Below are 56813 nucleotides of genomic sequence, written 5' to 3' on the forward strand. Positions count from 1 at the left end.
AGACAACAGGCCGTCCCGGCCCGATCGCTCGAACCTCGGGCTGAACCCCGAGGCTTGCCGCTCAGTCTGGGTCAGCACGGCAGCCCACCCCATGTCAAGCCAGGAGCTGGACGGCATCGTGCAGCACTCCAAGGACTTCAACCCCTCGGTGGGCGTGACGGGCATGCTGCTGTACCACGACGGCAACTTCTTCCAGTACCTCGAAGGCCCGGCCCGGGGGCTGGAGGTGGTGATGGAACGCGTGCGCCGGTCGCGCCGCCACCACAGCCTGTACATCCACTTCAAGGGCGCCATCGAGCGGCGCCACTTTGGCGACTGGAGCATGGACGTGGCCGACTTGTCCAAGCCGCGCACGCTCAAGAACGCCGAACAGCTGCGCCGGCTGGAGCAGGCCTGGCACAACGGCGACACCACCTGCGTGGCGGTGCGGCTGCTGCTCAACTTTGCCGAGCACATGACCGGCATCGGGCACTGGGGCCAGCGGCCGGCGTAAAAAAAGCCCGGATCGGTGCAGATCCGGGCTGTGAACGCCAGCGCCAGCCCAGCAACGGGCCAGCAGGTTAGCCTGTTCAGGCGAAGTTGGCTTCGGCAAACTTCCAGTTCACCAGCTTGTCCAGGAAGGTGGCCACAAAGTCGGGGCGGCGGTTGCGGTAGTCGATGTAGTAGGCGTGTTCCCACACGTCCACGGTCAGCAGCGCCTTGTCGTCGGTGGTCAGCGGGGTGCCGGCGGCGCCGGTGTTGACGATATCGACCGAGCCATCGGCCTTCTTCACCAGCCAGGTCCAGCCCGAACCGAAGTTGCCCACGGCGCTCTTGACGAACGCTTCCTTGAACGCGGCGTAGCTGCCGAACTTGGCGTTGATGGCCGCAGCCAGCGCGCCGGTGGGCTCGCCGCCGCCGTTGGGGGCCATGCAGTTCCAGAAGAAGGTGTGGTTCCAGATCTGGGCGGCGTTGTTGTAGATGCCACCGCTGGACTTCTTGACGATGGACTCCAGGTCCATCGCTTCAAACTCGGTACCCTTTTGCAGGTTGTTCAGGTTGACCACGTAGGCGTTGTGGTGCTTGCCATGGTGGAACTCCAGCGTTTCACGGCTGTAGTGGGGTTCCAGCGCATCAATCGCGTAAGGCAGTGCGGGCAGGGTGTGTTCCATGTGAAAAATTCCTGTAAGGCGTTGGACAGTTGAAAGATTGGCGGGGCCAACCTGGCGCCATTGTAAAAACAACCCGGCGCCCTTGTGTGGCACGGGACTCTGGGCACGGCTGGGCCATAATCGGCGGCTGTTTTGTTTGCACGCGGCAGTGCGCCGCCCGGAGACCCAAGTTGCTGTCCATCCTACAAGCCGCTGGCTGGCCGATCTGGCCGCTGATCATCTGCTCCATTGTGGGTCTGGCCCTGGTGATTGAACGCTTGGTCAGCCTCAAGAGCGCGCGCATCGTGCCGCCCCGGCTGCTCGACGAGGCGATCGCGGCCTCGCGCACCGCCGTGCCAGCACCGGATGTGGTGGCCAAGCTGGAGCGCAACTCGGTGCTGGGCGCGGTGCTGGCCAGCGGCTTCAAGGCGCTGCACGCCAACCCCCACGCCAGCCCCGAGGCGCTGCACACCGAACTGGAGTCGGCTGGCAAGCTGGCCGCCGCGCAGCTGCAACGCTACCTGGGCGCGCTGGCCACCATCGCCTCGGCGGCGCCGCTGCTGGGCCTGCTGGGCACCGTCATCGGCATGATCGAGATCTTTGGCGCGCAGACCAGCCCCGGCGGCGTGGCCGGGGGCGACCCGGCGCAGCTGGCGCACGGCATCTCGGTGGCGCTGTACAACACCGCGTTCGGCCTGATCGTGGCGATTCCGGCGCTGATGTGCTGGCGCTACCTGCGCGCCCGCACCGACGGCTACCTGCTGCAGCTGGAGGTGGCGGCGGAACGCTTCGCCCAGCACCTGCTGACGCTGCGCCGCGCCGAGCCCAAACCCAGCCGCCCCGCTGCGCCATGAACTTCCGCCACCGCGACCGCGACGAGCCCGAGATCAACCTGATCCCGTTCATCGACATCCTGCTGGTGGTGCTGATCTTTCTGGTGCTCACCACCACCTACCAGCGTTTCAAGGAGCTGCAGATCACCCTGCCCGCCGCCAACGCCGAAGCACCGCAGCCCAAACCGCAAGAAATTGTGGTGGCGGTGGCGCACGATGGCCGCTACGCCATCAACGGGCAGGTGCTGGAAGTGGCCTCGGTGGAAGCCCTCGTGCGGCTGCTGCGCGAAGCCGCCAGCGCCAGCACCGCGTCACCGGTGGTGGTCATCAACGCCGACGCCGCCGCCACGCACCAGTCCGTCATCAACGTGATGGACGCCGCCCGGCGCAGCGGCCTGAGCCAGATCACCTTTGCCACCACCGCCGCCACCGCGCCCTGAGCCACCCCGTGTCAGCCGCCCGCTCCACACTGGCCAGCCACCTGCTGCGTGCGTGGCAAACGCGCGGCCCCACCGCCTGGGCCTTGCGCCCGCTGGCGGCACTGTACGGCGCGCTGCTGCGGCTGCGGCGCTGGCGCTACCAGTGCGGCCACCTGCGCAGCGTCAAATTGCCGGTACCGGTGCTGGTGGTGGGCAATGTGGTGGTGGGCGGCACCGGCAAGACGCCCACCGTGGCCGCGCTGGTGCAACACTTGCAAGCGCGCGGCTGGCGCCCCGGCATCGTCTCGCGCGGCTATGGCGCCTCGGGCGCGGGGGATGCGGTACACGCGGTCTCGCTGGCGCAGCCCCAGCCCCACGACGGCGACGAGCCCCGGCTGCTGGCGCGTCTGACCGGTGTGCCGGTGTGGGTGGGCCGCAATCGCGTGGCCGCCGCCAGCGCCCTGCTGCAGCGGCACCCCGAGATCAACCTCATCGTCAGCGACGACGGCATGCAGCACTGGCCGCTGGCGCGCGACCTGACGATCGTGGTGTTTGACGAACGCGGCGCCGGCAACGGCTGGCTGCTGCCCGCCGGGCTGCTGCGCGAACCCTGGCCTACCCCGCCGTTTGGCGATAGCACCATGCTGGTGCTGCGCAACCTGCGCCACAACGCCACCCACCCTGGGGTAGCGCCGTTGTACAGCCCTTACCCAGTGTTTGTGGCGTGGCGCCAGCTGGCCGACCACGCCATCGACCGCCACGGCAGCCGCCAGCCACTGCAACACTGGGCGCCCCCGCCAGGCAGCAGTGCGCCACCTGCGCTGGCTGCGCTGGCCGGTATCGCGCAACCCGAAGTGTTCTTTGACATGCTGCGCGCGCAAGGGCTGGTGCTGCAACACACCATGGCCCTGCCCGACCACGCCAGCGATGCCGAACTGCTGTCGGCCCTGACCGCCGGCTGCACCTGGCTGTGTACCGAAAAAGACGCGGTCAAACTGTTTCCCTTGCTGGCGCAGCGGCCCGGTGCCCCAGAGGTCTGGGCCGTGCCGCTGCAACAAAATCCCGAACCCGGCTTCTTTGCGGCGGTGGATGCGTGCCTGGAAAAGTTATCATCCGCGCATGGACGCCAAACTACTTGAATTGCTGGTCTGCCCGGTCACCAAAGGCCCCCTGATCTACCAGCGCGAGACCCAGGAGCTGGTATCGCGCAGTGCGCGCCTGGCCTACCCGGTGCGCGACGGCATCCCCATCATGCTCGAGAACGAGGCCCGCACCCTCACCGACGACGAGCTGGCCCGCCTGCCCACCCCCAGCCCGCTCGCCGCCGCATGACCACCCCGACCACACCCGCCTTTTCAGTGCTGATTCCGGCCCGCCTGGCCTCCACCCGCTTGCCCAACAAGCCGCTGGCCGACTTGGCTGGGGTGCCAATGGTGGTGCGCGTGGCACAGCGTGCGCTGCAAAGCGGCGCGCAGCACTGCGTGGTGGCCGCCGACGACGCCGCCATCGTGGCAGCCTGCGAGGCCGCCCAGGTGCCCGCACTGCTGACCCGCAGCGACCACGCCTCCGGCAGCGACCGCCTGGCCGAGGCCTGCAACCTGCTGGGCTGGCCCGACGACGCCATCGTCGTCAACGTGCAGGGCGACGAGCCGCTGATGGAACCCGGCCTGATCGCCGCCGTGGCCCGCGAGCTGCACACCCACCCCGATTGTGTGATGAGCACCGCCGCCCACGCCATCCACGACGTGGCCGACTTCCACAACCCCAACGTGGTCAAGGTCGTGTGTAACCAGGCCGGGCAGGCGCTGTACTTCAGCCGCGCGCCCATCCCGTGGTGGCGCGACGGCCAATCGGCCACCACCCCAGCAGGCACACCGGCGCCCGCGCTGCCGCACAGCCCGGCGGCGCTGCGCCACATCGGCATCTACGCCTACCGCGTCGGCTTCTTGAAGCAATTTCCGCAACTGCAGGCCGCTGCGGTCGAGCAGTGCGAATCGCTGGAGCAACTGCGCGTGCTGTGGCACGGGCACCGCATCGCGGTTCACCTTGCCGCACAGGCACCCGCTGCGGGCGTGGACACGCCCGAAGACCTGGCCCGGGTGCGGGCACTGCTGCACAGTGGGCGATAATCCGGGCACCGTTTTTCCCTTGAGCAACCACCTTAAAAGAGGACAACCATGGCTTCAGAGACTTCCCAGATCATCTACACCCTGACCGACGAAGCGCCGCGTCTGGCAACGGCAGCCTTCCTGCCCATCATCCGCACCTTCGCCAAGCCGGCGGGCATCGATTTCGTCGAGGCCGACATCTCTGTGGCCGGTCGCATCCTGGGCGAGTTCCCCGAATTCCTGCGCGAAGACCAGCGCGTGCCCAACACCCTGGCCGAGCTGGGCAAGAAGACCCTGCAGCCCGATGCCAACATCATCAAGCTGCCCAACATCTCCGCCTCGGTGGGCCAGCTCAAGGCCGCCATCCAGGAGCTGCAAGCCAAGGGCTACGCCATCCCCGACTTCCCGGAACAGCCCAAGACCGACGAGGAAAAAGCCATCCGCGCGCGTTACAACAAGTGCACCGGCTCGGCCGTGAACCCCGTGCTGCGCGAGGGGAACTCCGACCGCCGCGCGCCCAAGGCCGTCAAGGAATACGCGCGCAAGAACCCGCACAGCATGGCCGAATGGAGCCAGGCCTCGCGCTCGCACGTGTCGCACATGCACCACGGCGACTTCTACCACGGCGAAAAGTCCATGACCCTGGACCGCGCCCGCGACGTGAAGATGGAACTCATCACCAAGAGCGGCAAGACCATTGTGCTCAAGGAAAAGGTGTCGCTGCTCGACCGCGAAGTCATCGACAGCATGTTCATGAGCAAGAAGGCGCTGGTCGCGTTCTACGAAAAAGAGATCGAGGACGCGCACAAGACCGGCGTCATGTTCTCGCTGCACGTCAAGGCCACCATGATGAAGGTCTCGCACCCGATCGTGTTCGGCCACTGCGTCAAGATCTTCTACAAGCAGGCGTTCGAGAAGCACGCCAAGCTGTTTGAGGAACTGGGCGTCAACGTCAACAACGGCATGGTCGACCTGTACAACAAGATCGCCACCCTGCCGCAAAGCCAGCAAGACGAAATCAAGCGCGACCTGCACGCCTGCCACGAAGGCCGCCCCGAACTGGCCATGGTGGACTCGGCCAAGGGCATCACCAACTTCCATTCGCCCAACGACATCATCGTCGATGCCTCCATGCCCGCCATGATCCGCAATGGCGGCAAGATGTGGGGCGCCGATGGCCGCCTCAAGGACGTCAAGGCCGTGATGCCCGAATCGACCTTTGCCCGCATCTACCAGGAGATGATCAACTTCTGCAAGTGGCACGGCGCCTTCGACCCCAAGACCATGGGCACCGTGCCCAACGTCGGCCTGATGGCCCAGCAGGCCGAGGAATACGGCTCGCACGACAAGACCTTCGAGATCCCCGAAGACGGCGTGGCCAACATCACCGACATCGCCACCGGCGAGGTGCTGCTGAGCCAGAACGTGGAGCAAGGCGACATCTGGCGCATGTGCCAGGTCAAGGATGCCGCCATCCGCGACTGGGTCAAGCTGGCCGTCAACCGCGCGCGCAACTCGGGCATGCCCGTGGTGTTCTGGCTCGACGCCTACCGCCCGCACGAGGCCCAGCTCATCACCAAGGTCAAAATGTACCTGCACGAGCATGACACCAGCGGTCTGGACATCCAGATCATGAGCCAGGTGCGTGCGATGCGCTACACGCTGGAGCGCGTGATCCGTGGCCAGGACACCATAAGCGCCACCGGCAACATCCTGCGCGACTACCTGACCGACCTGTTCCCGATCATGGAACTGGGCACCTCGGCCAAGATGCTGTCCATCGTGCCGCTGATGGCCGGCGGCGGCATGTACGAGACCGGTGCCGGCGGCTCGGCGCCCAAGCACGTGCAACAGCTGGTGGAAGAAAACCACCTGCGCTGGGACTCGCTGGGTGAATTCCTGGCGCTGGCCGTGTCGCTGGAAGACCTGGGGCTCAAGGAGCACAACGCCCAGGCCAAGCTGCTGTCCAAGACGCTGGACGCGGCCACCGGCAAGCTGCTGGACAACAACAAGAACCCCAGCCCCAAGACCGGCCAGCTCGACAACCGTGGCAGCCAGTTCTACCTGGCCCTGTACTGGGCGCAAGAGCTGGCCGCACAGACCGAGGACGCCGCCCTAGCGGCCAAGTTTGCGCCGCTGGCCCAGACCCTGGCCGAGAACGAGGCCAAGATCGTGGACGAACTGAACTCGGTGCAAGGCCACGCGGTGGACATCGGTGGCTACTACCTGCCCGATGCGCAAAAGCTTGAAGCCGTGATGCGCCCCAGCGCCACCTTCAACGCTGCACTGGCCAGCCTGTAAGCTGCGCACCTCACCCTGGACCCGCCGCTTGACGCAAGCCACGGGGCCGGGGCTTTCCAGCAAGACAAACCCGGTTGGCTGCGCTGTGCTCGCCTGTCGGCGGCTGTAAGGCTGCGTCAGGTTGGGCCGTGCTATTCTCTCCAGTTGCTGTTTTTTACCCTCGGGGTGCCGCGACTGGGTGCGGTGATTCTGCACGCCGCTGGCCACCATCACAACAAAAAGGAACACCATGCGATTGATTCTGTTGGGCGCACCCGGCGCCGGCAAAGGCACCCAGGCCAACTTCATCTGCCAGAAGTACGGCATCCCGCAAATCTCCACCGGCGACATGCTGCGCGCCGCCGTCAAGGCCGGCACCCCGCTGGGCCTGGAGGCCAAGAAGGTGATGGATGCGGGCGGCCTGGTCAGCGACGAGCTGATCATCAACCTGGTCAAGGACCGCATCGCCCAGCCCGACTGCGCCAACGGCTTCCTGTTCGACGGCTTCCCGCGCACCATTCCGCAAGCCGACGCCATGAAGGCCGCCGGCGTCAAGCTGGACTACGTGCTGGAGATCGATGTGCCATTCGACGCCATCATCGAGCGCATGAGCGGCCGCCGCTCGCACCCGGCCTCGGGCCGCACCTACCACGTCAAGTTCAACCCGCCCAAGGTGGAAGGCGTGGACGACGTGACCGGCGAGCCGCTGGTGCAGCGCGATGACGACAAGGAAGAAACCGTGAAGAAGCGCCTGGACGTGTACAGCGCCCAGACCCGTCCGCTGGTCGATTACTACAGCAACTGGGCCCAGGCCGACGCCGCCGCCGCGCCCAAGTACCGTGCCATCAGCGGCACCGGTACGGTGGAAGAGATCACCGCGCGCGCCTTTGCTGCGCTGGCCGAATAATCCAGCCCCAAAAGCCCGACGGCCACCCCTGCCCTGTGCGGCGGTGGTGGCCGTTTTTTCATGGGGCCAAGCCTGAACCTCGGCTCAACCAGCCACTTTGGCAGCACCCAGCGCGTCGCCGTGCAGCAGCGCCAGCTGCAGAGCCAGCCGCGCCTGTGCCAGCGGCAATGCGATGGCGGGTATGCCGTCCTGCTCTGGTGCATCGCCCGGGACTACCCGCCCTTCGGCGCAGCGCGTAGTGCGCCACACCACCACACCTTGGGCCTGCGCCTGCCGCAGCGCCGCCAGCACATCCTGGTGCAAGGTGCCATTGCCGGTACCGGCCACCACCAGCCCGCGCAACGGCGCCACGCCGGGGCCAGCGTACGCCAGCAAGGCCCGCACCAGCGCACCGTCAGCACCCGCGTGGCTGACAATCGTTTCCACACGGTGCCAGCCTTCAGCGGCGAGCAGGCGCGGCAGCAGCTCGTCGTGCTGGTGTTGCGGACTGGGCCAAGGATTGCCGTTGAATCCTGCCACCTCTGCGGCAGCGGGCCAGGCGCGCCACAACGTCAGGCGGCCCTGCTCCACCTGCCCCAGCGGGCCTGCATCGCCGGAGCTGAAGGCGTCCAGCCGGTACGGGTGGATCTTCTGCACCGCATCGGCGCGGTGGGCGCGCCCGGCGCACACCACCACCACGCCGCGCGCGCCGGGGTGGGCGGCCACCAGCAGCGCATCGGCCAGGTTCTGCGGCCCATCGGGCGCCAGCGCCGTGGCCGGACGCATGGCGCACGTCAGCACCACCGGCTTGGCCGGGCACAGCACCCGTTGCAGCAGGTAGGCGGTTTCCTCCAGCGTGTCGGTGCCGTGCGTCACCACCAGCCCGGCCACGTCGGGGCGTTGCAAGTGGTGCTGCACGCGCGCCAGCAAGGGCCTCCACACCGCAGGCCCCATGTCCTTGCTGTCGATCTGGGCCACCTGCTCGTGCTCCACATGGTGGCCTGTAGGCACCGGAATGCCGTGCAGCAGCGCCTGCACGCCAATCTGGCCAGCGGTGTAGCCGGTGTGGTCGTCGCGGCACTGGGCACGCCCGGCAATGGTGCCACCGGTGCCCAGCACCACCACGGTGGTGGCCACTGCCGCCTGTCTGTTGTCCATGTTTTCACTCCTTTGTTGCTGCCCCAATGCAGGCCACGGCCATGATGCCGCGCCACCCAGTGCAGGGCCACCCAGTGCAGGGCCACAAAAAACCCGGCGCTTGAGGCTATCATGTGACGGGTGGCCGCTTCGTGGTCGCTGTGTTCCCATTTACCCAACAGGATTCCTGCAATGAAACGTCTCGAAGGCAAAGTCAGTCTGATCACCGGCGCCGCACAGGGCATTGGCGAGGCCACCGCACTCAAGTTCGCCCGCGAAGGCGCGATTGTGGTGGTGTGCGATGTGCAACAGGCCGGCATCGACAAGGTGGTGGCGCAGTGCGAGGCCGCTGGCGCACAGGCCGTCGGTTACGTCATGGACGTGACCGACCGCGAGCAGGTGGAAAGCGTGGTGGCACAGGTCAAGGAACGCTTTGGCCGCATAGATGCGCTGATCAACAACGCCGGCATCACGCAAGACGCGCGCCTGCAAAAGATGACACTGGCCCAATTTGACCGCGTGATCGACGTGAACCTGCGCGGTGTGTTCCACTGCGCGCAAACAGTGGCCGACGTGATGGTGGCCCAAGGTTCGGGGTCTATCGTCAACGCCTCCAGCGTGGTAGGCATTTACGGCAACTTTGGCCAGACCAACTACGCCGCCACCAAATTTGGCGTGATTGGCTTTACCAAGACCTGGAGCCGCGAACTCGGGGCCAAAGGCGTGCGCGTCAACGCGGTGGCTCCCGGCTTCATCACCACCCCGATGGTCAAGGCCATGCCCGAAAACGTGCTGCAAAGCATGGAAGCCAAGGTGCCGCTCAAACGCTTGGGCGAACCGGAAGAAATTGCCAATGTGTACGCCTTTCTGGCCAGCGATGAAGCCAGCTACATCAACGGTGCCGTGATCAGCGTCGATGGTGGCATGACCATCTGAGCCGTTGACATTGCCCTGAGCCGCTGACACACCGCCACCATGCCGCCCGCCTCGCCTCCAGCGCCAGCCCACAGCGCACCGCAACAACCACGCTCGCGCGCCGATCTGTTCTGGTCGTTCAGCTGGCTGGCCTTGCAAGGCTTTGGCGGCGTGCTGGCGGTGGTGCAACGCGAAGTGGTGGAGCGCAAGCAATGGCTCACGCGCGAGCAGTTCATCGAGGAATGGGCCGTGGCCCAGATCCTGCCCGGCCCCAACGTCATCAACCTGGCGCTGATGCTGGGGGGCCGCCACTTTGGCCTGTCGGGTGCGCTGGCGGCGCTGGCCGGGATGCTGTGTTTTCCGCTGCTGGTGATTCTGGTGCTGGCGGTGGCCTTTGCCAGCGTGGCCGACCACCCCGTCGCGCTGGGGGCGTTGCGTGGCATGGGTGCGGTGGCGGCGGGCCTGATTGCAGCCACCGGTCTCAAACTGGTACCGGCCCTGCGCCAAAATGTGATGGGCCACACCGCCTGCTGGATGCTGGGCACACTGATGTTTGTGGGCATTGCCTGGTTGCGCTGGCCGCTGGCGTGGGTGCTGCTGGGGCTGGGTGTGCTGGCCTTTGCGTGGGCCTGGCGCTGTCTGGGCCGCGTAGCCCCCACCCAACAACCATGAACCTGACGCTGCACGCTACCGATTGGTGGCAACTGTGTTTGCATTTTTTGTCGCTGTCGCTGCTGGCGGTGGGTGGGGCCATCACCACCTCACCGGACATGCACCGCTACCTTGTCACGCAACAAAGTTGGCTCACCGACGCGCAATTCACGGCCTCGATTGCATTGGCGCAAGCTGCGCCCGGCCCCAACATCCTGTTTGTGGGCCTGATGGGCTGGCACATCGGCATCAACGCGGGTGGCGGCCACGCTGCGGGCGCAACGGCATGGCCACTGGGGCTGCTGGGCCTGTTGCTGAGTCTGGTGGCGATTCTGCTGCCATCGTCGGTGCTGACCTACACCGCCACACAATGGGCGCACCGGCACCGCGAACAACGCGGTGTCAAAGCTTTCAAGCAAGGGTTGGCCCCTCTGGTGGTGGCACTGCTGCTGGCCACGGGCTGGGTGTTGAGCAGCGCCCACGCCCACCCGGCCACCGACTGGCCGCTGTGGTTGCTGACCGCCGTGGCGACGCTGCTGGTCTGGCAAACCAAGTTGCACCTGCTGTGGCTGCTGGGCGCAGGCGCATTGCTGGGGGCATTCGGGCTGGTGTAGGCCAGCCCGCACCGGTCGTCAGCTGCGCTGGCGCAACGCCTCGTACAAGCACACCCCACTGGCCACCGACACGTTGAGGCTTTCCACTGCGCCGTGCATCGGAATGCTCACCAGCTCATCGCACGTCTTGCGCGTCAGCTGACGCATGCCCGGCCCTTCGGCCCCCAGCACCAGCGCCACCGGGCCTTTCAAGTCGACCTGGTAGATGGTCTTGGGCGCATCGCCACTGGTGCCAATGATCCAGATGTTGCGCTCTTTCAGCTCGTTGAGCGTGCGCGCCAGATTCGTGACCATGAAGTACGGCACCGTCTCGGCGGCACCGCTGGCCACCTTGGCCACGGTGGCGTTCAGGCCAGCGGCGTGGTCCTTGGGCGCAATCACGGCATGGGCACCGGCCCCGTCGGCCACGCGCAAGCACGCGCCCAGGTTGTGCGGATCGGTCACGCCATCGAGCACCAGCAGCAGCGGCGGATCCACGTCGTCGGCGTGTTCCATCTGCTCCAGCAAATCGTCGAGCGAACGGGCCTGCGCCACCGGTTGCACCAGCGCCGCCACGCCCTGGTGGCCGTGGCTGCCCGCGAGTTTGGCCAGACGCAAGCCGTCGGCCTCGATCAGGCGCACGCCCGCCTCGTTGGCGCGGTCGATGAACTGGCGCATGCGCGCGTCGCGGCGGCTGGCGTCAAAATACACTTCCAGAACGGAAGCCGGTGCGGTCTTGAGGCGCACACCCACGGCGTGAAAGCCGAACAATACTTTGGGGGAAGACATGCCCCGATTATCGGGCCATCACGCCGCGCTGGCGCCCAATTCGTGCGCCTGGCCCGCTTCGATGTGGATGCGGCGCTCGCAGCGGTCGGCAATGGCGCGGTCGTGCGTCACCAGCACCAGCGTGGTGCCCTGCTCGCGGTTGAGGTCGAACATCAGCTCCATGATGCGCTCGCCGGTGGCAAAGTCCAGGCTGCCGGTGGGCTCATCGGCCAGCAGCACCGCCGGATGCACCACAAACGCCCGCGCCAGCGCCACGCGCTGCTGCTCACCGCCCGAGAGCAGCTTGGGGTAATGCCGCAGGCGCGCCCCCAACCCGACACGCTCCAGCATCTGCGTGGCGGCTTGGCGGGCATCGCGCCGCCCGGCCAGCTCCAAGGGCAGCATCACGTTTTCCAGCGCGGTCAGGTTGCCCAGCAACTGAAAGCTCTGGAACACGAAGCCCACTTTCTGCGCCCGCAATGCGGCGCGCTGGTCTTCGTTCAGGGCGAACAAATCGGTGCCATCCAGGTGAACTGTGCCGCTGCTGGGGGTATCCAACCCGGCCAGCAAGGTCAGCAGCGTGCTCTTGCCCGAACCGGACGCGCCCACAATGGCCACCGTCTGGCCCCGCTGCAAGGTAAAGTTGACATTGCGCAAAATGTCGAGCGTGCCTGTGGCATCGCGCACCGACTTGCACACCCGCTGCACCGCCAGAATGGCATTGGACATAAAAGAAAGGCTTTCAAGTTGAACCGACGACACTGTACCGCGCTCATGGCTGGCCTATGGCTGCTGGGGTCTTGTGGCGTGCCACTGGCACAGGCACAGACCCGCACGGCCGACGCCAACGCACCCACCCTGCTGGTGCTGGGCGATTCGCTCAGCGCCGAATACGGTTTGCGGCGTGGCAGTGGCTGGGTGGCGTTGCTGGAACGCAAGCTGGCGACGGAAAAGTCGCCGGTGCAAGTGGTCAACGCCAGCGTCAGCGGCGACACCACCTCGGGCGGGCGCTCGCGGCTGCCGGGTCTGCTGCAAGAGCATCGCCCTGCCGTGGTGGTGATCGAACTGGGCGGCAACGATGCCCTGCGTGGCCTGTCGCTGGACTTGACCCGCGACAACCTTAGCGCAATAGCACAACGAGCCCGCGCCAGCGGGGCCAAGGTGCTGCTGTTGGGCATGCAGATGCCACCCAACTACGGCGCGCGCTACGGCAAGGACTTTGCGCAACTGTTCGCGGATGTGGCCAAAGCCGAGCGCACCGCGCTGGTGCCGTTTTTCCTCAAAGGTGTGGTTGATGGCCTGCTGCCACTGGCCCTGTTCCAGCCCGACCGCATCCACCCGAACGAGAAGGCCCAGCCGATCATGCTGGACAACGTGTGGCCCGCGCTGCGACCGCTGCTGCCCCGCTCAGGCCGCTGAAAGCACCGCAAGTGCCTGCTTCAGATCGGCTTGCAAATCGGTCACCGCTTCCAGCCCCACCGCAAAACGCACGGGGCCGTGGGCGTGGGGCCAATCGCGGCCACGCATGTCGGCACGGTCGTAGGGCATGCACAGGCTCATCGGGCCCGCCCAGCTGTAACCCAGACGGAACAGGCGCAAATTGTCGCAGAAAGCGTCAATGCGTTCAGCCGGAATGGCATCGTCAAACACCACGGTGAACAGGCAAGCCGCTCCTTGGGCATCGCGCCGCCAAGTGGCGTGACCGGGTGTACCGGGAAGTGCCGGGTGCAGCACGCGCGCCACACCGGGCTGTTGCTGCATCCACTGCGCCAGTTGGCGCGTGCTGGCATCTTGGGCACGGTAACGCAGTTGCAACGATGGCAAGCCACGCAACACCAGTTCCGCATCGTTGCCCGACACACCCAGACCCAACCGCATGTGGGTCATCAACAACGCGTGGTGCAAACGTTCGTCGCGCGTGACCACCGAACCCATCAACACGTCGGCACCGCCGCTGGGGTATTTGGTCAAGGCCTGCATCACCACATCGGCACCCAGGTCAAAACCGCAGAAGGCCACCCCGGCCCCCCAAGTGTTGTCCAACACCGTTACCGTGGGGCGGAGCTGGGCTTCGGTAGAGGCACAACGGGCGTTGTGGGCTTGCACCTGCGCCACCAGCGCGGGTACATCGGGAAATTCCAGGGTGATGGAACCAGCCGCCTCCAACCACACCAACCGAGTCTGCGGTGTGAGTTGCATGGCCAGATCGTCCGGGCGCATCGGGTCGTACGTCCGGTGGCGTATGCCCCAGTGCGCCAGCTCCACCGCCGCAAAAGCCAGGTTGGGGCCGTAGGCGTTGTGCGGGATCAACACCTCATCACCCGCGCGCAAAAAGGCCATATCGACCAGCGCAACCGCGGCCAACCCGCTGGGGGCCAGCACGCAATGGTGCCCACCTTCCAGCGTAGCGATGCGCTCTTCCAGCGTAAAGGTGGTGGGCGTGCCGTGCAAGCCGTAGGTATAGGCCGATTTGTCTTGCCAGCGGCGCTGGCGTACCGCCGCCACGTTCGGGAACAACACCGTGGAGGCTTTGAACACCCCCACCGGCACCGCGTCAAACTCTGCCGGGGCGCGGTATGGGTGGTGTACCAGCTGGGTCGGCAGGGCGGTATCGGTCGTCACACGCCGCTCCTTTCAGTGGTTGGCCCCGGCAACGCGCCTTACGCGGCGTAGGGGTGGTGCAGCAGGATGGTGTGATCGCGGTCGGGGCTGGTGGACACCACGTGCACCGGCACGCCCGTGACTTCCTCGATGCGCTTGAGGTAGGCCTGCGCGTTGGCGGGCAGGTTCTCGTAACGGGTCACGCCCACCGACGATTCGCTCCAACCGGGCAGGGTTTCGTAGATCGGCTCGCAGCGCGCGATTTCATCGGCCCCCATCGGCAGGATGTCGATGGTTTCACCGTCCAGCTGGTAACCCACGCACAGCTTGAGTTCGCTCAGGCCGTCCAACACGTCCAGCTTGGTGATGCACAGACCGCTCAGGCCATTGACCTGGGCCGAACGCTTGAGCAGTGCGGCATCGAACCAGCCACAGCGGCGCGAGCGACCGGTGGTGACGCCTTTTTCTGCGCCCACAGTGCTCATGTGGTAACCCGGCGTGCCTTCCTTTTCCCAGTCCAGCTCGGTCGGGAACGGGCCACCGCCCACGCGGGTGCAGTAGGCCTTGGTGATGCCCAGCACATAGTGCAACAAACCGGGGCCCACGCCAGCGCCCGCAGCGGCGTTGCCCGCCACGCAGTTGCTGGAGGTCACGAACGGGTAGGTGCCGTGGTCGATGTCGAGCAGCGTGCCCTGCGCGCCTTCAAACAGCAGGTTGACGCCAGCCTTGTGCGCCTCGTTCAGTTCACGCGACACGTCGGCCAGCATCGGCAGTAGCTCCACCGCCTGCTGCATGGCCTGGTTGTAGACGGCGTCGAACTGGACTTCGCCGTTGCTGATGAAGGGCGCCAGCGTGGCGTCCCAGGCCATGTCGCGCGAGCCCAGGTAGGTGGTCAGCACGTGGTTGTGCAACGCCAGCAGCTCGCGCAGCTTGGTGGCAAAACGCTCGGGGTATTTCAGATCCTGCACGCGCAGCGCACGGCGGGCGATCTTGTCCTCGTAGGACGGGCCAATGCCACGGCCCGTGGTGCCGATTTTTTCGGTGCCGGCCTTGGTCTTGGCGGCTTCACGGGCGATGTCGATCGCGGCGTGGAACGGCAGGATCAGCGGGCAGGCCTCGCTCACGCGCAGGCGCGAACGCACTTCCACGCCCACTTTTTCCAGGCCGGCAATTTCCTCCAGCAACTTGGTCACGGACAGCACCACACCGTTGCCGATGTAGCACTTGACGCCCGCGCGCATGATGCCGCTCGGAATCAAGTGCAGCGCGGTTTTCACACCGTTGATGACCAGGGTATGGCCCGCGTTGTGGCCGCCTTGAAAGCGCACCACGCCGCGCGCGGTTTCGGTCAGCCAATCGACCAGCTTGCCCTTGCCTTCGTCACCCCATTGGGTGCCCACGACCACGACGTTGCGCCCAGGTTGGGCGGTGAAAGTGTTTTCGCTCATGTTGTAGTACCGTTCGCTCTCAGCTGTGTTATCGGTTGTTCGGGGAAAGGGGTTGCACCACCCAGCGGCCTTCGTGCTGCACCAGCACGCGGTCGCAGGCGGATTCGTGGGCCAGATCGGGTTGCCCAGGCAGGGCGACCACGACCGTGTGGCCCTGGGCGCGCAGCTCGGCCACGGCGGCGCGCAGGGCGGCGTCGTCACTCCAGGGAGCGCAGATGGCGGCGGGCGCGGCAGGTGCCGACACTGCAGCGGCCAGATCCTTGAGGTCTAGGCTGAAGCCAACCGCCGGGCGCTTGCGGCCAAACACGCCGCCCACTTCGTCGTAACGGCCACCGCGCACCAGTTCGGTGTGGCTGGCGGCGGCGCTGGCGGCACCGAACAGCGAGAAACGCACGCCGGTGTAGTAGTTGTAACCGCGCAGGTCGGCCAGGTCGAACGAGACCTCGGCGCCCTGGACGCGCTGGGCCAGCCAGCGCAAGCTGTTCAGAGCCGCATCGCGCAACGGGCTGGGGCGCAGGCAGCGCGCCGCTTCGTCCAGCACCGCCGCGTCGCCGTACAACGACGGCAAGGCCTGCAGGCTGGCCTGCACATCAGCGGGCAGATCGCGCGCCAACTGCTTGAGCTCGGCGCGGTCCTTGATGGCCAGTGCGGCATGGATGCGTGCCACGTGGTCGGCCGACAAATCCAGGTGCGCCAGCACGGAGTCGATCAGGCGCACATCGGCCATGTCCAGCACCACGTGCGGCAACCCAGCCGCACGCAGGCTGGCCTGTGCCAGCTCGATGGTTTCGAGGTCGGCTTCCAGCCCGCTGTGGCCGTACAGCTCGGCGCCGAATTGCAGCGGCTCGCGCGTGGCCAGCGGGCGCTCGGCTTGCGTGTGCAGCACCGGGCCGCAATAGCACAGGCGCGTCACACCTTCGCGGTTGAGCAAATGCGCGTCAATGCGTGCCACCTGCGGCGTGGTGTCGGCACGCAAGCCCAAGGTGCGGCCCGAGAGCTGATCGACCAGCTTGAAGGTCTGCAGCTCCAGCGCCTCGCCGGTGCCGGTGAGCAGGGACTCCAGGTGCTCCAGCAAGGGCGGCACCACCAGTTCGTAGCCGTAGCCACACGCGGTATCGAGCAGGGCACGGCGCAGGCCCTCGATGTGCCGGGCCTCGGAAGGCAGTACATCGGCGATTTGATCCGGCAAAACCCAGGCAGACATGTATATAAGTGGGGGGCTGTTAAAAACGTGATTTTACCGGGTGTGGGCGGCGCACTCAGCGCGCGCCCGCGCCATTGCCGCGCATGGCCTTGAAGAATTCCGACGACGGATCCATCACGAGCACATCGCCCTTGCTGGCAAAGCTGCTGCGGTAGGCCTCCAGGCTGCGGTAGAACTGGGCAAACGCCGGGTCGCGCCCGAACGATTCGGCGTACAGGCGCGCGGCGGCGGCATCGCCCTCGCCCTTGATCTTCTGGGCTTCGCGGAAGGCCTCGGCCACGATCACCTCACGCTGGCGGTCGGCGTCGGCGCGGATCTTCTCGCCCTCGGCCAGGCCGGTGGAGCGCAGCTCGTTGGCCACGCGCTTGCGCTCGGCTTCCATGCGGTCGTACACCGACTTGGTGATGGTCTCGGCGTAGTCGATGCGTGTGATGCGCACGTCCACCACGTCAATGCCCCACGGCTTTTCAGCACCGCGCACCGCCGCCAGCACGCCGCGCTTGACGTCGGCCATCAGCTCCTCGCGCTGGGCCGACAGCAGCTCCTTGACGGTGCGCTTGTTGACTTCCTGCTGGAACGAGTTGCGCACCACGCGGTTGAGCTGCAGCGTGCCGGCGCGCTCGTCCATGCCCACGTTGCGGATGTAGGCCGACGGCTCGGCAATGCGCCAGCGCACGTACCAGTCGATGACCACGCGCTGCTTCTCGGCGGTCAGCGTGGGCTCAGTGTCGGTGCTTTCCAGCGTCAGCAGGCGCTTGTCGATGTAGGACACGTTCTGGAACGGTGGCGGCAGCTTGAAGTGCAGCCCCGGCTCGGTGATGACGTTCTTGATCTGGCCCAGCGCGTACACCACGCCGTACTGGCGCTGGTCCACCACAAACAGGGTGGAGCTGCCCAAGCCCAGCAGCACCAGCAACGAAGAAACCCAAAAACCTATCTTGTTCATGTCTATGTTGTCCTGGCTACGGCTCAGCGGGTGTCGCGCTCACGGCTGCGGGCGGCGTCGCGCGAGCGGGTGTCGCTGGCGAGGGCGCCATTGCTGGCCGGTGCGGGGGTGTTGGCGGGCGGATTGGCGGTGGGCGCAGCCGCGCCGGTGGCTGCAGTCTGCTGCATGATCTTGTCCAGCGGCAGGTACAGCAGGTTGGAATTCTGCTTGCTGTCCACCAGCACCTTGGTCACGTTGCTGTAGACGTGCTGCATGGTTTCAAGGTACAAGCGGTCGCGCGTGACCTGGGGCGCCTTGGCGTGCTCGGCCTGGATCAGGCGGAAGCGTTCGGCGTCACCCTCGGCCTGTGCGGTGATGCGGGCCTTGTAGCCTTCGGCCTCCTCCATCAGGCGCGACGCAGTGCCCTTGGCGCGCGGCACCACCTCGTTGGCGTAGGCCTCGGCCTCGTTCTTGGCGCGTTCGCGCTCCTGGCCCGCTTTCAGCACATCGTCAAAGGCGGCCTGCACCTGCTCTGGTGGCCGCACCCCACCCTGCTGCAGGTTGATGCCCACCACCTCGACCCCGACCTGGTAACGGTCGAGGATGGTCTGCATCAGCGTGCGCACGCGCGGGCCGATCTGGTCGCGCTCCTCGGCCAGCGCGGCGTCCATCTTCATCTTGCCCACCACCTCGCGCACCGCTGTTTCGGCAGCTTTCAGCACCGAAGCGTCCGGGTCGCGGCTGCTGAACAGGTAGGCGCGGGCGTCGTTGAGGCGGTATTGCACCGCAAACTTGATTTCAACAATGTTCTCGTCCTCGGTCAGCATGGCGGAATCGCGCAGGCCGGTGGCGGTGACAATGCTGTCGCGCCCCACATCCACCGAGCGGATCTGCGTCACGAACACCGACTCGTGGCGCTGCACCGGGTATGGCATCCGCCAGTTGAAACCGGCCCCCACCGTGCTGTGGTACTTGCCAAACTGGGTGATGACGGCCTGCTGGCCTTCCTGCACGATGAAAAAGCCCGAACCGAGCCAGATCAGCGCCGCCGCGCCTGCCACCAGGCCCGCACCGATGCCGGTGCTCTTGGGGCTGGGCTTGAAGCCACCGCCCGACGGGCCGTTGCCCTGCCCGCGCGGTGCGCCCGGACGGCCACCGTTGCCGCCACCGCCAAACAGGTCGCCCAGCTTGCGGTTGAAGTCGCGCCACAGCTCGTCCAGATCCGGCGGCCCGTCACCCGATGGCGACTGACGCGGCCGCTGCGGTGGCTCGGTCGGGCGCGGCTCATCGGCGCGGGGGGGACGTTCAGCGTTGGGGCGGGAACCTTCGTCGTCTCGGCCCCAGCGCGGGTCGTTGAGGTTGAACATGCCCCGCAATCGACTCCAGGACAACGGGCGCAGTTGAAACGAATGCAGGTTCATGGATCAGGGCACAAAAATGGGTCGGGGGGGAAGGAAAAGGCTCAGTGGCTGGGGTCGTCGTCGGGCGGCGCGGGCAGCGGCTGCAGGCGTTGTGCCAGCAGGCGGCGCAAGGCATCCAGGTTCAGGCCACTGCGCGCGCTCAGGAACACGCGCGGCACGGCCACGCCATCGAGCTCCATGATGTCGGTCACGTGCAGCGGCTGGTGCTCGGGCGCCACGGCGTCGAGCTTGTTGAAGACCAAGATCTGCGGCACATCGTCGGCACCAATCTCGCGCAGCACGCGCTGCACTTCCTGGATCTGCTCGGGGTGGCCGGGGTTGGCGGCGTCGACGACGTGCAGCAGCAGGTCGGCGTCGCGCGCTTCTTGCAGCGTGGCGGCGAAGGCATCGACCAGGGTGTGCGGCAAGTCGCGGATGAAGCCCACGGTGTCGGACAGCGAGACGCTGCGCCCGACCTCGCCCAGGTACATCTGGCGCGTGGTGGTGTCGAGCGTGGCAAAGAGCTGGTCGGCGGCGTAGCTGCGCGCCTTGACCAGCGCGTTGAAGAGCGAGGACTTGCCCGCGTTGGTGTAGCCCACCAGCGACACAGTGAAGGCGTCGCGGCGCTCGCGCTGGCGGCGTTGCGTGGCACGCTGGCGCTTGACTTTTTCCAGCCGCTCCTTGGTGCGCTTGATGGCGTCACCGATCATACGGCGGTCGAGTTCGATCTGGGTTTCGCCGGGGCCGCCGCGCATGCCGATGCCGCCGCTTTGGCGCTCCAAGTGCGACCAGCGCCGCACCAGGCGGGTGGAGAGGTATTGCAGCCGCGCCAGTTCCACTTGCAGCTTGCCTTCGTGGCTGCGGGCGCGCTGGGCGAAAATTTCAAGAATCAGCAGGATGCGGTCGTTGACCGGCATGCCCATGTGGCGCTCCAGGTTGCGCTGCTGGGCCGGGCTCAGGGCCTGGTCGAACAGGATCTCGACCGCGCCGTGACCGTGGGCCAAGGCCTGGATCTCGTCGGCCTTGCCGGAACCGATGAACAGCGCCGGGTCGGGCGCACGGCGCTTGCACGTGATGCGGTCAAGCACGCGGTAGCCTGCGGTGGTGGCCAGTTGTGCCAGCTCGTCGAGCTCGGCATCAAAATGGGGCAGTCCCAGATCCACACCCACCAGCACCACACCGGGTAGCTGGGAGGAGGACTGCACGGAAGGGGAAGGAGCAGTGGTCAATGTTGGGGGGCGGGGCCCGGCGCGGCACGGGTGCCACGGTCTGCCCCGCCAGAAACGTCATTCGGCGTCGGTGGCCGCAGGGCTGGTGCTGAACTGCACCGGACGACCCGGCACAATGGTGGAGATGGCGTGCTTGTACACCATCTGGGTCACGGTGTTGCGCAGCAGCACCACGTACTGGTCAAACGACTCGATCTGGCCTTGCAGCTTGATCCCGTTCACCAGGTAGATGGACACCGGCACGTGTTCGCGCCGGAGTTGGTTCAGGAAAGGGTCTTGCAAGAGTTGGCCTTTGTTGTTGCTCACGATATGCTCCGTGTTCAGAGGAAGTTGAGGGGGGGTTGACCATACCACAGCAGGCCCGGGGTGGGCGCAGCTGCGGCAACAAACCTATTGGTCGTAAGGGTTGTGCGAGGTTTTGAATTCGATGCGCAGCGGTGTGCCCACCAGGTCGAACGCCTTGCGGAAGCGCCCTTCCAGAAAGCGCTTGTAGGCGTCGCCCACGTGCTCGAGCGAGTTGCCGTGGATCACAATCACCGGCGGGCTCATGCCGCCCTGGTGGGCGTAGCGCATCTTGGGACGGAACATGCCGCTGCGTTTGGGCGCCTGCAGGTCGATGGACTCCTGCAGCAGGCGCGTGAGCACCGGCGTGGGCATCTTGCAGGTGGCGGAGGCGTAGGCCTTGGCAATCGACTTCCACAGCGGGGCAATGCCCTGGCGCTTCTTGGCCGAGATCTGGTGCAGCGGCGCAAACTTCAGAAAGCCCAGGCGGCTCTCGATCGAGCGCTCCAGCGTTTCGCGCTGGTAGCTGTCGATGGCGTCCCACTTGTTGATGGCCAGCACCACGGCGCGGCCCGCCTCCAGGATAAAGCCGGCGATGTGCGCGTCCTGGTCGGTCACGCCCTCGGTGGCGTCGATCAGCAGCAGCACCACGTGCGCGTTCTCGATCGCCTGCAGCGTCTTGACGACCGAGAATTTCTCGATCGCCTCGAATACGCGGCCCTTGCGGCGCAGCCCGGCGGTGTCGATCAGCTCGAACTTCTGGCCATCGCGCTCGAACGGCACCGAGATGGCGTCGCGCGTGGTACCGGGCATGTCGAACGCCACCAGGCGCTCCTCGCCCAGCCAGGCGTTGATGAGGGTGGATTTGCCCACGTTGGGCCGCCCCGCCACCGCCAGCCGGATCGGCTTGTCGGCTTCGGGGGTGTCGTCCTCGGTTTCCTCGGGCCAGACCAGGCGGTCCAGCGCGGCTTCGACCATCGAGCGGATGCCCTGCCCGTGCGCCGCCGAGACCGGCAACACCTCGCCCAGCCCCAGCTCGTAGAACTCGACCAGCTGGCCACCGGCCTTGAGGCCTTCGGCCTTGTTGGCCACCAGCAGGCAGGGCTTGTTGAGCTTGCGCAGGTAGTTGGCGATGTCGTGGTCTTGCGCGCTGAGGCCGTCGCGGGCATCGAGCACGAAGATCACCACGTCGGACTCGGCCACCGCCTGGCGGGTCTGCCGGGCCATTTCGCGGTAGATGCCGCTGCTGGCGTCGGGCTCGAAGCCGCCGGTGTCGATGACGATGAACTCGCGCTTGCCCAGGCGGGCGTTGCCGTAGTGGCGGTCGCGCGTGAGGCCGGCAAAGTCGGCCACGATGGCGTCGCGCGTGTGCGTGAGCCGGTTGTAGAGGGTGGATTTGCCCACGTTGGGGCGCCCGACCAGGGCTATGACAGGTTTCATTCAGGTCGCCAGGCGTATACGCCGCCATTGCGGGTCACCGCCACCAGTGTGTTGTCCACCAGCAAGGGCGCGGACACCAACGGCGACCCATCGGTTGATAAACGGTTCAGGAGGGTGCCATCCTCGCGCGAGAGGAAATGCAGGTGGCCAGTGGCGTCGCCCCAGACGGTGGAGCGGCCCGCGGCCAGGGGGGCGGTCAAGCCACGGTGCAGCAGGATGTCGCTGGACCAGGCCACGTCGCCACTGGTGCGGCGCCAGGCCTGCACGCGACCATTGCTTTCGGCGCCATAGACGTGGTCGTCGTCGGCGTCCACACCCACGGAACCGTTGACGGATCTGGTCCATTGCAGGCTGCCGCGCGCGGCATCCACGCAGCCCAGCGCGGACTGGAAGGCGCGCACGCACAACTGGTCGTCGGTGCGGCCGACGTGGGCCACCAGGTCGACCAGACGCTCGATCTCGTTGACGCCACGCGGGCTGGCCACGGGCACTTCCCAGCGCGGGGCGCCGGTGTTGGGGTTGAGCCCCACCAGGCGGCCAGCAATGCCCGCCACCAGGGTGTTGCCCACCGCCGTCAGCACGCCCGCCTGCTGCAGCACCAGCTGGTCGGTGTTGCGGGCGGCCTGGTGCCAGAGCTGAGCGCCGGTGTCGGCATCAAAGGCGGTGACGCTGCGCTCGCCACTGAGGACGAACACGCGCTTGCCCGCCACCAGCGGCGGCGTGAACACGCGGGCGTTGAGGCGGGCCCGCCAGCGCGGGCGGCCTTCGGCCAGCACCACCAGATCGTTGTCGCGCGTGACGACAGCCACCGATTGACCGTCGGTGCCGACGCCCGCCGACAGCGGCTGGCCGACCTCATGGCGCCAGACGCTGCGCCCGGTCTGGCCGTCCAGCGCGCTGACGCTGCCGTCGGCACTGGCCACGTAGAGCTGGCCGCTGTGCGCCACCGGTAACAGCAAGGCGTGCGTGGGCGGCAGCTGCACCTTCCAGACCTGGGTGGCGGGCACCTGCTGGGTGAACGGCAGCAGCGGCGCCGGTTGCAGCGCCTTGGGCGAGGACGAACACGCCGCCAGCACAGCGGCCAGCAGCACCGCACCGGCGGCTGGCACCAGGCGGCGGCGGAAGGGAACGGAAATCTGACGCATCACGGTGTGACCTCGGGCGCGGAAGATGGTTCAACCGCAGGGTTGACACCCAGCGCGTTGAGCTTGGCCTCGACCAGGCGGCGGTAGTCCTGCTGCGGCGCCAAGGCGGCGTAGGCGGCCTGGTAGGCGGTGCGGGCAGCGGCGCGGTCGTTCTGCGCCAGCAGCGCATCGCCACGCCGGTCGGCGGCCAGGCCAGCAAAGGCAGCGGGCCATTCGGCGTCCAGCCACTTCAGGGCCTGGGCCGGGTCTTGGGCTTGCAGCTCCAGCCCGGCCAGGCGCAAACGCGCCACGGCCACGGTGGCCGGATCGGCGGCTTGCTCCACCACAAAACGCAGCGCGGCGCGGGCGTCGTCGGTCTTGCCCGCGTCGTGCAGGGCCTTGGCCACCAGCAGGCCACCTTGCGCCGCCTGGGCGCTACGGCCCGCGTTGCCTTGCAGGTCGGCCCAGACGCGCTGCACGCGCTCAGTCTGGCTGGCCTGCACGGCGCGGTCAAGTTCCTCGTACAGGGCGGCGGCTTCGACGGCGGTCTTGCGCTGCCAGTACTGCCAGCCGTTCCAGGCCGCAAAACCGCCCAGCACCAGCACCAGCAGCCAGGTGATGGCGTTGCCGTACTTGGCCCAGAAATGTTTGAGCTGATCGAGCTGCTCTTGCTCTTCAAGGTCGAGGTGTTGGGCCATGCAGCGCGTGGGGTCGGTTGGGGGTCAAAAAGGCTGTCGGATTGTAGGCGGGCGCCAGCGTCAGGCGGGCAACAGCATGGCGGCCCAGGTGGGGACGCTGGCCAGCGGTTGCAAGGTCTGCTCGTGCAGGCTCACGCCCTCGGCACGCAGGGGCTTGACCGCCACCTGCCCCGCGGCGACTTCGCTGTCGCCAAAGATGAGGGCGTAGCGCGCACCGCTGGCGTCGGCCTTCTTGAACTGCGACTTCATGCTGCCATAGCTGTCGGTGCCGGTGGCGTGCATCTGCACCTGCACCCCGGTCTGGCGCAGGGCGCGCAGGGTTTGCAGCACCTGCGGCAGCACCTCGGCTTGCGGGATGATGGCGTAGGCATCGGGCACCGGCGCGGCGGGCAAAAGGTTCTGTGCCTTGAGCAGCTCCAGAATACGCTCCACCCCCAACGCCCAACCCACCGCCGGGGCGGCCTTGCCACCAATTTGGGCGATGAGGCCATCGTAGCGGCCACCGGCACACACCGTACCTTGCGCACCCAACGAGGTGGTAACGAACTCAAACACGCTCAGGTTGTAGTAGTCCATGCCACGCACCAGACGCGGGTTGACCCGGTACGCAATCCCTTGCGCGTCCAGCAAAGCCCGCAAGCGGTTGAAATGCGCCAACGACTCCTCGCCCAAGTAGTCCATCAACTTGGGCGCGGCCTCGACCAGCGCCTGCATGGCGGGGTTTTTGGTGTCCAGAATGCGCAGCGGGTTGCTGTACAGGCGACGTTTGGCATCTTCGTCCAACTGATCCTGGTGCTGTTCCAAGTAGGCAATCAGTGCCTGACGGTGCTGGTTGCGCTCAGCGATTTGGCCCAGACTGTTGATTTCCAGCGTCACATCGGTCAAACCCAGTTCGGCCCACAAGTCACACGCCATTGCAATTTGTTCAGCGTCTACGTCAGGCCCGGCAAAGCCCAAGGCTTCCACACCAATTTGGTGGAACTGGCGGTAGCGCCCCCGCTGCGGACGCTCGTGGCGGAACATCGGCCCAAAGTAGTACAAACGCTTGGGGCCGTCGTACAGCATGTTGTGTTCCACCACCGCACGCACCACGCCAGCGGTGGCTTCGGGGCGCAACGTGAGCTGCTCGCCGTTGAGGCGGTCTTCAAAGGAGTACATCTCCTTTTCCACAATGTCCGTTACCTCGCCCAGACCGCGCACAAACAGGCCGGTGGGCTCCACGATGGGGGTGCGGATGTTGCGGTAGGCGTAGCGGGCCATCAAGGCGCGCACCTTGGCTTCCAGCCATTCCCAATGCGCCGATTCGGGCGCTGCGATGTCGTTCATGCCTTTGACGGCGCTGAGTTTTTCTGCCATAGCGTTGTTCTTGTTGGTGTCAGAGAAGTACCTGACCGCTCAGGCGGTGGCACCAAATTTTTGCTGGATGTAGCGTTCCACAATCTGCTGGAATTCTTGCGCGATGCCTTCGCCGCGCAGCGTCAGGGCTTTTTCACCGTCGATGAACACCGGCGCAGCCGGGGCCTCGCCGGTGCCGGGCAGGCTGATGCCAATGTCGGCGTGCTTGCTCTCACCGGGCCCGTTGACGATACAGCCCATGACGGCCACCTTGAGGTTTTCGACGCCGGGGTAACGCTCGCGCCACTGCGGCATGGAAGCGCGCAGGTAATCGTCGATCTGCTTGGCCAACTCTTGGAACGTGGTGCTGGTGGTGCGGCCACAGCCCGGACACGCGGTCACACTGGGCACAAAACTGCGCTGGCCCAAAGCCTGCAAAATCTCCATCGCCACCACCACCTCTTGCGTGCGGGCCTCGCCCGGCTGGGGCGTGAGCGAGACGCGGATGGTGTCTCCTATGCCCTGCTGCAACAGCACGGCCAATGCGGCGGTGGAAGCCACCGTGCCCTTGGTGCCCATGCCGGCCTCGGTCAGACCGAGATGCAGCGGGTAGTCGCAACGCTCGTGCAACTGCTGGTACACGGCAATCAGATCCTGCACACCACTGACCTTGCACGACAACATGATGTTTTCGGGTGCCAAGCCCAGCTCCTGCGCACGTTGCGCCGAACCCAGCGCCGAGGCCATCAGTGCCTCGTACATCACCTGCTTGCCATCCCAAGGCTCGGCACGGCGGGCGTTGTCGTCCATCATCTGCGCCAGCAGTTCCTGGTCCAGGCTGCCCCAGTTGACGCCGATGCGGATGGCCTTGTTCCAGCGGGCCGCGGTTTCCACCATCTGGCCAAACTGGCGGTCTTTCTTGTCGCCCTTGCCCACGTTGCCGGGGTTGATGCGGTACTTGGACAGGGCTTGCGCCATGTCGGGGTACTGCGTCAGCAAGGTGTGGCCGTTGTAGTGGAAGTCCCCGATCAGCGGCGCGTGGACGCCCATGCGGTCCAGTTGCTCGCGGATGTGCGGCACGGCGCGCGCAGCCTCGTCGTTGTTGACGGTGATGCGCACCAGCTCCGAGCCCGCCAGCGCGAGCTCCTTGACCTGGATGGCGGTGCCGATGGCATCGGCGGTGTCGGTGTTGGTCATGGACTGCACCCGCACCGGGGCATTGCCGCCGACAGTGACGTGGTGGTCGCCCCAGGACACCACACCCTGACGGCTTTTGCGCACAGGCAAGACGGACATGTTGGCCTCCAGCCTCATTGAACGGAAAAACGCGCGACGTTGTTGCGCTTGTATGGTGTGATGTCGAACGCCTGGCCACGCAACTGGACTTCGATCGCGTCGGCGCGGCCCACCACCACGCCAAACGGCGCGCCGGTGTTGAAGGAAACCGACTCGCCCGCCTGCAAGGTGCGCTGCAGCAGCGTGCGGCCACCGCCCCGGACTTCGACCCAGGTGGTCTGGCGCGCCTGCAAGCGCAGCACGTCGGTGCTGGCCGGGGCCACGGCCGCTGGTGCAGCACCCGGTGTGGCCGCCGGCACCACCGCGGCACCGGGCGGTGCCAAGGGTGCGGCTGGCACCACAGGCGTGGTCACCGCAGGAGCTGGGGCCACAGCGGGCGACGGCACCGGAAGCGATGCCACGGCGGCAGGCGCAACGGTTTCAGCGGTCTGGTTCAGGGTCGGCACCACTTCCACCGTGGCGTGTGGCTGATTGGAGTTGGCAGCGTCGGTGCCTGTGCCACCGGGCGGGCTGGCGGGCAGCCACCACCACAGGGCCACGGCCACCGCCACGGCGGCCAACGCAAAGGTGGGGGCCCCCACCGAAAAACCGCTGCGGCCCGAGCCATGGATGCGCAGACCCCGGTTCGCGTCCAGCGGCGTGCGCAGGGTCTGGCGGTTCAGTGCGGTCGCGGAGGCTGCGGCAGCGGTGGCCGGAAAGCCCGCCAGCACTGGCACGGGGTCGATGTTGAAATGGCGGCAGATGGTCTTGGCCAGTGCGCGGGCAAAGGTCAGGTCGGGCAATTCGTCAAAACGGCCCTCTTCCAGCGCGGCCAGCTTGTGCGGCAGCACCTTGACGCGCGAAGCCAGCGTCTCCAGCGACATGCCCGCCTGCTCGCGCGCCTGCTTGAGCAGCGCACCCGCCACGGCGGCGTCGGCAGCAGCGGCGGTGGACGCTGCGTCGGCGGTGGAAACCACGGCCGGGGTGGTGGCGTTCACCACATCATTCATAAAAAGATCCTCGTTCGTAGGCCTGCCGTTCGCGGGAGTCGGGGAAACGGCGGCGCAGTTGTTCGCCCAGCTGGCGCACGGCCTCGGTGTTGCCCAGGCGTTGCTCGACCTGCATGCCCAGCCAGAGCGACTCGGCGTTGGCCAGCTCCGAATTGTTCAGGCGCCGGACGTAAAAGCGCGCCCGCTCCAGCTCGCCCCGGCGCAGCAGCAGCGCGGCCAGGTTGTAGGTGGTGATGGGATTGGCCGCGTCCAGCTCAAAGGAACGCGTCAGGCTGCGCTCGGCCTCCGCGCTCTGGCCAGCGCGGGCCTGGCACACGCCCTGCGCCATCCAGGTGCGCGCGGCGGCGGCGTACTGCGGCACCTGCAACGCGCGCTCAAAGTGGCGCTGAGCCTCGGGGTAACGCTGCTGCTGGCAGTGCAGCCAGCCCAGGTTGTGCAGCACATCGGCGTCCTGCGGCGCCAGGCGCAAGGCTTGCTCGAAGCTGGCTTGCGCCAGCGCCGTCTGGTTCAGGCGCAAATAGATCAGGCCACGCAGGTTGTGGGCGGCAGCGTAGCCAGGCTCGGCGCTGAGGGCCTGCTTGACCTCGTCCAGCGCCACCGTGGTCTGGTCCTGCTCCAGGTAACCCGCCGCCAGCTGCAGGCGGATGCGGGCGCGCTTGAGCGATTCGGGCTCGTCGGATTCGGTCATCAGGTCGGTGCCGGGCGCCGCCACCGGCGCCGGGGGCTGCACGCCGCCCGGCTGGGCACAGCCGACCAGCCCCACCCCCGCCAGCACCGCTACCGTGGCCCACCAGCGCCAGCGCGCACGCATCATGCGCGCTCCTGCGCCGTCGCACCGGTACCGCAACCATCGTCGTCAGCGGCGGTGCGGGGCACCCAGCGCACCGGCTGCTCAGGCGCGGTCTGGCGGCGCTGCGCCAGGCGCTGTGCGGCGTTGGTGCGATCGAGCACGTCCCCGGCCAGCTGGCCGCAGGCGGCGTCGATGTCGTCGCCCCGGGTCTTGCGTACCGTGGTCACCAGGCCAGCGGCGCTGAGCTGATCGGCAAAGGCCTTGACCACCGCCTTGGGCGAGCATTTCAGGCCGGAATCGGGGAAGGGGTTGAACGGAATCAGGTTGAGCTTGCACGGTACGCCACGGCCTGCGTGGCCACGCACCAAGTCGATCAACTGCTGCGCATGCTCGGGCTGGTCGTTCACGCCATTCAGCATGCAGTATTCAAAGGTGATGAAATCGCGCGGTGCTGCGGGCAGGTAGCGCAGGCAGGCATCCATCAGCTCGGCCAGCGGGTATTTCTTGTTCAGTGGCACCAGGTGGTCGCGCAGCGCGTCGTTGGGGGCGTGCAGCGACACCGCCAACGCCACCGGGTAATCCTGGGCCAGGCGGTCCATCATCGGCACCACGCCGGAGGTGGACACCGTCAGGCGGCGGCGCGACAGGCCGTAGCCGTGGTCGTCCAGCATGGTCTTGAGCGCGGGCACCAAGGCGCTGTAGTTCTGCAGCGGCTCGCCCATGCCCATCATCACCACGTTGGAGATGACACGCTCGGAGGTGTTGAACTTGCGACGCAAATAGTGTTCGGCAAACCAGAGCTGCGCCACGATCTCGCCGGTGCTCAGGTTGCGGCTGAAGCCTTGGTGGCCCGTGGAGCAGAAACGGCAGCCCACGGCGCAACCGGCTTGCGACGACACGCACAGCGTGCCCCGGTCGTCTTCGGGGATGAACACGGATTCGACCGCGTTGCCGTCGCCCACATCGAACAGCCACTTGATGGTGCCGTCGGTGGATTCCTGTTGCGTCAGCACGGGCAGGCCGCGCACCTCGCACACGCCGGGCAGCTTGGCGCGCAGACTGCGTGCCAAGTCGGTCATGTCCTCGAAGCGGGCCACGCCTTTCTGGTGGATCCAGCGAAAGAGCTGGACGGCCCGGAAACGCTTTTCCCCGAGCCGCTCACAGAAGGCGGCCAAGCCCTCGAGGTCAAAATCGAGCAGGTTGGCCGTCATCGTGCGATCAACGTGCGTAGACGTTCAGGGCCGGGAAGAAGTAGGCGATTTCGACGGCGGCGGTTTCCGGCGCGTCGGAGCCGTGCACGGCGTTGGCGTCGATGCTTTCAGCGAAGTCGGCGCGGATGGTGCCCTTCTCGGCCTTCTTCGGGTCGGTGGCACCCATCAGTTCGCGGTTCTTCAGGATGGCATTTTCGCCTTCGAGCACTTGCACGAACACCGGGCCGGAGATCATGAAGTCCACCAAGTCCTTGAAGAAAGGACGGGCGCTGTGCACGGCGTAGAAGCCTTCGGCTTCGGCACGCGACAGTTGCACCAGCTTGGCGGCGGCGATCTTGAGGCCAGCGGCTTCAAAACGGGCCACGATTTGGCCGATCACGTTCTTGGCAACGGCGTCGGGTTTGATGATGGACAGGGTGCGTTCAATCGCCATGGTGAATACCTTGAAAATACAGGTTGAGGGACGGACAAAGGCTGCGATTCTAACCGTTCAACGTGACGGGGCCACGCTCAGCGGCGCGGGCCTTTGCGGCCCGGCTTGCCCGCAGGCGCGCCGGCCACAAAGCCGTTGTTGCCGCTGCGGGTGCGGGGCTTGAAATCGGCGCCGATGTAGCCTTGCGGCGCGGGCTGCGCGCCACCGAAGTTGCGACCGCGCGGGGCGGTGTCGCGCCCGTCGCGTGCATCACGCGGGTCGTGTCGGCCTTCGTCGCTGTAGGCGTCGTTGTCGCGCCAGCGGGCGGTGTCGCGGCGCGGGTTGCTGGCGGTGAAGCCTCCACGCGGCACCGACGGGCCATCCACCAGGCGTGGGGCGCTGGGGCGCGGGCCGTTGCCCTTGTTACGCCGGGGCGGGGTCGGGGCGCGGCTGGCCGGGCGCGCGGCGGGGCGTTCTTCCTCGCGGCGCACCATGCCGGCGGCGCTGGTCAGGCGTTCGATGTCGCGCGCGTCCAGCTCCAGCCAGACACCACGGCGCAAGCCGCGCGGCAGCATCACCGCGCCGTAGCGGATGCGGATCAGGCGGCTGACGGCGTGGCCCACGGCCTCGAACATGCGGCGCACCTCGCGGTTGCGGCCTTCGGCAATGGTGACGCGGTACCAGCAGTTGGCGCCATCGCCGCCGCCGTCCTCGATGGACTGGAACTGCGCCATGCCGTCGTCGAGGCGCACGCCGTCGAGCAGGCGCTGTTTTTCGTCGTTGCTCAGGGCGCCCAGCACGCGCACGGCGTACTCGCGCTGCAGGCCAAAGCGCGGGTGCATGAGCTGGTTGGCCAGTTCACCCGAGTCGGTGAACAGCAGCAGGCCTTCGGTGTTCAAGTCCAGGCGGCCCACCGACTGCCACTTGCCATGCTGCAGGCGCGGCAGGCGGCGGAACACGGTGGGGCGGTTTTGCGGGTCGTCGTGCGTCACCACCTCGCCGGCGGGCTTGTGGTAGGCCAGCACGCGCGGCGGCGGCGGGGCAATGCGCACACGCACCGGACGGCCATCAACACGGATGGAGTCGCCGTACTGGATGCGCTGGCCAACGTGCGCGGGCTCGTGGTTGACCAGCACCCGGCCCTGCTGGATCAGTGTTTCCATTTCCAGGCGCGAGCCCAGCCCGGCCTGCGCCAGCACCTTGTGCAGCTTGGGCGCATCGAACTGGGGTTGCAGCACGCGCTTGCCGGGCAGCTCGGGCTCGGTATCGTCCTGCGCTTGCGCGGCGTCGAACTGGCCCGACACCACTTCTTCAAAGCGGGCGGCGTCGGCCAGGGCATCGGAAACGGCGGGCGCGGCGGGCGTGTGGGAGGGAGCAGAAGTCATAGCGATTCGGTATCAGGGGTAGGAATGGGGGCGGACGTGGCCACCTCGGCGGGCGGCGCCACGTTGGCCTCAACCATGTGGAGTTCGAGCTGTGGCAGCATGGTATCGGTACCTTGCAGCGGCGGCAAGGCACTTAGGCTGGCCAGGCCCAGGTCGTTGAGGAACTGGCGCGTGGTGGCGTACAGGGCCGGGCGGCCCACGGTCTCGCGGTGGCCGATCACCTCGACCCAGCCCCTATCCTCCAGCTGCTTGAGGATGCCGGAGTTGATGGTGACGCCCCGGATGTCCTCCATGTCGCCACGCGTGACGGGCTGACGGTAGGCCACGATGGCCAGCGTCTCCAGCACCGCGCGGCTGTACTTGGGCGGTTTTTCGGGGTGCAGGCGGTCCAGGAACGGCCGCATCTCGGGCCGGCTCTGGAAACGCCAGCCGCCGGGCAGCGCCACCAGCTCCAGGCCACGGTCGGCCCAGCGCGCCTGCAGTTGCGCCAGCAGCTCGCGCAGCCGGTTCTGCGGCCACGCGCCATCGAACAGCGTGGCCAGGTCGGGCAACGACAGCGGCTCGGACGCGCAGATCAGGGCGGTTTCGAGGATGCGCAGCGCGTCCTCAGGATGGGAGGGGTTCAAGCCGGGTGGTCAGGGTGGCCCTGGGTGGCACAGCAAGCGCCACGGCAGCGGAGCCGCTGCAGTCAGGGACGGGGTAGGGAAAGCGGGCAACGGCGTCAGTCTGGCGACACCTGCCAAAGGTGGGTCAGATTGTAATCGAGAGCGGCCTGTTGCACCGCGCCGTCCAGGTCGGGCGGCAGCGCGGCCTGCAGCTGCAGCACTTGCCCGGTGATGGGGTGGCGCAGCGCCAGCCGGTGCGCGTGCAAGGCCTGGCGCACCATGCCCAGTACCGGCTTGCCGCCGTACACCGTATCGCCCACCAGCGGGTGACCCAGCCAGGCCATGTGGACGCGGATCTGGTGCGTGCGCCCGGTGTGCAGCTTGCAGCCGACCCAGGAGTACGCGTCGCTGCGGTCCAGCAAGCGCACCGTGGTCTGGGCCGCCTTGGCGCTGGTGCTGTGCGCAGGCTGCACCGCCATGCGCAGGCGGTTGCGCAGATCGCGCCCCAGTGGCTGGTCCACCAGCACCTCGGCTTGCTTGAGCGCGCCATGCGCCAGCGCCACGTAAATGCGGTGTACCCGGCGTTCCGCAATCATGCGCACCAGGGCGTCCACCGCCACCTGCGTCTTACCGACCAGCATCAGGCCGCTGGTGTCCTTGTCCAGCCGGTGCACGATGCCTGCGCGCGGCAGGCGCGCTGCACCGCTGTGGTAGGCCAGCAAGGCGTTGAGCAAGGTGCCCGTCCAGTTGCCCGCCGCCGGATGCACCACCAGCCCGGCGGGCTTGTCGATCACCAGCAGGTGCTCATCCTCGTGCACCACGTTCAGCGGGATGGCCTCGGGCAAGAAGGCCTGCGCCTGCGCGGTCGGGCGCAGTTCAACCTGCACCGCATCGCCCACCTTGACCCGCTGCGACGCCTTGAGCACCGGGCGCCCCCGCACCGTGACGGCCTGCTGCTCCAGCAGCTGCTGGAAATAGCCGCGCGAGAACTCCGGCACGCGCAGCGCCAGCCACTTGTCGATGCGCAGGTCGTGCTCGGCGGGGGTGACGTGCAGCACGCGGGTTTCGACCGCGCTGTCGGCGTCGTCGAGCTCGTCGGCCAGAGCGTCCCCCGGGCCGTGGGGGGGCGTCGATATAATTTCCTGGGTCAAATCCGCTGTTCCTGTTGCTGCAAAGGTTTTACGCACAATGTTGCTTTCCAGATTATCCGCTGTGTCCGTGCAGCGCCCGTCCGTGGCCCGCTGGTCGGCGGGCATGGCCAGTGCCGCGCTGGCGGCGCTGCTGGCGGGCTGTGCCGCACCCAAGCCGGTGGACGAGACCGCCAAGTGGAGCCCGAACCAGCTCTACAACGAGGCGCTGGACGAGCGCAGCGTCGGCAACTACGACAAGGCCATCAGCCATTTCGAGAAGCTCGAAGGCCGCGCCGCTGGCACACCGCTGGCGCAACAGGCCCAGCTTGACAAGGCCTACACCCACTACAAGAACGGCGAGCAGGCGCAGGCCATCGCCACCATCGACCGCTTCCTCAAGCTGCACCCGGCCAGCCCGGCGCTGGACTACGCGCTCTACCTGCGGGGTCTGGCCAACTTCAACGACAGCCTGGGGCTGTTTGGTTCGTGGGTGCAGCAGGATCTGGCCGAACGCGACCAGAAGGCGGCCAAGGTCTCGTTCGAGTCGTTCAAGGAGCTGACCGAACGCTTCCCGGATTCGCGCTACGCCCCGGATGCGCGCGCGCGCATGGTACACATCGTCAACGCGCTGGCGATGTCGGAAGTGCACGTGGCGCGCTACTACCACCAGCGCGGCGCCTACGTGGCGGCCATCAACCGCGCCCAGACCGCCATTGCCGAATACCGCGAGGCCCCGGCGCTGGAAGAGGCCCTGCACCTGCTGGTGCAGTCCTACGACGCGCTGGGCATGACCGACCTCAGCGCCGACGCGCGCCGCGTGCTGGAAAAGAATTTTCCGCAAAGCGTCTACCTCGGCCACAAGGGCAGCACGCAATCCAGCGCCAGCTGGTGGAAGAAATGGTGATAAACCGCATGACACAACACGCCCTGAGCGCCTTCCCGATCACGCACAAGTGGCCGCCGCAGCACCCCGATCGGCTGCAGCTGTATTCCCTGCCCACGCCCAACGGCATCAAGGTGTCGGCGTTCTTGGAGGAAACCGGCCTGCCCTACGAGGCGCACCTGGTGCGCTTTGACAGCAACGACCAACTTTCGCCCGAATTCCTGTCGCTCAACCCCAACAACAAGATCCCGGCCATCCTCGACCCCAACGGCCCGGGCGGCCAGCCACTGGCGTTGTTCGAGTCCGGCGCCATCCTGTGGTATCTGGCCGAAAAGACCGGCCAGCTGCTGCCCGCCGACCCCGCGCTGCGCTACGAGACGCTGCAATGGGTGATGTTCCAGATGGGCGGCGTGGGCCCGATGTTTGGCCAGCTGGGCTTCTTCCACAAGTTTGCGGGCAAGGACTTCGAGGACAAGCGCCCGCGCGACCGCTACGTGGCCGAGGTGCAGCGCCTGCTGGTCGTGCTGGAACAGCGCCTGGCCACGCACCCCTGGATCATGGGCGAGGACTACACCATCGCCGACCTGGCCATCCTGCCTTGGGTGCGCACGCTGGTGAACTTCTACGAGGCGGGCGCGCTGGTGGGCTTTGACCAGTACCCACACGTGGGCCGCACGCTGGCGGCGTGGCTGCAACGCCCGGCGGTGCAGCGCAGCCTCAACATCCCGGCGCGGGACTGAAACGGGCCATCAACGGTAGAACGCTTCCACCTGCCCCTTGAGCTTGAGCAGCAGCGGACGGCCCTTGCGGTCCACGGTCTTGCCGGCCGGCACCTTGATCCAGCCTTCGCTGACGCAATACTCCTCCACGTCCGAGCGCTCCTTGCCATTGAAGCGGATGCCGATGTCGTGCTCGAACACGGCGGCCACATGGTGCGGGCTGCGCGGGTCGATCGACAGGTGGTCGGGCAAGGCAGGACGGGTGGCGTTGGATTCGCTCATGACAGAAAACTCCTAGTATGGTGAACAATCGGCCCCGATTGTCCACGACTCCAGCCCCCATGCGGCGCTGACCGCAGAGAGAAACGGTGCAAATTCCAGACACTTTTAGGGACAACCTGGTCCAGACCCTGCGCCGGGTGCGCATCTGGCTGTGGCACTGGCGCGTGCCGCCGTGGCGCCGCGCGTTGCGCTGGCTGACCGTAGTCATGCTGCTGGGCCTGCTGTACCTGCTGGTGCTGATACCGCTGACGCCCAGCACCAACGACATCCGCAAGGCCGCGCTGGAGCAGCCCGCACAGGTGGTGTCGGCCGACGGCAAGCTGCTGGCCGAGTTCAAGCGTTCCAACCGGGTCTGGGTCGAGCTGGAGGACATCTCGCCCCACGTGCGCCACGCGCTGGTGGCCACCGAGGACCACCGCTTCTTCGAGCACCATGGCATCGACTGGTACCGCACCGCAGCCTCGGCCGTGCACACGCTGATGGGCAACCGCCAGGGCGGCTCGACGCTGACGCAGCAACTGGCACGCAACCTGTACCCGGAGCAGATCGGGCGTGCGCCCACGCTCAACCGCAAACTCAAGGAGGCCATCACCGCGCTCAAGATCGAGTGGGTGCATTCCAAGGACGACATCCTGGAGACCTACCTCAACACGGTGCCGTTCCTGTACAACGCCTTTGGCATCGAGATGGCGGCGCACACCTACTTCGACACCTCCGCCGACGCGCTGGACGTGCTGCAAAGCGCCACCCTGGTCGGCATGCTCAAGGGCAACAGCTACTACAACCCGGTGCTGAATCCGGAACGCGCCGTGCAGCGTCGCAACACCGTGCTGGGCCAGATGGTGAAACGCCAGCGCCTGGACGCGGCGCAGTACGAGCGGCTGCGCCAGAAGCCGCTGCGCATCGTGTTTGCGCGCCAGAACGAACCGCTGGGCGTGGCGCCGCACTTCACGCAGCAGCTCAAGAAGTGGCTGATTGCCTGGGCCGACCGCAACGACTACAACATCTACAGCGACGGCCTGGTGGTGCGCACCACGCTCGACAGCAAGCTGCAAACGCTGGCCAACCAGGCGGTGGCGCGACAGGGCAAGCGACTGCAAGGCGTGGCCGATGCCGAATGGAGCACCCGCCAGGGCTGGCGCCTGGACAACCCGCTGGTGCAGACACTGGTGCGCGAAACGGCGGAATACCGCAAACTCAGCGCCGCCGGGGTCGCACCGGAACAGGCGCTGCAGGTGCTGCAGGCCGACCCGGACTTCATGCGCGTGCTGCGGGAGAAGAAAACCCTGGTGCAGGCGGGTTTTCTGGCGCTGGATCCGCGCAACGGCCACATCAAGGCCTGGGTGGGCAGCCGCGACTTCGAGCAGGACGCCTTCGACCACGTGCAGCAGGCGCGGCGTCAGCCGGGCTCCACTTTCAAGCCCTTCGTCTATGGCGAGGTGCTGCGCCAGGGCGCCAGCCCGGACGACACCTGGGTGGATCAGGCGGTGGAGATCGACGTCGGCAACGGCGAGATCTGGCGCCCCACCGATGGCGGCAACCCCAGCGGACGCGCCATCAGCCTGCGCGACGGGCTGGTCTATTCCAAGAACACCATCGCCGCCCAGATCATGCAAAGCGTGGGTGCCACCAAGGTGGCGCGGCTGGCGTACGGAATGGGCGTGCGTCACAGCCCGCTGGAGGCCGTGCCCTCGCTGGCCCTGGGCACCAGCCCAGTCACGCTCAAGGAGATGGTGAGCGCCTACGGCACCATCGCGCACCAGGGCCAGTACATGGAGCCGGTATGGGTGACGCAGATCGAGGACCGCCACGGCAACGTGCTGGAGACCTTTGCCCCCAGCGAGCCCGAGCAGGCGCTGTCGGCCGACGTGGCCTACGAGCTGCTGGACGTGATGCGCGGCGTGGTCACGCGCGGCACGGGGCGCGACATCCGGCAGCGTTTTGGCATCCAGGCCGACGTGGCGGGCAAGACTGGCACCACACAGGACAATGCCGACGGCTGGTTCATCCTGATGCACCCGCAACTGGTGGCGGGCGCGTGGGTCGGCTTCAACGACAGCCGCATCACCCTGCGCAGCGACCACTGGGGCCAGGGGGCGCGCAGCGCGTTGCCGATGGTGGGCGACTTTGTGGCCAAGGCGCTGCAAGGCCGCGCCATCGACCGCAAGGTGCGCTTCACCGCCCCCGAAGACAACAGCTGGTGGCGCCGCCTGGGCTGGCAGGCACAGCAGTGGCTGGAGCAATGGTGGCGCCAGCTGGACATGCCATTGCCGGAACTGCCCGCTCTGCCCGCTCTGCCCGGCTGGGCCGAGCTGCAACGCTGGCTCGATGGCCTGGCACTGCCCGAGTGGCCCTTTGGCTGGCCCGACCCGTGGCCGGAGCTGCCCCGCCCCGACCCGCGCACACCGGAACGCGCACCCCTGGACGCGCCGCCCGGCCAGACCACGCCCGACCCGCTGCAGGAAAAGATCGACCAGATCCTGGAAGAGCAGCGGGTGCAGGACATTCTGGAGGCGGTGCCGGGTGCCACCCCGCCGATGGACTCGAATCCGCCATGACCTGCAGGCAGGGTCAGCCGCACCAACAGCAAGGCCCGCACATGGCGGGCCTGCCAATCACCCTGCGGCGGGTGCAACACGGTTCGGGGCGCGCCGTCAGGTCAGCGAGGTATCGACCTCGCGGCGCTCCAGCTCCAGGTACTCCTTGGACTGCATCTCGTTGAGGCGCGACACCGTGCGCGGGAACTCGTGCGACAGCGGCCCTTCGGTGTAGAGCTCCTCGGCGGGCACGGCGGCCGACAGCATCAGCTTGACGCGGCGGTCGTACAACACATCCACCAGCCAGGTGAAGCGGCGCGCCTGCGAGGCCATGTTCACTGGCATGTGCGGCACGTTGCTCACCAGCACGGTGTGGAACTGGTTGGCCAGCTCCAAATAATCGTTCTGCGAACGCGGGCCACCGCACAGGGTGCGGAAGTCGAACCATACCACGCCGCCAGCGCGGCGGATGGCACGGATCTGGCGTGACTCGATCTGCAGCACCGGCTCCTCGTCGTGGGTCTCGGCCAGCCGGTTGAAGGCGTCCTCGAGCTCGGCGTCGGTGTCCGGGCTCAGCGGCGTGTGGTAGAGCTTGACGGCCTCCAGCGTGCGGCGGCGGTAGTCGGTGCCGTTGTCCACGTTAAGCACCGCCATGGTCTGCTTGAGCAGCTCGATGGCGGGCAGGATGCGGTCGCGGTGCAACCCATCGGGGTAGAGCCCGTCTGGGTGGAAGTTGCTGGTGGTGACCATGCCGATGCCGTAGCGGTGCATGGCGTCCAGCACCCGGTGCAGGATCATGGCATCGGTCACGTCGGCCACGTGGAACTCGTCAAAGCACAGCAAGCGGTAGCGCTTGGACATGCGCTTGCCGAGCTCGTCCAACGGGTTGACCGTACCTTGCAGTTCATTGAGTTCGCGGTGTACCTCGCGCATGAACTCGTGAAAGTGCAGGCGCGTCTTGCGGCGCAGCGGCACGGCGTTGAAAAAGCAATCCATCAGGAAGCTTTTGCCGCGCCCCACCCCACCGTACATGTAAACCCCTTTCGGGATCGGCAAGCGGTTGATGAATTTTTTCAAGGCGTTGGAACGCTTGTGCTTGAAGTGCGCCCATTCCGCCGCGCAATGCTCCAGCGCCTCAATGGCGCGCAACTGCGCTGGGTCGCTCTGGAAACCGCGCACTTTTAACTCGGCTTCGTAAGCGGTACGCACCGGCCCCCAAGGGGTGCCGGATGCCACGGAAGAACGGGACGCAACAGACTGGCTCATCAACCGCTTTCAACAACTTCAGAAGTTGAGGGTACGTTTGTCCACCGCCAAGGCGGCTTCTTTGGTCGCTTCGCTCAGGCTCGGGTGAGCGTGGCAGATGCGGGCGATGTCTTCGGCACTGGCCTTGAATTCCATCGCCACCACGGCTTCAGAAATCAGCTCAGAGGCCATCGGGCCCACAATGTGGACACCCAAGATTTCGTCGGTGGCCGCATCGGCCAAGAACTTGACCATGCCGGTCGTGTCGCCCAGCGCACGCGCACGGCCATTGGCCAGGAACGGGAAGGTGCCCGCCTTGTACGCCACGCCGTCGGCCTTGAGTTGCTGCTCGGTGCGGCCCACCCACGCGATTTCCGGGCTGGTGTAGATCACCCACGGAATGGTGTTGAAGTTGACGTGCCCATGCTGGCCCGCAATGCGCTCGGCCACCGCCACGCCCTCTTCCTCGGCCTTGTGCGCCAGCATCGGACCACGCACCACGTCGCCCACCGCCCACACGCCCGGCAGGTTGGTCTTGCAGTCGCCATCGACCACGATCGCGCCGCGCTCGTCGAGTTGCAGGCCCACGGCTTCGGTGTTGAGGCCGATGGTGTTGGGCACGCGACCGATGGAGACGATCAGCTTGTCGGCCACCAGCTCCACCGCTTCGCCCTTGGCGTTGGTGTAAGCGATGCTGACGTTGGTGGCTTTGCCCTTCTTGGCGGTCTTGATGTCACCGATCTTCACGCCCAGTTCGATCTTGAGACCTTGCTTGTCGAACGCCTTCTTGGCTTCCTTGGCAATCTGCTCATCCACGGCGGGCAGGAAGGCGGTTGCGCCTTCCAGAATGGTGACATCGGCACCCAGACGGCGCCAGACCGAACCCATTTCCAGGCCGATCACGCCAGAGCCGATCACGGCCAGCTTCTTGGGCACGGCACCGACGCGCAACGCGCCGTCGTTGCTCAGCACGGTTTCTTCGTCAAACGCCACGCCGGGGAAGGCGCGCGCGTTGGAGCCCGTGGCAATGATGATTTGCTTGCCGGTGATGACTTCCTCTTCCTTGCCCGCCACCTTGATCTCGTAGCCGCCTGCAGCGGCCTGGACAAAGGAGCCACGGCCGTGGAAGAAACTGACCTTGTTCTTCTTGAACAGGTACAGGATGCCGTCGTTGTTCTGCTTGACCACGTTGTCCTTGCGGGCAATCATCTTGGCTACGTCCATCTTGACGGTACCGGTGCTGATGCCGTGGTCGGCAAAGTGGTGGTTGGCGTGCTCGAAGTGCTCGGACGACTGCAGCAGCGCCTTGGACGGGATGCAACCCACGTTGGTGCAGGTACCGCCCGGGGCCGGGCCACCCGCGGCGTTCTTCCACTCGTCGATACAGGCGACCTGGAAGCCCAGCTGGGCAGCGCGGATGGCGGCAATGTAGCCACCCGGGCCACCACCAATGACGACGACATCAAATTGTTTGCTCATGAGAATTCCTTGGGCGTGGTACAGCACGCGGGATCAAAAGTATAAAAGCCCCAAGGCTGCCGACAACACCCCCACAGGGGCGTTGCCTTCAGCCATGAGGCTGCACGGGGGTGCTTAGATGTTGAACAGCAGACGGGCCGGATCTTCCAGCGCTTCCTTCATCGCCACCAGACCCAACACGGCTTCGCGGCCGTCGATGATGCGGTGGTCGTAGGACATGGCCAGGTAGTTGATCGGACGGATCACGATCTGGCCGTTTTCCACCACCGCGCGGTCCTTGGTGGCGTGTACGCCCAGGATGGCCGATTGCGGCGGGTTGATGATGGGCGTGGACAGCATGGAGCCGAAGGTGCCACCGTTGGAGATGGAGAAGGTGCCGCCGGTCATTTCCTCAATGCCCAGCTTGCCGTCGGCGGCCTTCTTGCCAAATTCGGCGATCTTCTTCTCGATGTCGGCAAAGCTCATCTGGTCGGCGTTGCGCAGGATCGGCACCACCAGACCACGCGGCGAACCCACAGCGATACCGATGTCGAAGTAGCCGTGGTACACGATGTCGTTGCCATCGACCGAGGCGTTGAGCACCGGGAACTTCTTGAGCGCATGCACAGCGGCCTTGACAAAGAAGCTCATGAAGCCCAGCTTGCAACCGTGTTCCTTGGTGAACTGGTCCTGGAACTTGGAGCGCATTGCCATCACCGGGGCCATGTTGACCTCGTTGAACGTGGTCAGGATGGCGTTGGTGGATTGCGATTGCAGCAGACGCTCGGCCACGCGGGCACGCAGGCGGCTCATCGGCACGCGCTGTTCCGGGCGCTCGCCCAGGCTCAGGGCCGGAGCGGCCACTTGCGGCAGTGCCTTGGTCGGGGCACCGGTGGGGATGGCCACAGCCGGAGCCACCTTGGGCGCGGCCACAGCGGCCAGCACGTCGCCCTTGGTCACGCGGCCATCTTTGCCGGTACCGGCCACCGAGCCAGCGGCCAAGCCATTGTCGGCCATCAGCTTGGCGGCAGCGGGCATGGCCACGCCAGCCTTGCTGTCGCTGGCCGGGGCAGCGGCCACCGGGGCGGGTGCAGCAACGGCGGGAGCCGCAGCAGCAGCCGGAGCGGCGGCAGCGCCTGCCTTGCCTTCGGTGTCGATCTTGGCGATCACTTGGTCGGAGGCCACGGTACCACCGTCGCCCACCACCAGCTCGGCCAGCACGCCGGCAGCCGGGGCCGGCACTTCCAGCACCACCTTGTCGGTTTCGATCTCGATCAGGATCTCGTCGATGGCGACGGCCTCACCGGGCTTTTTCTTCCACTGCAACAGGGTGGCCTCGGCCACGGATTCCGACAGTTGCGGGACTTTGACTTCTACGATTGCCATGATGTTGTTTTAACTCTGAAATGTCGTTGGAGCGAAGGTTACTTGGTCAGCACAAAACCCTTGAGCTTGGCAAAAGCGGCCTCGATCAGGGCCTTTTGCTGGTCTTGGTGCAGGTGTGAGTAACCCACCGCGGGTGAGGCCGAAGCGGCGCGACCGGCGTAGCCCAGCTTCTGGCCATCGAGCATGTTCTCGTGGATGTTGTGCTGGATGAAGAACCACGCGCCCTGGTTTTGCGGCTCGTCCTGGCACCACACGATGTCGGTGGCGTTGGGGTACTTCTTGAGCTCGGCGCCGAAGGCCTTGTGCGGGAACGGGTACAGCTGCTCGACGCGGACGATGGCCACGTCGCTGGCGCCCTTTTCCTCACGCTTCTTGACCAGGTCGTAGTACACCTTGCCCGAGCAGGCAATGATGCGCTTGACCTTGGCGGCGTTCTTGGCCACTTCGGCGTTCTGTTCCGGGATCACGGTCTGGAACGCGCCCTTGGTGAACTCGGACAGCGGCGAGGTCGCGTCCTTGTTGCGCAGCAGCGACTTGGGCGTGAAGATGACCAGCGGCTTGCGCAGGTTGCGCACCACTTGACGGCGCAACACGTGAAAGATCTGGCTGGCCGTGGTCGGCTGCACGATCTGCATGTTGGTGTCGGCGGCCAGCTGCATGAAGCGTTCCAGACGGGCCGAGCTGTGCTCGGGGCCTTGACCTTCGTAACCGTGCGGCAGCATCAGGGTCAAGCCATTGACGCGGCCCCACTTGACCTCACCAGAAGCGATGAACTGGTCGATCACGACTTGGGCACCGTTGGCGAAGTCGCCAAACTGGGCTTCCCAGATCACCAAGGTGTTGGGGTCGGAGCCAGCGTAGCCGTACTCGTAAGCCAGCACCGCTTCTTCCGACAGGATGGAATCGATGACCACAAACGGGGCCTGGTTCTCAGCCACGTTTTGCAGCGGCACATAGGTGCCGGTGTCCCACTTCTCGCGGTTTTGGTCGTGGATGACGGCATGGCGGTGCGTGAACGTACCGCGACCGCAGTCTTCACCCGACAAACGCACGGGGTAGCCCGAAGCCACCAGCGAGGCAAACGCCATGTGCTCGCCCATGCCCCAGTCCACGTTGACTTCACCACGGCCCATTGCGGCGCGGTCGGCGTACACCTTCTTGACCAGTTGGTGCGGGGTCACGCTCTCGGGGATGGTGGTGAGCTTTTCGGACAGACGCTTCCACTCGGTGAGCGGAATGGCGGTGTCGCCCGCATCGGTCCATTTTTTGCCCAAGAACGGGGCCCAATCGACCGCGTACTTGCTCTTGAAGTTGGTCAGTACCGGATCGACGGTGTGGCGGCCTTCGTCCATCGCAGCACGGTAGGCCTTGACCATGTCATCGCCCAGCGATTCGCCCAAACCTTGTGCGGCCAGCTTGTCGGCGTACAGCTTGCGGGTGCCGGGGTGAGCACCGATCTTTTTGTACATCAGCGGCTGGGTCAGGCTGGGGGTATCTTGCTCGTTGTGACCCAGCTTGCGGAAGCAGATAATGTCCACCACGACGTCCTTGCGGAAGGTCATGCGGAACTCTAGGGCCAATTGCATGGCCAGCACCACGGCTTCTGGATCGTCACCGTTGACGTGCAGCACCGGCGACTCGATCATCTTGACGATGTCGGTGCAGTACATGGTGGAGCGCAGGTCGCGCGGATCGGAGGTGGTGAAACCGATCTGGTTGTTGATGATCAGGTGCACCGTGCCGCCGGTGGAGTAGCCACGGGTTTCGGACAGCGCCAGGGTTTCCTGGTTCACGCCTTGACCGGCAAAGGCGGCATCGCCGTGTACCAGCACCGGCAACACTTGCTGGCCCAGCGGATCGCCACGGCGATCCATGCGGGCGCGCACGGAACCTTCCACCACCGGGTTGACGATTTCCAGGTGCGACGGGTTGAACGCCAGGCTCAAGTGAACGGGTCCACCGGCAGTGGACACGTCGGAGCTGAAGCCCTGGTGGTACTTCACGTCACCGGCGGGCAGATCCTCGGGCGCGGTGTGGTCGAATTCGGCAAACAAGTCCTTGGGCATCTTGCCCAGGGTGTTGACCAGCACGTTCAGACGGCCACGGTGGGCCATGCCGATCACGATTTCCTGCACGCCCTTGGCACCGGCTTGCTGGATCAGCTCGTCCATCGCAGCGATGAAACTTTCGCCCCCTTCGAGCGAGAAACGCTTTTGGCCGACGTACTTGGTGTGCAAGTAGCGTTCCAAGCCTTCGGCAGCGGTCAAGCGGTCCAGAATGTGCTTTTTCTTTTCAGCGGTGAAAGCCGGCTTGCTGCGGATGCTTTCCAGTTTTTGCTGCCACCAACGCTTTTGCTCTTGGTTGGTGGTGTGCATGAACTCGGCGCCGATGGTGCCGCAGTAGGTCTCGCGCAGCGCGTTGAGCAGCTCACGCAGCGACATGGTCTCCTTGCCGAAGAAGGTGTTGCTGGTGTTGAACACCGTTTCCTGATCGGCGTCGGTGAAGCCGTAGAACGACGGCTCCAGCTCCGGAATGGCCGGGCGCTCGGTGCGTTGCAGCGGATCGAGGTTGGCCCAGCGCTGGCCGACGTTGCGGTAGGCGGCAATGAGCTGCTGGGTGGAGACGCGCTTGCGGCCCAGGTCGGAGTCGGCGCCGCTGGCCACCACCACTTGCGTCACGCCGGCCTTGGCACGCTCGGCGAAGGCGTTGATGACGGGCAGGTGCGGGATGTCGCGGGCATCGCTGCCGTCGGCGGCCGGCACGTGCTGCAGGGCGTCAAAGTAGGCGCGCCACGTGTCGGGCACGCTGGTGGGGTCGGCCAGGTAGTTTTCGTACATCTCTTCGACATAGGGCGCGTTGCCGCCGAAGAGGTAGGTGTTGCCCTGGTAGGCAACGTAGACGCTGTTCGTCTCGCTCATGGATTCGCTGACCTCCGTTTTCCTGGGGAAAACATTAGCTGGTTACAAAAAACCTTCCGCGACACGGCTGAACCGGTTGGCGGATGCGACAGTGACTGTGGAAGGAACTGAAGCAAAACGCCGATTGTGCCACTGAATGCCGCAGGCTGGGAAAACACGGACTTTTGCCGCACCCGCTGGCGGGCGCATGAATGCAGTCGTGTTGCGATTTTCTCACGTGCAACCCCCGCCGGACACGCTGTGGCACCGCGCGGGGGTGATTCGGGCATCAGGTTTACCCTGATAGGGTTCAACCCAGCACGTCCTTGATCTGCTGGAGGGCGGCCGGGTCGTCCATGGTGGTCAGGTCGCCGGGGTCGCGCCCTTCGCACACGGCCTGGATGGCGCGGCGCAGCAGCTTGCCCGAGCGGGTCTTGGGCAGCGTGTGCACGAAGCGCACGTGCGCCGGACGTGCCACGGCGCCGAGCTGCTCGTCCACGCGGTGCATGATGTCGAGCTCCTGCTGGCGCGTGCCGTCCTCGGTGGCGGTCAGGCTCTGGTCCTTGAGCACCACAAACGCCACCGCCACCTGGCCCTTGATGCTGTCGGCCACGCCCACCACCGCCACCTCGGCCACGTTGGGGTGGCTGGAGACGCTTTCCTCGATCTCGCGCGTGCCCAGGCGGTGGCCAGCGACGTTGATCACGTCGTCGGTGCGACCCAGGATAAAGAAATAGCCATCTTCGTCTTTGACACCCCAGTCGAAGGTGCTGTACATGACGCGGTTGTGGATGCTCGACCAGTAGGTCTTGACGTAGCGCGCGTCGTCGCCCCAGATGGTTTGCAAGCAGCCGGGCGGCAGCGGGCCTTCGACCGCGATCACGCCTTTCTTGTTGGCCTCGTGGATTTCCTCGCCGGTGGTTTCGTCGATGAGCTTGATGTCGTAGCCGTACACCGCCTTGCCCGGCGAGCCGAACTTGGTGGGCGCCGCTTCCACGCCGTTGCAGATGGCCATGATGGGCCAGCCGGTTTCGGTCTGCCAGTAGTTGTCGATGATAGGCTTCTGGATCGCGTCGGCAATCCAGGTGGCGGTGGGTTCGTCCAGCGGCTCCCCGGCCAGGAACAGCGCCTTGAGGCTGCTCAGGTCGTACTTGCTGAGGTAGGCCGGATCTTGCTTCTTGAGCACGCGCGCCGCGGTGGGTGCGGTGAACATGACGCTGACCTTGTACTTCTCGACCAGGCTCCACCAGATGCCCGCGTCGGGGCGGGTGGGCAGGCCTTCGTACATGATGGTGGCCATGCCGTGGATCAGCGGCGCGTAGATGATGTAGCTGTGGCCCACGACCCAGCCGATGTCGCTGGTGCTGAAGTAGGTTTCGCCCGGTTCGCCCATGTAGATGTGCTTCATGGACGCGGCCAGCGCCACGGCGTAGCCGCCGGTGTCGCGCTGCACGCCTTTGGGCTTGCCGGTGGTGCCGCTGGTGTACAGAATGTAGCTGGGGTGGGTGCTGTCCACCCACTCGCACGGCACCACGGTGTCAAGTTGTTGTTCGCGCAGGGTGGCGTAGTCCACGTCGCGCCCGGCCACCGGGGCCAGGTCGGCCAAACCCCGGTTGACCATCAGCACGTGGGCCGGCTTGTGGCTGGAGAGCTCAATGGCTTCGTCCAGCAAGTGCTTGTACGGCAGCACCTTGCCGCCGCGCATGCCGGCGTCGGCACTGACCACCACGGTGGGCTGGGCGTCCTCGATACGGCTGGCCAGGGCATGGCTGGCAAAACCGCCAAACACCACCGAGTGGACGGCGCCGATGCGCACTGCCGCCAGCATGGCAAAGCAGGCCTCGGCAACCATGGGCATGTAGATCAGCACGCGGTCGCCTTTGCGCACACCCAAGGCTTGGTAGATGGCGGCAAAGCGTTGCACCTCGGCGTGCAGTTCGGCAAAGCTGTAGGCCTTTTCGGTGTTGGTCTCGGTGGAGACGAACACCAGCGCGTTCTGGTCTGGGCGCGTGGCCAGGTGGCGATCCACCGCGTTGTGGCACAGGTTGGTCTGGCCGCCTTCAAACCAGCGCGCAAACGGGGGCTTGTCGTAGTTGCAGACGCGGTCGTAGGGCTGGTGCCAGTCGATCAGCTGGGCTTGCTCGCCCCAGAAGGCGTCGCGCTCGTCGATGGAGCGGCGGTAGAAGTCGGTGTAGGAAGCGGCGGCACTCATTCGGGGGTCTCCTGGTTAATTATTCATAATTATGAGAAGGGCGATCTTGCGTCATGCTGACAAGCGGGCCCACGGCTGCAACGCCCGGGCGCGCTCGTGGGCGGGCACCAGCGCCGCCGCAGGTCAGGCTGTGAGCCAGCCCTGGATTTCGGCCTTGGTCGGGATGCGACCGCTGGCCACCACCTTGCCGTTGACCACCAGGCCGGGGGTGGACAACAGGTCGTATTCCAGGATCTGGCCCATGTCAGTGACTTTGACGAACTCGGCGGTAATGCCCGCCTCGCTGGCGGCCTCGCGCGCCACGGCTTCGAGCTTCTTGCAGTTGGCACAGCCCGAGCCCAGAATCTTGACGGTCAACATGGTGATCTCCTTGGTGATGAGAAAAGAAGCCCCATTGTGCTACGCGCGGCGGCGCGGCACACGCTGGAGCAGCAGCGCGAACACCGCCGCCACCGCACCCAGCCCTGCGGCCAGCCGCCAGGCGGCCACGCCATCGGCCCAGGCGCCGTACGTCAGGCCCGAAATCACGCTGAACACAGCGACCAGCCCGACGTAGGTGAACGTCTTTTTGCGGCCGATGACGGATATCACCATCAGCATGCTTTGCAGGCTCAGCTCGGGGTCGGCCATCAGGTAGGCCAGCAGCGGGCCGGGGTGCATGCCCAGGTCGAGGAACATCCGGGCCACCGGCACTTCCACCAGCGTCGGGAAGTACATGAACACGCCAAAGAACACCGCCACCACGTTGGCCGCCAGGGTGTTGGTGCCCGCCAGGGTCTCTATCCATTCGGAGCGGATGAGCTGGCGCACCACGCCCACGATGAACACGCCCACCACCAGCAGGGCAAAGATCTGCTTGACGAAGCGCCAGGCCTCCCACAACCAAGCCTGGCGCTCGTCGGCGTCCAGCCGCATCGCATAACGCCACACGGCCCACAGGCACACTGCCACGCCCAGGAAGCGCCCGGTGATGGCCAGCGCCAGCCCCTCGGTGTTGGGCGTCAGGCGCAGGGCGGCCACCAGCAAGGTGGCAGCGGCCAGGCCCAGCGTGGCAACCGTCCAGCGGTTGGCGCCTTCCACGATGTTTTCCAGCCCCTTCCAGGCGGTGGTGGCAATGGCCAGCAGCAGCACAATCAGGACCGAGCCCTGGAACGTCACGCCCTCCTCGCCCTTGGCGGCGTCGTACGGTACCCAGCCAAACAGGGTGTCTTGCCAGGCCTGCGCCCAACCCATGGGCAGTTGCACGGTAGCCACGGTGGCGGTCAGAGGCCAGAGCTTGAGCGTGCCGGCCACCAGCAGCGCCACCATCGACAGCAGCAGGCCGGTGGCCGCCGGCGCGATGCGGGCCTGCTGCGCAAACAGGGTGTCGGTCTGGGCGTCGTGGCTGGCGTCGTCCTTCCAAAAGAACAGTGCCATCAACAAGCCGATGCCGATGCCAAACAACAGACATAGCAGCACCCGCGCCAGCGCAAATTCCGGCCCCAGAATGCTGCCGGTGTAGGCCAGCGCCATGATGTTGCCCGCGGGCGCAAAGAACAGGAACGTGATAGCTGGCCCAATGCCCGCACCCTTGCGGTAGATGCCCGCAAACAGCGGCACGATGGTGCAGGAACACACCGCCAGCAGTGAGCCCGCCAGCGCTGCCGCCGGGTACGAAATGTGCGCCGGGGTGCTGCGCCCCAGCCAGCGCGTGATGCTGGCCTTGGGAATCAGCGCCGCCATGGCACCGGCAATAAAGAATGCGGGCACCAGGCACAGCAACACATGCGCCGCCAGATAAGCGGCCAGATTGCCCGCGCCGCCGCCGAGCAAATGCAGAAAATAGTCCATCATCCCGTCCTTGCCAAGTTGTGGTGGTGCTGCGTGCGCCGGGCCCGCCATTTGCGGCCTTCGCTGTAGCACAGCACCGCGCTGGCGGCGGCCAAACATTGCAGGCGCTGCGCCACCACCGGCCCGGCCTGTTGTGAAGGATCCGGGGCGGGGGTGTCGGTGCTCATGGTGCGCCAGCTTACCGCACCCCGTCAGAGGGCGGCCTGGTTCACCCGCTTCATCAGCTCCTCGGCGCTTTCCTTGCGCTCGCTGTAGCGGTCCACCAAATAAGGCGCCACATCGCGCGTGAGCAGCGTGAACTTGACCAGTTCCTCCAGCACGTCCACGATGCGGTCGTAGTAGCCCGAGGGCTTCATGCGGTCGTTGTCATCGAATTCCAGGAACGCCTTGGCCACCGAGGACTGGTTGGGGATGGTCAGCATGCGCATCCAGCGGCCCAGAATCCGCATCTGGTTGACGGCATTGAAGGATTGCGAACCGCCGCAGACCTGCATCACCGCCAGCGTCTTGCCTTGGGTGGGGCGGATGGCCCCTTGCGACAAGGGCAGCCAGTCGATTTGCGTCTTCATGATGCCGGTCATGGCGCCGTGGCGCTCGGGCGAACACCACACCATGCCCTCGCACCAGCGCGTGAGCTCGCGCAGCTCCTGCACCTTGGGGTGCGTGTCGGGCGCGTCGTCCACCAGCGGCAGGCCGGTCGGGTTGAACACCTGGACTTCAGCACCCATGGCCTGCAACAACCGGGCCGATTCCTCCACCACCAGGCGGCTGAAGGAGCGCGCCCGCAACGAGCCGTACAGCAGCAGGATGCGCGGCGGGTGGCTGGAGCGCAACGGTGCCTGCAACTGGGTCAGGTCGGGCAGGCGGAAGTGCTCGGGCACCAAGGCGGGCAAGCTCTCCAGTGCCGCCGCCAGGGCTTGAGCAGGCCCGGTCGACCACGCTGGCACCACTTCGCCATCCTCCTTGGTGAAGGGGCCGATGTGCGGATTGGGCAAAATCTCCAGCACACGCTCGGACGGACGGCACAGGCGCACACCCAGCGGTGTCACCACAATCGGGCGGTTGAGCAGGATGGGGTGCTGGCCGATGAAGTCCAACAGCTGCTCGTCGCTCCACTTGGGGTTGCCCAGGTCGAGTTCGTCGTACGGCGTGCCTTTCTGGCGCAGTACGGCACGCACGCCCACGCCCATGGCGCGCAGCAAGGCCTGGAGCTCGGTGCGGTTGGGTGGCGTGACGAGGTAATCCACCACGTGCGGTTCGACGCCACTTTGACGAACCATGGCCAGCGTGTTGCGCGAGGTACCGCACTTGGGGTTGTGGTAAATGGTGATAGAAGTCATGTTTTGCTCATTTCAAGGTTGCAGGCCGCCAAGCATTCACCATCGCCACCAGCGACAGCATCACCGGCACTTCGACCAGCACACCGACCACCGTGGCCAGCGCCGCGCCCGAGTTCAAGCCAAAGAGGGAAATTGCCACCGCCACCGCCAGCTCAAAGAAGTTCGAGGTGCCAATCAGGCACGCCGGGCCCGCAATGTCGTGCGGCAGCTTGAGCCACTTGGCGGCCCACCAGCTGATGAAGAAAATGCCGTACGTCTGCAACACCAGCGGTACCGCAATCAGGCCAATCACGGTGGGTTGCGCGATGATGGTCTGGGCCTGAAAGCCAAACAGCAGCACCACGGTCGCAATCAGACCCACAATCGACCACGGCTTGAGCTGGGCCACGAAATTGCCCACCGCGTGCACCGAGCGCCGGGCCAGCAGGTGGCGTGTGGCCATCCCCGCCGCCAGTGGCAACACCACGTACAGCACGGTGGACAACATCAAAGTCTCCCACGGCACGGTCACATCCGTCACACCCAGCAAGAAGGCGGCAATCGGCGCAAACGCCACCACCATCACCAAGTCGTTGATGGACACCTGCACCAGCGTGTAGTTGGCATCGCCTTTGACGAGCTGGCTCCAGACGAACACCATGGCCGTACACGGTGCCACGCCCAGCAAAATCATGCCCGCGATGTACTCGCTGGCCGATTGCGGGTCGACCCACGGCGCAAACAGGTGCTGGAAGAACAGCACACCCAATGCCGCCATGGTGAAGGGCTTGATGAGCCAGTTCACCACCAGCGTCAGCAACAGGCCTTGGGGCTTCTTGCCCACGTCTTTCACCGCCGACCAGTCGATCTGAATCATCATCGGGTAAATCATCACCCAGATGAAGACCGCCACCACCAGGTTGACCTGGGCGTATTCAAGGAACGCGACCAGCTGGAACACCGACGGCAGCCACAGCCCCAGGCCCACCCCCGCCGCAATGCCCAGCGCGACCCAGACGGTCAGGAACCGTTCAAAGATACCCATGACCTTCAACCCTGGGTGCCAATCTGGTGCAACTCGGCTTGCAGCGACAACTGGCTGAGCTTGGCCACCGGCAGGTTCACGAACAGGCTGATGCGGCGGTGCAAGAGCCGGAACGCTTCGGCAAAGGCTTGCTGCTGCGCCTCGGCGCTGCTAGTGACGCTGGCCGGGTCGGGCACGCCCCAGTGGGCCGACATGGGTTGTCCGGGCCACAGGGGGCAGGTTTCGGCTTGGGCGTTGTCGCACACCGTCAGCACAAAGTCCATCTGGGGCGCGCCGGGCGTGGCGAACTCGTCCCAGCTCTTGCTGCGCAGGCCTTCGGTGCCAAAGGCGTTGCGCTTGAGCATCTCGAGCGCCTGCGGATGCACCTGTCCGGCAGGCTGGCTGCCGGCGCTGAACGCGCGGTACTTGCCCGCACCAAGCTGGTTGAGCATGGCCTCGGCCATGATGCTGCGCGCCGAATTGCCGGTACACAGAAACAGGACGTTGAAAACAGGGGTGATGTTGTTCATGGCGGACTTTCAGGAGGATAAAAAAGTTGTCAACACAAGGGGACGTCACCAGCGGCAGGCCCGCTGGTGCAGGTGACGGCGGTGGCATCCAGGCACGGCTGGCCCTGGCAGCAGTTGGCGGTCAGGAAGGCCAGCAGCTCATTCATGGTGTCGATGCGGGCCCGGTAGATCAAGTGGCGGCCCTCGCGCTCAAAGGCCACCAGCCCGGCGCGGGTGAGCTCCTTGAGGTGGAACGAGACCACGCTGCCACCAGCGTCCACCACCTCGGCCAGGCGGCCCGGCGTCATGCCCGCTGGCCCGGCCACCACCAGCGCCCGGAACAGGCGCAGGCGCGTCTCCTGGGCCAGGGCGCCCAGCGCCAGCACGGCGTCGGGTTCACGCATACGGATGCACCTGCAAGGTGGAAGGCGGTGCAGCGGCAAGGTGTGGCATAAAACTTCTCAATAATTTTATGAATATAGAATCGTTGAATTCTATGCCCAAAAAAACCGCCGGTGGCCAGCGGTGGAACACAGGTAGGCGGCACAGGGAGCCCGAGCCCCCTGCCCGCCCAGGCGCCTTGTCAGCTGCCCAGCACGCCGCCGTCCTTCTTGGTGATGACAATGGTGGCCGAACGCGGACGCTTGCCCGCGCCATAGCCTGCGTTGGCAGGCCACTGGCTGGTGTACTTGGACGGATCGCCGATATCGGCCATCTTGGTGGTTTCGCCCGGGTGCTGGATGTTGATGAACATGGCGCGGCCGTCGGGGGTCTCGCACCAGCCGGTGATCTCGCAGTCCTTGGGGCCGACCAGGAAACGCTTGAGCGTGGCCTCGGTCGGGGTCTTGCCCACCGGCGTGGTCACATGGCGTGCGGTGCCGTCGGCCAGCTGGTGGTGCAGGGCCTGGGTGCCGCCGTCGCCCACTTGGCCCGGAATGGCGGCCAGCAGCATGCAGTTGCTCTGGTCGGTGTAGGCACCGTCGTCGGTCTGGATCCAGCACACGCCGGTGGTGGGGCTGAACACCAGGCCGTCGGGCGAGGAGTGGTCGTTGGCGTCGGTCAGGTTGGACAGGTTGACCAGCGAGCGGTCGGCCCCGGCCTCGGCGCCAAACAGGTAGATGTCCCACTTGAAGGTGGTGGCGGCGGGCTGGGTGTCGGCCAAGCGGATGATGTGGCCGTTGACGTTGCCCTTTTGCGCCTTGCCCGCCTTGTCGTCGCGGTAGGCGCGCGGGTTGGCGGCGTCGGTGCGCTCGGGCGTGCGGGTGCTGTTGTTGGTCAGCGTCATGTAGAACTCGCCGTTCTTGGGGTTGACGCCGCCCCACTCGGGCCGGTCCATCTTGGTGGCGCCCACCACGTCGGCGGCAATGCGGGTGAAGACCACGATTTCAGCGTCCGAGGTGAACTTGAAGGTGGGGTTGCTGGTCAGCAGCGGGTTGGCCAGCGACAACTCCAGCCACTCGCCGGTGCCGTCCTCGCGGAAACGCGCGGCGTAGAGCGTGCCCTTGTCCAGGTACTTGTCGCCCACGGCCAGGCGGTTGACGGCGTGCGCGTCCTTCGGATCCCACTTGGCGGCCGAGACAAACTTGTACATGTACTCGTTGCGCGCGTCGTCACCCATGTAGGCCACCACCGGCTCACCGGCCACGGTCTTGGCAAAGCTGACGCTTTCGTGGGCAAAGCGGCCCAGCGCCGAGCGCTTGCGCACCTTGAAGGCGGTGTTGTAGGCGTCCATTTCGACCACGTAGCCGAAGGTGTTCATCTCGTGGCGGTAATCTTGTGCGGCGCTGTCGGCCAGCGCGCCGTTGTTCCAGCGCGCGTACTGGTCTTGCGGGCCAGCACTTTCCCAGCCGTGGCGGCTGGCGGCACCTGCCTTGCGGCCGTAGCGGTTGAGGCCCAGCACGTCCTTGCTGTCTTTGCCACGGCGTTGATCGTCCTGGGCGTCGCGGAAGAAGTAGCCGCTCCAGTTTTCCTCGCCCGACACCAGGGTGCCCCACGGCGTCTTGCCGGTGCCACAGTTGTTGAGCGTGCCACGCGCCACCGAGGCGTTGGGGCTGAACTTGGTCACCGCCAGCGCGCTGCCGCGCAGCGGGCCGTGCAGCTCGACTTCGGTGTTGACGGTGACGCGGCGGTTGAAGCGCGAGTCCTGCTGGTAGGCCCAGCGGCCCTTGTGCGCCCGGACTTCGACCACCGACAGGCCGTGGATAGCCAGCTCCTTGTCCACCTCGGCCGCCGGGCGTGGCAAGCTGGCCTGGCCGCCGTTGGCGTGGATGAAGAAGGAGGTCAACTTCTCGTCGGTGGTGGCCTCGTGGTTGACGGCCAGCAGGCCGCGCGTGGTGGCGCTGGGGCTGGGCTGGTCCGTCTCGTCCAGGCCGAACCACTCCATGCCGTCGTGGTGGTCACCGGCGCGGCGGTCAAAGTCGGTGTCGGTGCCGTCGTTCTTGTAAGCGGGGGTTTGCGCGTCCAGCGGATCGCCCAGCGCGTAGATGACCTGGTACTGGTAGCCCTCGGCCAGGCTGACGCGGTCGGCCAGGCTCTTGGCCACCGGCTTGAAGCCCAGCGCATTGAGGTAGCCCGCCGCTTTTTTGGACACACCGTGGCTGGCGGCGTGGGCCAGGCCGGTCGCGCCCAGCAATCCCATGCCCGCCGCCCCCACCGCGCCACGCAACAGGCCCCGGCGGCTCAGGCGCGCATCGAGCACCTGGGCGAATTCGGGGTTCGGGCTGTGGTTGTGGATTTCTGCGTCGGCCAGTGCGCTGGGGCGGCGGTGTTCGGTCATGCAATGCCTCGAAGGGTGGTTGAAAAGTGGGCGCCAGTATTCAACAACCACGTTACAACTGCGTGACCAAAACCGGTCAAGCCGTCAGCTTCAGGCCCACAATGCCCGCCACGATCAGGCCCACGCAGACCAGCCTGGCCACGCTGACCGGTTCACCCAGCAGGACGATGCCGAACACGACCGTGCCCACCGCACCGATGCCGGTCCAAACCGCGTAGGCCGTGCCCACCGGCAAGGTGCGCAGCGCCAGCCCCAGCAAGCCGACGCTGGCGACCATCGCCACCAGCGTGCCCACCGAAGGCCAGAAGCGGGTGAAACCCTCGGTGTACTTCAGGCCTATCGCCCAGCCGACCTCGAACAGGCCGGCCACCAGCAGCATCAACCAGGGCATGGCTCAGCGTTTCTTGCCCGGGAATGAAGGCGCAGGCTTGCTGCCAGCGCGCGGCTTGCCCGCCGCCGTGCCAGCACGCGGCGGCAGACCGGTGTGCTGGGTCAGGATCTGGCCCGGCGCCGGACGCGAACTGGCGGGCTTGCCAGCCACACCAGCAGCGCCAGCGCGCGGCATTTTGGCCGCCGATACCGGCACACTGCCCGCCTTGCCCACCGGGGTCGAGTTCTTGCGCCGCGCACTCTGGTAGGCACCATCGGTCAGGGGCTGGAAGGTCGGGATCAAATGGTGCTTGCCATTGCCGATCAGATCGGCGCGGCCCATCTGTTTCAGCGCATCACGCAACAGCGGCCAGTTGTTGGGGTCGTGGTAGCGCAAGAAAGCCTTGTGCAGGCGGCGGCGCTTCTCGCCCTTGACGATGTCCACCTTCTCGGCACGTTCGTCCCGGTGGATGCCCTTGAGCGTGTTGAGGCCGGTGTGGTACATCGCCGTGGCGGTGGCCAGCGGGCTGGGGTAGAAGGTCTGCACCTGGTCGGCACGGAAGCCATGCCGCTTGAGCCACAGCGCCAGGTTCATCATGTCTTCGTCGCTGGTGCCGGGGTGGGCGGCAATGAAGTACGGGATCAGGAACTGCTTCTTGCCCGCTTCCTCGCTGTATTGGTCGAACAGTTGCTTGAAGCGGTCGTAGGTACCAATGCCGGGCTTCATCATCTTGGACAGCGGCCCGCCCTCGGTGTGCTCCGGCGCAATCTTGAGGTAGCCGCCCACGTGGTGCTGCACCAGCTCTTTCACGTACTCGGGGGACTTGACCGCCAGGTCGTAGCGCAGACCGGAGCCGATCAAAATCTTCTTGATGCCCTTGAGCGTGCGCGCCCGGCGGTACATGTGGATCAGCGGGTCGTGGCTGGTGTTGAGGTTGGAGCAGATGCCCGGATAGACACAGCTGGGCTTGCGGCACGCGGCCTCGATCTCGGGCGACTTGCAGCCGATGCGGTACATGTTGGCGGTCGGCCCGCCCAGGTCGGAAATCACGCCGGTAAAGCCGGTCACCTTGTCGCGGATGTCCTCAATCTCTTGGATGATGGAATCCTCGGAGCGGCTCTGGATGATGCGGCCTTCGTGCTCGGTGATGGAGCAGAACGTACAACCGCCAAAGCAGCCGCGCATGATGTTGACGGAAAAGCGGATCATCTCCCACGCCGGGATCTTGGTCGCGCCATCGTGGCCGCCGTGCTCGTCGGCGTAGACCGGGTGCGGGCTGCGGGCGTAGGGCAGGCCAAACACGTGGTCCATCTCGGCGGTGGTGAGCGGAATGGGCGGCGGGTTGATCCACACGTCGCGCGCGGTGGGGCCGCTGCCGTGCGCCTGCACCAGCGCGCGGGCGTTGCCGGGGTTAGTTTCGAGATGCAGCACGCGGTTGGCGTGGGCGTACAGCACCGGGTCGGCCTTGACGCGCTCATAGCTGGGCAGGCGGATCACGGTCTTGTCGCGCGGGGGCTTGCCCTGGCTGGCCAGCGCCGGATTCGGCACAAACTGCAGCGGCTGGATCGCGCCGCCCTGCGGTTGCTTGCGGGACACCGCGCGGTTGGCGGCATCGGCCTCGGCGTTGGCCTCGTCCTCGCGGGCGCAGGTTTCGCCTTGGGCCTTGGCCTGCTCCGACACCATCAGGTACGGATTCAGGTGGGCATCCACCCGTCCCGGCTGGTCCACGTCGGTGGAGTCGAGCTCAAACCAGCCCTCGGGCGTGTGCTTGCGCACAAAGGCGGTGCCGCGCACATCGGTGATGTTTTCCACTGGTTCGCGCTTGGCCAAACGGTGTGCAATGTCCACCAACGCACGTTCGGCGTTGCCGTACAGCAGCAGGTCGCATTTGCTGTCCAGCACCACGCTGCGGCGCACGGTTTCCGTCCAGTAGTCGTAATGCGCGATGCGGCGCAAGCTGCCTTCAATGCCACCCAGGATGATGGGCACGTCCTTGTAGGCCTCGCGGCAACGCTGGCTGTACACGGTGGCGGCGCGGTCGGGCCGCTTGCCGCCCACGTCGCCGGGGGTGTAAGCATCGTCGGAGCGGATCTTGCGGTCCGCCGTGTAGCGGTTGATCATGGAGTCCATGTTGCCCGCCGT

General features: G+C 66.2%; 54 protein-coding genes and 1 pseudogene (1 of these 55 running past the window's edge). 15 read left to right on the plus strand and 40 right to left on the minus strand.

Going from position 1 to position 56813, the window contains the following annotated elements; genetic code table 11:
- Positions 1-40 precede the first annotated feature (40 nt).
- A complete protein-coding gene (locus CON76_RS03050) occupies positions 41-493 on the plus strand; it encodes a BLUF domain-containing protein (protein ID WP_101101896.1) in 453 nt (150 codons plus the stop codon).
- A 76-nt stretch (positions 494-569) separates the two neighbouring features.
- On the opposite strand, the gene CON76_RS03055 is transcribed toward CON76_RS03050, so the two are convergent.
- Positions 570-1151, minus strand: a complete 582-nt coding sequence (locus tag CON76_RS03055) for a superoxide dismutase (RefSeq protein WP_101101897.1) — start codon at positions 1149-1151, stop codon at positions 570-572.
- Positions 1152-1321: 170 nt separating this feature from the next.
- Here CON76_RS03055 and CON76_RS03060 point away from each other — a divergent pair, with 170 nt between their 5' ends.
- The 7 genes from CON76_RS03060 to adk all read left to right on the plus strand — a co-directional run bounded on the left by CON76_RS03060 (position 1322) and on the right by adk (position 7677).
- Positions 1322-1984 (plus strand): MotA/TolQ/ExbB proton channel family protein, encoded by a 663-nt coding sequence (locus tag CON76_RS03060; RefSeq protein WP_101101898.1) that lies wholly within the window; start codon positions 1322-1324, stop codon positions 1982-1984.
- On the plus strand, positions 1981-2403 hold the full coding sequence (locus CON76_RS03065) for an ExbD/TolR family protein (RefSeq protein WP_101101899.1): 423 nt from the start codon (positions 1981-1983) through the stop codon (positions 2401-2403). The genes CON76_RS03060 and CON76_RS03065 overlap by 4 nt, the downstream gene beginning before the upstream one ends.
- Before the next feature lie 8 nt (positions 2404-2411).
- Entirely contained in the window at positions 2412-3521 is a 1110-nt protein-coding gene (gene lpxK, locus CON76_RS03070; protein ID WP_240592741.1) for a tetraacyldisaccharide 4'-kinase, read from the plus strand.
- Positions 3502-3714, plus strand: a complete 213-nt coding sequence (locus CON76_RS03075; protein ID WP_101101900.1) for a Trm112 family protein — start codon at positions 3502-3504, stop codon at positions 3712-3714. The genes lpxK and CON76_RS03075 overlap by 20 nt, the downstream gene beginning before the upstream one ends.
- Positions 3711-4511 (plus strand): 3-deoxy-manno-octulosonate cytidylyltransferase, encoded by an 801-nt coding sequence (kdsB, locus tag CON76_RS03080; RefSeq protein ID WP_101101901.1) that lies wholly within the window; start codon positions 3711-3713, stop codon positions 4509-4511. The genes CON76_RS03075 and kdsB overlap by 4 nt, the downstream gene beginning before the upstream one ends.
- A gap of 48 nt (positions 4512-4559) precedes the next feature.
- Positions 4560-6791 (plus strand): NADP-dependent isocitrate dehydrogenase, encoded by a 2232-nt coding sequence (locus CON76_RS03085; RefSeq protein ID WP_101101902.1) that lies wholly within the window; start codon positions 4560-4562, stop codon positions 6789-6791.
- Between the two features lie 229 nt (positions 6792-7020).
- Positions 7021-7677, plus strand: a complete 657-nt coding sequence (adk, locus tag CON76_RS03090; protein WP_101101903.1) for an adenylate kinase — start codon at positions 7021-7023, stop codon at positions 7675-7677.
- A gap of 84 nt (positions 7678-7761) precedes the next feature.
- Here the strand turns inward: adk and CON76_RS03095 are convergent, their stop codons facing one another.
- Positions 7762-8814 carry an asparaginase gene (locus tag CON76_RS03095; protein WP_101101904.1) on the minus strand — a complete coding sequence of 351 codons (1053 nt, stop codon included), beginning with the start codon at positions 8812-8814 and terminating at the stop codon, positions 7762-7764.
- Between the two features lie 171 nt (positions 8815-8985).
- Between CON76_RS03095 and fabG the strand changes: the two genes are divergently transcribed.
- From fabG to CON76_RS03110, 3 genes are read left to right on the plus strand one after another with little or no spacing between them, the layout of a single operon-like run.
- Entirely contained in the window at positions 8986-9729 is a 744-nt protein-coding gene (fabG, locus tag CON76_RS03100; RefSeq protein WP_101101905.1) for a 3-oxoacyl-ACP reductase FabG, read from the plus strand.
- 39 nt (positions 9730-9768) lie between these two features.
- Positions 9769-10380, plus strand: coding sequence for a chromate transporter (locus CON76_RS03105; protein ID WP_101101906.1), 612 nt, complete (start codon positions 9769-9771; stop codon positions 10378-10380).
- The gene (locus CON76_RS03110; protein WP_101101907.1) at positions 10377-10973 is read left to right on the plus strand and encodes a chromate transporter; all 597 of its coding nucleotides are present in this window, start codon (positions 10377-10379) and stop codon (positions 10971-10973) included. The genes CON76_RS03105 and CON76_RS03110 overlap by 4 nt, the downstream gene beginning before the upstream one ends.
- Positions 10974-10991: 18 nt before the next feature.
- Here CON76_RS03110 and rlmB read toward each other — a convergent pair whose 3' ends face one another.
- Positions 10992-11741 carry a 23S rRNA (guanosine(2251)-2'-O)-methyltransferase RlmB gene (gene rlmB / locus CON76_RS03115; protein WP_101101908.1) on the minus strand — a complete coding sequence of 250 codons (750 nt, stop codon included), beginning with the start codon at positions 11739-11741 and terminating at the stop codon, positions 10992-10994.
- A gap of 18 nt (positions 11742-11759) precedes the next feature.
- Positions 11760-12449 carry an ABC transporter ATP-binding protein gene (locus tag CON76_RS03120; protein WP_101101909.1) on the minus strand — a complete coding sequence of 230 codons (690 nt, stop codon included), beginning with the start codon at positions 12447-12449 and terminating at the stop codon, positions 11760-11762.
- A gap of 45 nt (positions 12450-12494) precedes the next feature.
- On the opposite strand from CON76_RS03120, the gene CON76_RS03125 reads away from it, so the two are divergent.
- Entirely contained in the window at positions 12495-13139 is a 645-nt protein-coding gene (locus CON76_RS03125) for an arylesterase (protein WP_101101910.1), read from the plus strand.
- Here the strand turns inward: CON76_RS03125 and CON76_RS03130 are convergent.
- The 19 genes from CON76_RS03130 to CON76_RS03220 all read right to left on the minus strand — a co-directional run bounded on the left by CON76_RS03130 (position 13128) and on the right by CON76_RS03220 (position 33281).
- Positions 13128-14342 (minus strand): PLP-dependent transferase, encoded by a 1215-nt coding sequence (locus CON76_RS03130; RefSeq protein ID WP_240592742.1) that lies wholly within the window; start codon positions 14340-14342, stop codon positions 13128-13130. The genes CON76_RS03125 and CON76_RS03130 overlap by 12 nt on opposite strands.
- A 38-nt stretch (positions 14343-14380) precedes the next feature.
- Positions 14381-15769, minus strand: coding sequence for an adenylosuccinate synthase (locus CON76_RS03135; protein ID WP_101101911.1), 1389 nt, complete (start codon positions 15767-15769; stop codon positions 14381-14383).
- A 28-nt stretch (positions 15770-15797) separates the two neighbouring features.
- Positions 15798-16973 carry an ATP phosphoribosyltransferase regulatory subunit gene (locus tag CON76_RS03140; RefSeq protein ID WP_101101912.1) on the minus strand — a complete coding sequence of 392 codons (1176 nt, stop codon included), beginning with the start codon at positions 16971-16973 and terminating at the stop codon, positions 15798-15800.
- Between the two features lie 55 nt (positions 16974-17028).
- Positions 17029-17919, minus strand: a complete 891-nt coding sequence (hflC, locus tag CON76_RS03145; RefSeq protein WP_101101913.1) for a protease modulator HflC — start codon at positions 17917-17919, stop codon at positions 17029-17031.
- Between the two features lie 23 nt (positions 17920-17942).
- Positions 17943-19319, minus strand: coding sequence for an FtsH protease activity modulator HflK (hflK, locus tag CON76_RS03150; RefSeq protein ID WP_101101914.1), 1377 nt, complete (start codon positions 19317-19319; stop codon positions 17943-17945).
- A gap of 41 nt (positions 19320-19360) precedes the next feature.
- Complete coding sequence (gene hflX / locus CON76_RS03155) at positions 19361-20476, minus strand: GTPase HflX (RefSeq protein ID WP_101101915.1); 1116 nt, start codon at positions 20474-20476, stop codon at positions 19361-19363.
- Positions 20477-20584: 108 nt separating this feature from the next.
- Positions 20585-20833: an RNA chaperone Hfq gene (gene hfq / locus CON76_RS03160; RefSeq protein WP_420812894.1), complete on the minus strand. Its 249-nt coding sequence runs from the start codon at positions 20831-20833 to the stop codon at positions 20585-20587.
- A gap of 84 nt (positions 20834-20917) precedes the next feature.
- Positions 20918-22249 (minus strand): ribosome biogenesis GTPase Der, encoded by a 1332-nt coding sequence (gene der / locus CON76_RS03165; RefSeq protein ID WP_101101916.1) that lies wholly within the window; start codon positions 22247-22249, stop codon positions 20918-20920.
- Positions 22246-23394 (minus strand): outer membrane protein assembly factor BamB, encoded by a 1149-nt coding sequence (gene bamB / locus CON76_RS03170; RefSeq protein ID WP_101101917.1) that lies wholly within the window; start codon positions 23392-23394, stop codon positions 22246-22248. The genes der and bamB overlap by 4 nt, the downstream gene beginning before the upstream one ends.
- The gene (locus CON76_RS03175; protein ID WP_101101918.1) at positions 23394-24071 is read right to left on the minus strand and encodes a YfgM family protein; all 678 of its coding nucleotides are present in this window, start codon (positions 24069-24071) and stop codon (positions 23394-23396) included. The genes bamB and CON76_RS03175 overlap by 1 nt, the downstream gene beginning before the upstream one ends.
- 60 nt (positions 24072-24131) lie before the next feature.
- Positions 24132-25427: a histidine--tRNA ligase gene (gene hisS / locus CON76_RS03180; protein ID WP_101101919.1), complete on the minus strand. Its 1296-nt coding sequence runs from the start codon at positions 25425-25427 to the stop codon at positions 24132-24134.
- A 39-nt stretch (positions 25428-25466) separates the two neighbouring features.
- Complete coding sequence (gene ispG / locus CON76_RS03185) at positions 25467-26702, minus strand: flavodoxin-dependent (E)-4-hydroxy-3-methylbut-2-enyl-diphosphate synthase (protein WP_240592743.1); 1236 nt, start codon at positions 26700-26702, stop codon at positions 25467-25469.
- A gap of 14 nt (positions 26703-26716) precedes the next feature.
- Positions 26717-27691 carry a helix-turn-helix domain-containing protein gene (locus tag CON76_RS03190; protein WP_101101921.1) on the minus strand — a complete coding sequence of 325 codons (975 nt, stop codon included), beginning with the start codon at positions 27689-27691 and terminating at the stop codon, positions 26717-26719.
- A complete protein-coding gene (pilW, locus tag CON76_RS03195) occupies positions 27684-28505 on the minus strand; it encodes a type IV pilus biogenesis/stability protein PilW (protein ID WP_240592744.1) in 822 nt (273 codons plus the stop codon). Before pilW ends, CON76_RS03190 begins: the two co-directional genes overlap by 8 nt.
- Positions 28502-29692, minus strand: a complete 1191-nt coding sequence (gene rlmN / locus CON76_RS03200) for a dual-specificity RNA methyltransferase RlmN (protein WP_101101922.1) — start codon at positions 29690-29692, stop codon at positions 28502-28504. The genes pilW and rlmN overlap by 4 nt, the downstream gene beginning before the upstream one ends.
- Positions 29693-29699: 7 nt before the next feature.
- The gene (gene ndk / locus CON76_RS03205; RefSeq protein ID WP_101101923.1) at positions 29700-30125 is read right to left on the minus strand and encodes a nucleoside-diphosphate kinase; all 426 of its coding nucleotides are present in this window, start codon (positions 30123-30125) and stop codon (positions 29700-29702) included.
- Between the two features lie 77 nt (positions 30126-30202).
- A complete protein-coding gene (locus CON76_RS03210) occupies positions 30203-31489 on the minus strand; it encodes a pseudouridine synthase (protein ID WP_101101924.1) in 1287 nt (428 codons plus the stop codon).
- Complete coding sequence (gene scpB, locus CON76_RS03215; RefSeq protein WP_101101925.1) at positions 31486-32115, minus strand: SMC-Scp complex subunit ScpB; 630 nt, start codon at positions 32113-32115, stop codon at positions 31486-31488. Before scpB ends, CON76_RS03210 begins: the two co-directional genes overlap by 4 nt.
- Positions 32116-32210: 95 nt before the next feature.
- On the minus strand, positions 32211-33281 hold the full coding sequence (locus CON76_RS03220; RefSeq protein ID WP_240592745.1) for an RluA family pseudouridine synthase: 1071 nt from the start codon (positions 33279-33281) through the stop codon (positions 32211-32213).
- Between the two features lie 67 nt (positions 33282-33348).
- Here CON76_RS03220 and CON76_RS03225 point away from each other — a divergent pair, with 67 nt between their 5' ends.
- The gene (locus tag CON76_RS03225) at positions 33349-34128 is read left to right on the plus strand and encodes an outer membrane protein assembly factor BamD (protein WP_240592747.1); all 780 of its coding nucleotides are present in this window, start codon (positions 33349-33351) and stop codon (positions 34126-34128) included.
- Between the two features lie 8 nt (positions 34129-34136).
- A complete protein-coding gene (locus tag CON76_RS03230; protein ID WP_101101928.1) occupies positions 34137-34847 on the plus strand; it encodes a glutathione S-transferase N-terminal domain-containing protein in 711 nt (236 codons plus the stop codon).
- A 9-nt stretch (positions 34848-34856) separates the two neighbouring features.
- On the opposite strand, the gene CON76_RS03235 is transcribed toward CON76_RS03230, so the two are convergent.
- The gene (locus tag CON76_RS03235; protein WP_101101929.1) at positions 34857-35108 is read right to left on the minus strand and encodes a DUF3297 family protein; all 252 of its coding nucleotides are present in this window, start codon (positions 35106-35108) and stop codon (positions 34857-34859) included.
- Positions 35109-35236: 128 nt separating this feature from the next.
- Here CON76_RS03235 and CON76_RS03240 point away from each other — a divergent pair, with 128 nt between their 5' ends.
- Positions 35237-37666, plus strand: coding sequence for a penicillin-binding protein 1A (locus CON76_RS03240; protein WP_420812899.1), 2430 nt, complete (start codon positions 35237-35239; stop codon positions 37664-37666).
- A 96-nt stretch (positions 37667-37762) separates the two neighbouring features.
- On the opposite strand, the gene zapE is transcribed toward CON76_RS03240, so the two are convergent.
- The 16 genes and pseudogenes from zapE to CON76_RS03310 all read right to left on the minus strand — a co-directional run.
- Positions 37763-38911 carry a cell division protein ZapE gene (gene zapE / locus CON76_RS03245; RefSeq protein ID WP_101101930.1) on the minus strand — a complete coding sequence of 383 codons (1149 nt, stop codon included), beginning with the start codon at positions 38909-38911 and terminating at the stop codon, positions 37763-37765.
- Positions 38912-38929: 18 nt separating this feature from the next.
- Positions 38930-40369 (minus strand): dihydrolipoyl dehydrogenase, encoded by a 1440-nt coding sequence (gene lpdA, locus CON76_RS03250; protein WP_101101931.1) that lies wholly within the window; start codon positions 40367-40369, stop codon positions 38930-38932.
- A 114-nt stretch (positions 40370-40483) separates the two neighbouring features.
- Positions 40484-41734, minus strand: coding sequence for a 2-oxoglutarate dehydrogenase complex dihydrolipoyllysine-residue succinyltransferase (odhB, locus tag CON76_RS03255; RefSeq protein ID WP_101101932.1), 1251 nt, complete (start codon positions 41732-41734; stop codon positions 40484-40486).
- Between the two features lie 38 nt (positions 41735-41772).
- On the minus strand, positions 41773-44652 hold the full coding sequence (locus CON76_RS03260; RefSeq protein WP_101101933.1) for a 2-oxoglutarate dehydrogenase E1 component: 2880 nt from the start codon (positions 44650-44652) through the stop codon (positions 41773-41775).
- Positions 44653-44941: 289 nt separating this feature from the next.
- Positions 44942-46843 carry a propionate--CoA ligase gene (locus CON76_RS03265; protein WP_101101934.1) on the minus strand — a complete coding sequence of 634 codons (1902 nt, stop codon included), beginning with the start codon at positions 46841-46843 and terminating at the stop codon, positions 44942-44944.
- Between the two features lie 123 nt (positions 46844-46966).
- On the minus strand, positions 46967-47203 hold the full coding sequence (locus CON76_RS03270) for a thioredoxin family protein (protein WP_101101935.1): 237 nt from the start codon (positions 47201-47203) through the stop codon (positions 46967-46969).
- A gap of 39 nt (positions 47204-47242) precedes the next feature.
- Entirely contained in the window at positions 47243-48673 is a 1431-nt protein-coding gene (locus CON76_RS03275) for a permease (protein ID WP_101101964.1), read from the minus strand.
- Entirely contained in the window at positions 48673-48840 is a 168-nt protein-coding gene (locus CON76_RS13025; protein ID WP_169928968.1) for a hypothetical protein, read from the minus strand. Before CON76_RS13025 ends, CON76_RS03275 begins: the two co-directional genes overlap by 1 nt.
- Positions 48841-48864: 24 nt before the next feature.
- Positions 48865-49575 carry an arsenical resistance protein ArsH gene (gene arsH, locus CON76_RS13480; protein ID WP_276308987.1) on the minus strand — a complete coding sequence of 237 codons (711 nt, stop codon included), beginning with the start codon at positions 49573-49575 and terminating at the stop codon, positions 48865-48867.
- Between the two features lie 102 nt (positions 49576-49677).
- A pseudogene (gene arsC / locus CON76_RS13485) lies at positions 49678-50013 on the minus strand (arsenate reductase (glutaredoxin)); the annotation flags it as partial.
- Between the two features lie 7 nt (positions 50014-50020).
- Positions 50021-51037 (minus strand): ACR3 family arsenite efflux transporter, encoded by a 1017-nt coding sequence (arsB, locus tag CON76_RS03285; RefSeq protein WP_101101937.1) that lies wholly within the window; start codon positions 51035-51037, stop codon positions 50021-50023.
- 5 nt (positions 51038-51042) lie between these two features.
- Positions 51043-51546 carry an arsenate reductase ArsC gene (locus tag CON76_RS03290; RefSeq protein WP_101101938.1) on the minus strand — a complete coding sequence of 168 codons (504 nt, stop codon included), beginning with the start codon at positions 51544-51546 and terminating at the stop codon, positions 51043-51045.
- 29 nt (positions 51547-51575) lie between these two features.
- Entirely contained in the window at positions 51576-51929 is a 354-nt protein-coding gene (locus CON76_RS03295) for an ArsR/SmtB family transcription factor (RefSeq protein WP_101101939.1), read from the minus strand.
- Between the two features lie 179 nt (positions 51930-52108).
- Positions 52109-54301 (minus strand): PhoX family protein, encoded by a 2193-nt coding sequence (locus tag CON76_RS03300; protein WP_101101940.1) that lies wholly within the window; start codon positions 54299-54301, stop codon positions 52109-52111.
- A gap of 76 nt (positions 54302-54377) precedes the next feature.
- Positions 54378-54692 (minus strand): quaternary ammonium compound efflux SMR transporter SugE, encoded by a 315-nt coding sequence (sugE, locus tag CON76_RS03305; protein WP_101101941.1) that lies wholly within the window; start codon positions 54690-54692, stop codon positions 54378-54380.
- A gap of 3 nt (positions 54693-54695) precedes the next feature.
- Positions 54696-56813 carry the 3' portion of a YgiQ family radical SAM protein gene (locus CON76_RS03310; protein WP_101101942.1) on the minus strand. 321 nt of this gene lie beyond the right edge of the window, so 2118 of the gene's 2439 nt are visible here — the last part of the coding sequence; its start codon lies beyond the right edge, outside the window — the gene reads right to left on this strand; its stop codon occupies positions 54696-54698.

Source organism: Macromonas bipunctata, assembly GCF_002837135.1.
GTDB classification, from domain to species: Bacteria; Pseudomonadota; Gammaproteobacteria; order Burkholderiales; family Burkholderiaceae_C; genus Macromonas_A; species Macromonas_A bipunctata.

Excerpts from the sequence above, each read along its gene's own strand:
- CON76_RS03230 (WP_101101928.1), top strand. The coding sequence starts at position 34,137 with ATGACACAACACGCCCTGAGCGCCTTCCCGATCACGCACAAGTGGCCG.
- CON76_RS03260 (WP_101101933.1), bottom strand. The coding sequence starts at position 44,652 with ATGAGCGAGACGAACAGCGTCTACGTTGCCTACCAGGGCAACACCTAC.
- CON76_RS03265 (WP_101101934.1), bottom strand. The coding sequence starts at position 46,843 with ATGAGTGCCGCCGCTTCCTACACCGACTTCTACCGCCGCTCCATCGAC.
- CON76_RS03175 (WP_101101918.1), bottom strand. The coding sequence starts at position 24,071 with ATGGCCCAACACCTCGACCTTGAAGAGCAAGAGCAGCTCGATCAGCTC.
- zapE (WP_101101930.1), bottom strand. The coding sequence starts at position 38,911 with ATGAGCCAGTCTGTTGCGTCCCGTTCTTCCGTGGCATCCGGCACCCCT.
- fabG (WP_101101905.1), top strand. The coding sequence starts at position 8,986 with ATGAAACGTCTCGAAGGCAAAGTCAGTCTGATCACCGGCGCCGCACAG.
- kdsB (WP_101101901.1), top strand. The coding sequence starts at position 3,711 with ATGACCACCCCGACCACACCCGCCTTTTCAGTGCTGATTCCGGCCCGC.
- CON76_RS03210 (WP_101101924.1), bottom strand. The coding sequence starts at position 31,489 with ATGACTTCTGCTCCCTCCCACACGCCCGCCGCGCCCGCCGTTTCCGAT.
- CON76_RS03125 (WP_101101910.1), top strand. The coding sequence starts at position 12,495 with ATGGCTGGCCTATGGCTGCTGGGGTCTTGTGGCGTGCCACTGGCACAG.
- rlmB (WP_101101908.1), bottom strand. The coding sequence starts at position 11,741 with ATGTCTTCCCCCAAAGTATTGTTCGGCTTTCACGCCGTGGGTGTGCGC.
- hflK (WP_101101914.1), bottom strand. The coding sequence starts at position 19,319 with ATGAACCTGCATTCGTTTCAACTGCGCCCGTTGTCCTGGAGTCGATTG.
- pilW (WP_240592744.1), bottom strand. The coding sequence starts at position 28,505 with ATGATGCGTGCGCGCTGGCGCTGGTGGGCCACGGTAGCGGTGCTGGCG.
- CON76_RS03270 (WP_101101935.1), bottom strand. The coding sequence starts at position 47,203 with ATGTTGACCGTCAAGATTCTGGGCTCGGGCTGTGCCAACTGCAAGAAG.
- arsB (WP_101101937.1), bottom strand. The coding sequence starts at position 51,037 with ATGGGTATCTTTGAACGGTTCCTGACCGTCTGGGTCGCGCTGGGCATT.
- lpdA (WP_101101931.1), bottom strand. The coding sequence starts at position 40,369 with ATGAGCAAACAATTTGATGTCGTCGTCATTGGTGGTGGCCCGGGTGGC.
- CON76_RS03295 (WP_101101939.1), bottom strand. The coding sequence starts at position 51,929 with ATGCGTGAACCCGACGCCGTGCTGGCGCTGGGCGCCCTGGCCCAGGAG.
- CON76_RS03275 (WP_101101964.1), bottom strand. The coding sequence starts at position 48,673 with ATGGACTATTTTCTGCATTTGCTCGGCGGCGGCGCGGGCAATCTGGCC.
- hisS (WP_101101919.1), bottom strand. The coding sequence starts at position 25,427 with ATGGCAGAAAAACTCAGCGCCGTCAAAGGCATGAACGACATCGCAGCG.
- rlmN (WP_101101922.1), bottom strand. The coding sequence starts at position 29,692 with ATGACGGCCAACCTGCTCGATTTTGACCTCGAGGGCTTGGCCGCCTTC.
- ndk (WP_101101923.1), bottom strand. The coding sequence starts at position 30,125 with ATGGCGATTGAACGCACCCTGTCCATCATCAAACCCGACGCCGTTGCC.
- CON76_RS03190 (WP_101101921.1), bottom strand. The coding sequence starts at position 27,691 with ATGAATGATGTGGTGAACGCCACCACCCCGGCCGTGGTTTCCACCGCC.
- CON76_RS03055 (WP_101101897.1), bottom strand. The coding sequence starts at position 1,151 with ATGGAACACACCCTGCCCGCACTGCCTTACGCGATTGATGCGCTGGAA.
- CON76_RS03105 (WP_101101906.1), top strand. The coding sequence starts at position 9,769 with ATGCCGCCCGCCTCGCCTCCAGCGCCAGCCCACAGCGCACCGCAACAA.
- CON76_RS03110 (WP_101101907.1), top strand. The coding sequence starts at position 10,377 with ATGAACCTGACGCTGCACGCTACCGATTGGTGGCAACTGTGTTTGCAT.
- der (WP_101101916.1), bottom strand. The coding sequence starts at position 22,249 with ATGAAACCTGTCATAGCCCTGGTCGGGCGCCCCAACGTGGGCAAATCC.
- CON76_RS03120 (WP_101101909.1), bottom strand. The coding sequence starts at position 12,449 with ATGTCCAATGCCATTCTGGCGGTGCAGCGGGTGTGCAAGTCGGTGCGC.
- CON76_RS03225 (WP_240592747.1), top strand. The coding sequence starts at position 33,349 with ATGGCCAGTGCCGCGCTGGCGGCGCTGCTGGCGGGCTGTGCCGCACCC.
- CON76_RS03135 (WP_101101911.1), bottom strand. The coding sequence starts at position 15,769 with ATGAGCGAAAACACTTTCACCGCCCAACCTGGGCGCAACGTCGTGGTC.
- CON76_RS13025 (WP_169928968.1), bottom strand. The coding sequence starts at position 48,840 with ATGAGCACCGACACCCCCGCCCCGGATCCTTCACAACAGGCCGGGCCG.
- odhB (WP_101101932.1), bottom strand. The coding sequence starts at position 41,734 with ATGGCAATCGTAGAAGTCAAAGTCCCGCAACTGTCGGAATCCGTGGCC.
- CON76_RS03065 (WP_101101899.1), top strand. The coding sequence starts at position 1,981 with ATGAACTTCCGCCACCGCGACCGCGACGAGCCCGAGATCAACCTGATC.
- CON76_RS03075 (WP_101101900.1), top strand. The coding sequence starts at position 3,502 with ATGGACGCCAAACTACTTGAATTGCTGGTCTGCCCGGTCACCAAAGGC.
- bamB (WP_101101917.1), bottom strand. The coding sequence starts at position 23,394 with ATGCGTCAGATTTCCGTTCCCTTCCGCCGCCGCCTGGTGCCAGCCGCC.
- CON76_RS03300 (WP_101101940.1), bottom strand. The coding sequence starts at position 54,301 with ATGACCGAACACCGCCGCCCCAGCGCACTGGCCGACGCAGAAATCCAC.
- CON76_RS03140 (WP_101101912.1), bottom strand. The coding sequence starts at position 16,973 with ATGTCTGCCTGGGTTTTGCCGGATCAAATCGCCGATGTACTGCCTTCC.
- CON76_RS03290 (WP_101101938.1), bottom strand. The coding sequence starts at position 51,546 with ATGAACAACATCACCCCTGTTTTCAACGTCCTGTTTCTGTGTACCGGC.
- CON76_RS03095 (WP_101101904.1), bottom strand. The coding sequence starts at position 8,814 with ATGGACAACAGACAGGCGGCAGTGGCCACCACCGTGGTGGTGCTGGGC.
- sugE (WP_101101941.1), bottom strand. The coding sequence starts at position 54,692 with ATGCCCTGGTTGATGCTGCTGGTGGCCGGCCTGTTCGAGGTCGGCTGG.
- ispG (WP_240592743.1), bottom strand. The coding sequence starts at position 26,702 with ATGTCCGTCTTGCCTGTGCGCAAAAGCCGTCAGGGTGTGGTGTCCTGG.
- CON76_RS03085 (WP_101101902.1), top strand. The coding sequence starts at position 4,560 with ATGGCTTCAGAGACTTCCCAGATCATCTACACCCTGACCGACGAAGCG.
- adk (WP_101101903.1), top strand. The coding sequence starts at position 7,021 with ATGCGATTGATTCTGTTGGGCGCACCCGGCGCCGGCAAAGGCACCCAG.
- CON76_RS03235 (WP_101101929.1), bottom strand. The coding sequence starts at position 35,108 with ATGAGCGAATCCAACGCCACCCGTCCTGCCTTGCCCGACCACCTGTCG.
- hflC (WP_101101913.1), bottom strand. The coding sequence starts at position 17,919 with ATGAACAAGATAGGTTTTTGGGTTTCTTCGTTGCTGGTGCTGCTGGGC.